This is a genomic window from Streptomyces sp. CAU 1734, assembly GCF_039888735.1.
In the GTDB taxonomy this organism is placed as follows: Bacteria; Actinomycetota; Actinomycetes; order Streptomycetales; family Streptomycetaceae; genus Streptomyces.
In genome coordinates this window covers 802,591-859,342 of record NZ_JBDQQP010000001.1, presented here as the reverse complement: position 1 = coordinate 859,342, position 56,752 = coordinate 802,591, and the positions used below count along the sequence as shown (strand labels likewise).

Annotated in this window: 50 protein-coding genes, 1 tRNA gene and 1 pseudogene (2 of these 52 running past the window's edge); 33 read left to right on the top strand and 19 right to left on the bottom strand. The window is 72.4% G+C overall.

Translation table 11 applies throughout. The features are described from left to right. The 4 genes from AAFN69_RS03620 to AAFN69_RS03605 form a co-directional block, all read right to left on the bottom strand. A protein-coding gene (locus tag AAFN69_RS03620; protein WP_347726731.1) for a TipAS antibiotic-recognition domain-containing protein crosses the window boundary here: on the bottom strand, positions 1 to 507 show its 5' portion. It extends 243 nt beyond the left edge of the window; the window shows 507 of its 750 coding nt (coding positions 1-507); it begins with the start codon at positions 505 to 507; the stop codon falls past the left edge of the window. A gap of 58 nt (positions 508 to 565) precedes the next feature. Further along, on the bottom strand, positions 566 to 1,792 hold the full coding sequence (locus AAFN69_RS03615; RefSeq protein ID WP_347726730.1) for a DUF6596 domain-containing protein: 1,227 nt from the start codon (positions 1,790 to 1,792) through the stop codon (positions 566 to 568). Positions 1,793 to 1,820: 28 nt separating this feature from the next. After that, on the bottom strand, positions 1,821 to 2,237 hold the full coding sequence (locus tag AAFN69_RS03610) for a YciI family protein (protein WP_347726729.1): 417 nt from the start codon (positions 2,235 to 2,237) through the stop codon (positions 1,821 to 1,823). 193 nt (positions 2,238 to 2,430) lie between these two features. Continuing rightward, positions 2,431 to 2,712 (bottom strand): hypothetical protein, encoded by a 282-nt coding sequence (locus tag AAFN69_RS03605; protein ID WP_347726728.1) that lies wholly within the window; start codon positions 2,710 to 2,712, stop codon positions 2,431 to 2,433. A 393-nt stretch (positions 2,713 to 3,105) separates the two neighbouring features. Here AAFN69_RS03605 and AAFN69_RS03600 point away from each other — a divergent pair. Then, positions 3,106 to 3,799 (top strand): annotated as a pseudogene (locus AAFN69_RS03600) (HNH endonuclease). 43 nt (positions 3,800 to 3,842) lie between these two features. Here the strand turns inward: AAFN69_RS03600 and AAFN69_RS03595 are convergent. Next, complete coding sequence (locus tag AAFN69_RS03595) at positions 3,843 to 5,012, bottom strand: methyltransferase domain-containing protein (RefSeq protein WP_347726727.1); 1,170 nt, start codon at positions 5,010 to 5,012, stop codon at positions 3,843 to 3,845. Between the two features lie 548 nt (positions 5,013 to 5,560). Here AAFN69_RS03595 and AAFN69_RS03590 point away from each other — a divergent pair. The 4 genes from AAFN69_RS03590 (at position 5,561) to AAFN69_RS03575 (ending at position 13,748) form a co-directional block, all read left to right on the top strand. After that, positions 5,561 to 9,142: a S8 family serine peptidase gene (locus tag AAFN69_RS03590; protein WP_347726726.1), complete on the top strand. Its 3,582-nt coding sequence runs from the start codon at positions 5,561 to 5,563 to the stop codon at positions 9,140 to 9,142. Between the two features lie 583 nt (positions 9,143 to 9,725). Continuing rightward, positions 9,726 to 10,964 carry an MBL fold metallo-hydrolase gene (locus tag AAFN69_RS03585; RefSeq protein WP_347726725.1) on the top strand — a complete coding sequence of 413 codons (1,239 nt, stop codon included), beginning with the start codon at positions 9,726 to 9,728 and terminating at the stop codon, positions 10,962 to 10,964. 230 nt (positions 10,965 to 11,194) lie between these two features. After that, complete coding sequence (locus AAFN69_RS03580; protein ID WP_347726724.1) at positions 11,195 to 12,073, top strand: alpha/beta hydrolase; 879 nt, start codon at positions 11,195 to 11,197, stop codon at positions 12,071 to 12,073. Positions 12,074 to 12,308: 235 nt separating this feature from the next. Then, positions 12,309 to 13,748, top strand: coding sequence for a WGR domain-containing protein (locus AAFN69_RS03575; RefSeq protein ID WP_347726723.1), 1,440 nt, complete (start codon positions 12,309 to 12,311; stop codon positions 13,746 to 13,748). Between the two features lie 111 nt (positions 13,749 to 13,859). On the opposite strand, the gene AAFN69_RS03570 is transcribed toward AAFN69_RS03575, so the two are convergent. After that, complete coding sequence (locus AAFN69_RS03570) at positions 13,860 to 14,522, bottom strand: fasciclin domain-containing protein (protein ID WP_347726722.1); 663 nt, start codon at positions 14,520 to 14,522, stop codon at positions 13,860 to 13,862. A gap of 132 nt (positions 14,523 to 14,654) precedes the next feature. Further along, complete coding sequence (locus AAFN69_RS03565; protein WP_347726721.1) at positions 14,655 to 16,748, bottom strand: molybdopterin-dependent oxidoreductase; 2,094 nt, start codon at positions 16,746 to 16,748, stop codon at positions 14,655 to 14,657. Positions 16,749 to 17,112: 364 nt separating this feature from the next. Here AAFN69_RS03565 and sigK point away from each other — a divergent pair, with 364 nt between their 5' ends. The 3 genes from sigK to AAFN69_RS03550 all read left to right on the top strand — a co-directional run bounded on the left by sigK (position 17,113) and on the right by AAFN69_RS03550 (position 19,241). Next, on the top strand, positions 17,113 to 17,778 hold the full coding sequence (gene sigK / locus AAFN69_RS03560) for an ECF RNA polymerase sigma factor SigK (RefSeq protein WP_347726720.1): 666 nt from the start codon (positions 17,113 to 17,115) through the stop codon (positions 17,776 to 17,778). Then, positions 17,775 to 18,518 carry an anti-sigma factor gene (locus AAFN69_RS03555; RefSeq protein ID WP_347726719.1) on the top strand — a complete coding sequence of 248 codons (744 nt, stop codon included), beginning with the start codon at positions 17,775 to 17,777 and terminating at the stop codon, positions 18,516 to 18,518. The genes sigK and AAFN69_RS03555 overlap by 4 nt, the downstream gene beginning before the upstream one ends. Before the next feature lie 171 nt (positions 18,519 to 18,689). Next, on the top strand, positions 18,690 to 19,241 hold the full coding sequence (locus AAFN69_RS03550) for a hypothetical protein (protein ID WP_347726718.1): 552 nt from the start codon (positions 18,690 to 18,692) through the stop codon (positions 19,239 to 19,241). A gap of 71 nt (positions 19,242 to 19,312) precedes the next feature. Here AAFN69_RS03550 and AAFN69_RS03545 read toward each other — a convergent pair whose 3' ends face one another. Further along, positions 19,313 to 19,885, bottom strand: coding sequence for a rhodanese-like domain-containing protein (locus AAFN69_RS03545; protein WP_347726717.1), 573 nt, complete (start codon positions 19,883 to 19,885; stop codon positions 19,313 to 19,315). Between the two features lie 89 nt (positions 19,886 to 19,974). Here AAFN69_RS03545 and AAFN69_RS03540 point away from each other — a divergent pair, with 89 nt between their 5' ends. Beyond that, positions 19,975 to 20,265: a metal-sensitive transcriptional regulator gene (locus AAFN69_RS03540; protein WP_347726793.1), complete on the top strand. Its 291-nt coding sequence runs from the start codon at positions 19,975 to 19,977 to the stop codon at positions 20,263 to 20,265. A gap of 138 nt (positions 20,266 to 20,403) precedes the next feature. Here AAFN69_RS03540 and AAFN69_RS03535 read toward each other — a convergent pair whose 3' ends face one another. Further along, positions 20,404 to 21,153 (bottom strand): sulfite exporter TauE/SafE family protein, encoded by a 750-nt coding sequence (locus AAFN69_RS03535; RefSeq protein WP_347726716.1) that lies wholly within the window; start codon positions 21,151 to 21,153, stop codon positions 20,404 to 20,406. Between the two features lie 62 nt (positions 21,154 to 21,215). Continuing rightward, positions 21,216 to 22,568, bottom strand: coding sequence for an MBL fold metallo-hydrolase (locus AAFN69_RS03530; protein WP_347726715.1), 1,353 nt, complete (start codon positions 22,566 to 22,568; stop codon positions 21,216 to 21,218). A 304-nt stretch (positions 22,569 to 22,872) separates the two neighbouring features. Between AAFN69_RS03530 and AAFN69_RS03525 the strand changes: the two genes are divergently transcribed. After that, positions 22,873 to 23,502: a hypothetical protein gene (locus AAFN69_RS03525; RefSeq protein ID WP_347726714.1), complete on the top strand. Its 630-nt coding sequence runs from the start codon at positions 22,873 to 22,875 to the stop codon at positions 23,500 to 23,502. 53 nt (positions 23,503 to 23,555) lie between these two features. On the opposite strand, the gene AAFN69_RS03520 is transcribed toward AAFN69_RS03525, so the two are convergent. Both AAFN69_RS03520 and AAFN69_RS03515 read right to left on the bottom strand, forming a co-directional pair. Next, positions 23,556 to 24,065, bottom strand: a complete 510-nt coding sequence (locus AAFN69_RS03520; RefSeq protein ID WP_347726713.1) for a DUF1877 family protein — start codon at positions 24,063 to 24,065, stop codon at positions 23,556 to 23,558. Further along, positions 24,055 to 25,497, bottom strand: a complete 1,443-nt coding sequence (locus AAFN69_RS03515; protein WP_347726712.1) for an MFS transporter — start codon at positions 25,495 to 25,497, stop codon at positions 24,055 to 24,057. Before AAFN69_RS03515 ends, AAFN69_RS03520 begins: the two co-directional genes overlap by 11 nt. A 103-nt stretch (positions 25,498 to 25,600) precedes the next feature. Here AAFN69_RS03515 and AAFN69_RS03510 point away from each other — a divergent pair, with 103 nt between their 5' ends. Beyond that, positions 25,601 to 26,299, top strand: a complete 699-nt coding sequence (locus tag AAFN69_RS03510) for a TetR/AcrR family transcriptional regulator (protein ID WP_347726711.1) — start codon at positions 25,601 to 25,603, stop codon at positions 26,297 to 26,299. Here the strand turns inward: AAFN69_RS03510 and AAFN69_RS03505 are convergent. Further along, positions 26,258 to 27,259, bottom strand: a complete 1,002-nt coding sequence (locus AAFN69_RS03505) for a winged helix-turn-helix transcriptional regulator (RefSeq protein WP_347726710.1) — start codon at positions 27,257 to 27,259, stop codon at positions 26,258 to 26,260. The genes AAFN69_RS03510 and AAFN69_RS03505 overlap by 42 nt on opposite strands. 405 nt (positions 27,260 to 27,664) lie before the next feature. Between AAFN69_RS03505 and AAFN69_RS03500 the strand changes: the two genes are divergently transcribed. The 3 genes from AAFN69_RS03500 to AAFN69_RS03490 are packed head-to-tail and all read left to right on the top strand — an operon-like array spanning position 27,665 to position 31,913. Continuing rightward, positions 27,665 to 29,482 carry an ABC transporter ATP-binding protein gene (locus AAFN69_RS03500; protein WP_347726709.1) on the top strand — a complete coding sequence of 606 codons (1,818 nt, stop codon included), beginning with the start codon at positions 27,665 to 27,667 and terminating at the stop codon, positions 29,480 to 29,482. Beyond that, positions 29,479 to 31,218 (top strand): ABC transporter ATP-binding protein, encoded by a 1,740-nt coding sequence (locus AAFN69_RS03495; RefSeq protein ID WP_347726708.1) that lies wholly within the window; start codon positions 29,479 to 29,481, stop codon positions 31,216 to 31,218. Before AAFN69_RS03500 ends, AAFN69_RS03495 begins: the two co-directional genes overlap by 4 nt. Next, the gene (locus tag AAFN69_RS03490) at positions 31,215 to 31,913 is read left to right on the top strand and encodes a TetR/AcrR family transcriptional regulator (protein ID WP_347726707.1); all 699 of its coding nucleotides are present in this window, start codon (positions 31,215 to 31,217) and stop codon (positions 31,911 to 31,913) included. The genes AAFN69_RS03495 and AAFN69_RS03490 overlap by 4 nt, the downstream gene beginning before the upstream one ends. A gap of 47 nt (positions 31,914 to 31,960) precedes the next feature. Here AAFN69_RS03490 and AAFN69_RS03485 read toward each other — a convergent pair whose 3' ends face one another. Beyond that, positions 31,961 to 32,626: a hypothetical protein gene (locus tag AAFN69_RS03485; RefSeq protein WP_347726706.1), complete on the bottom strand. Its 666-nt coding sequence runs from the start codon at positions 32,624 to 32,626 to the stop codon at positions 31,961 to 31,963. 338 nt (positions 32,627 to 32,964) lie between these two features. Between AAFN69_RS03485 and AAFN69_RS03480 the strand changes: the two genes are divergently transcribed. The 5 genes from AAFN69_RS03480 (at position 32,965) to AAFN69_RS03460 (ending at position 39,025) form a co-directional block, all read left to right on the top strand. Continuing rightward, positions 32,965 to 35,313, top strand: coding sequence for a glycosyl hydrolase family 18 protein (locus tag AAFN69_RS03480; RefSeq protein WP_347726705.1), 2,349 nt, complete (start codon positions 32,965 to 32,967; stop codon positions 35,311 to 35,313). 165 nt (positions 35,314 to 35,478) lie between these two features. Continuing rightward, positions 35,479 to 36,204 (top strand): DUF1524 domain-containing protein, encoded by a 726-nt coding sequence (locus AAFN69_RS03475; RefSeq protein ID WP_347726704.1) that lies wholly within the window; start codon positions 35,479 to 35,481, stop codon positions 36,202 to 36,204. A gap of 130 nt (positions 36,205 to 36,334) precedes the next feature. Beyond that, positions 36,335 to 36,544 (top strand): hypothetical protein, encoded by a 210-nt coding sequence (locus tag AAFN69_RS03470; protein ID WP_347726703.1) that lies wholly within the window; start codon positions 36,335 to 36,337, stop codon positions 36,542 to 36,544. A 189-nt stretch (positions 36,545 to 36,733) separates the two neighbouring features. Continuing rightward, positions 36,734 to 37,321 (top strand): HhH-GPD-type base excision DNA repair protein, encoded by a 588-nt coding sequence (locus AAFN69_RS03465; protein WP_347726702.1) that lies wholly within the window; start codon positions 36,734 to 36,736, stop codon positions 37,319 to 37,321. A gap of 165 nt (positions 37,322 to 37,486) precedes the next feature. Beyond that, complete coding sequence (locus AAFN69_RS03460; protein ID WP_347726792.1) at positions 37,487 to 39,025, top strand: M28 family metallopeptidase; 1,539 nt, start codon at positions 37,487 to 37,489, stop codon at positions 39,023 to 39,025. Between the two features lie 105 nt (positions 39,026 to 39,130). On the opposite strand, the gene AAFN69_RS03455 is transcribed toward AAFN69_RS03460, so the two are convergent. Further along, entirely contained in the window at positions 39,131 to 40,702 is a 1,572-nt protein-coding gene (locus tag AAFN69_RS03455; protein WP_347726701.1) for a helicase HerA-like domain-containing protein, read from the bottom strand. A 97-nt stretch (positions 40,703 to 40,799) separates the two neighbouring features. Here AAFN69_RS03455 and AAFN69_RS03450 point away from each other — a divergent pair, with 97 nt between their 5' ends. Next, positions 40,800 to 41,096, top strand: a complete 297-nt coding sequence (locus AAFN69_RS03450; RefSeq protein ID WP_003955420.1) for a type II toxin-antitoxin system VapB family antitoxin — start codon at positions 40,800 to 40,802, stop codon at positions 41,094 to 41,096. Positions 41,097 to 41,212: 116 nt separating this feature from the next. After that, positions 41,213 to 41,845, top strand: a complete 633-nt coding sequence (locus tag AAFN69_RS03445; protein WP_347726700.1) for a LytR C-terminal domain-containing protein — start codon at positions 41,213 to 41,215, stop codon at positions 41,843 to 41,845. A gap of 84 nt (positions 41,846 to 41,929) precedes the next feature. Here AAFN69_RS03445 and upp read toward each other — a convergent pair whose 3' ends face one another. After that, complete coding sequence (upp, locus tag AAFN69_RS03440; RefSeq protein ID WP_347726699.1) at positions 41,930 to 42,565, bottom strand: uracil phosphoribosyltransferase; 636 nt, start codon at positions 42,563 to 42,565, stop codon at positions 41,930 to 41,932. Positions 42,566 to 42,838: 273 nt separating this feature from the next. Here upp and AAFN69_RS03435 point away from each other — a divergent pair, with 273 nt between their 5' ends. From AAFN69_RS03435 to AAFN69_RS03390, 10 genes are all read left to right on the top strand, one after another. Beyond that, positions 42,839 to 43,141 carry a hypothetical protein gene (locus AAFN69_RS03435; protein WP_347726791.1) on the top strand — a complete coding sequence of 101 codons (303 nt, stop codon included), beginning with the start codon at positions 42,839 to 42,841 and terminating at the stop codon, positions 43,139 to 43,141. A 179-nt stretch (positions 43,142 to 43,320) separates the two neighbouring features. Further along, positions 43,321 to 43,869, top strand: a complete 549-nt coding sequence (locus AAFN69_RS03430; protein ID WP_347726698.1) for a hypothetical protein — start codon at positions 43,321 to 43,323, stop codon at positions 43,867 to 43,869. Between the two features lie 170 nt (positions 43,870 to 44,039). After that, positions 44,040 to 44,534: a tRNA adenosine(34) deaminase TadA gene (tadA, locus tag AAFN69_RS03425; RefSeq protein ID WP_347726697.1), complete on the top strand. Its 495-nt coding sequence runs from the start codon at positions 44,040 to 44,042 to the stop codon at positions 44,532 to 44,534. Positions 44,535 to 44,624: 90 nt separating this feature from the next. After that, positions 44,625 to 44,709 (top strand) — tRNA-Ser (locus tag AAFN69_RS03420). 422 nt (positions 44,710 to 45,131) lie between these two features. Beyond that, positions 45,132 to 45,791, top strand: coding sequence for a hypothetical protein (locus AAFN69_RS03415; RefSeq protein ID WP_347726696.1), 660 nt, complete (start codon positions 45,132 to 45,134; stop codon positions 45,789 to 45,791). 16 nt (positions 45,792 to 45,807) lie between these two features. Continuing rightward, positions 45,808 to 48,054 carry an N-6 DNA methylase gene (locus AAFN69_RS03410; RefSeq protein ID WP_347726695.1) on the top strand — a complete coding sequence of 749 codons (2,247 nt, stop codon included), beginning with the start codon at positions 45,808 to 45,810 and terminating at the stop codon, positions 48,052 to 48,054. 527 nt (positions 48,055 to 48,581) lie between these two features. Next, positions 48,582 to 48,746: a hypothetical protein gene (locus AAFN69_RS03405; protein ID WP_347726694.1), complete on the top strand. Its 165-nt coding sequence runs from the start codon at positions 48,582 to 48,584 to the stop codon at positions 48,744 to 48,746. A 39-nt stretch (positions 48,747 to 48,785) separates the two neighbouring features. Continuing rightward, positions 48,786 to 49,079 (top strand): Dabb family protein, encoded by a 294-nt coding sequence (locus tag AAFN69_RS03400; RefSeq protein WP_347726693.1) that lies wholly within the window; start codon positions 48,786 to 48,788, stop codon positions 49,077 to 49,079. 660 nt (positions 49,080 to 49,739) lie between these two features. Beyond that, a complete protein-coding gene (locus AAFN69_RS03395) occupies positions 49,740 to 50,543 on the top strand; it encodes an RNA polymerase sigma factor SigF (protein WP_347726790.1) in 804 nt (267 codons plus the stop codon). A 236-nt stretch (positions 50,544 to 50,779) separates the two neighbouring features. Beyond that, a complete protein-coding gene (locus tag AAFN69_RS03390) occupies positions 50,780 to 51,643 on the top strand; it encodes an RNA polymerase sigma factor SigF (RefSeq protein WP_347726692.1) in 864 nt (287 codons plus the stop codon). Positions 51,644 to 52,011: 368 nt separating this feature from the next. Here AAFN69_RS03390 and AAFN69_RS03385 read toward each other — a convergent pair whose 3' ends face one another. After that, entirely contained in the window at positions 52,012 to 52,239 is a 228-nt protein-coding gene (locus AAFN69_RS03385) for a hypothetical protein (RefSeq protein WP_347726691.1), read from the bottom strand. Between the two features lie 165 nt (positions 52,240 to 52,404). Between AAFN69_RS03385 and AAFN69_RS03380 the strand changes: the two genes are divergently transcribed. After that, complete coding sequence (locus AAFN69_RS03380) at positions 52,405 to 52,992, top strand: MarR family winged helix-turn-helix transcriptional regulator (protein WP_347726690.1); 588 nt, start codon at positions 52,405 to 52,407, stop codon at positions 52,990 to 52,992. A 20-nt stretch (positions 52,993 to 53,012) separates the two neighbouring features. Next, positions 53,013 to 54,650, top strand: a complete 1,638-nt coding sequence (locus AAFN69_RS03375; protein WP_347726789.1) for an MDR family MFS transporter — start codon at positions 53,013 to 53,015, stop codon at positions 54,648 to 54,650. 56 nt (positions 54,651 to 54,706) lie between these two features. Here AAFN69_RS03375 and AAFN69_RS03370 read toward each other — a convergent pair whose 3' ends face one another. Then, positions 54,707 to 55,483: a TetR/AcrR family transcriptional regulator gene (locus AAFN69_RS03370; RefSeq protein ID WP_347726788.1), complete on the bottom strand. Its 777-nt coding sequence runs from the start codon at positions 55,481 to 55,483 to the stop codon at positions 54,707 to 54,709. A 90-nt stretch (positions 55,484 to 55,573) separates the two neighbouring features. Further along, on the bottom strand, positions 55,574 to 56,752 hold the 3' portion of the coding sequence (locus AAFN69_RS03365) for an MFS transporter (protein WP_347726689.1). 432 nt of this gene lie beyond the right edge of the window; the window shows 1,179 of its 1,611 coding nt (coding positions 433-1,611); its start codon lies off the right edge, out of view; it ends in the stop codon at positions 55,574 to 55,576.

Here is a 56,752-nt window from a genome sequence, read left to right as displayed (position 1 = left end):
GAAGTCCCGGGCGATGGCGGTCTGCTCCTCCAGATACTCCCGCCGCTCCCGCTCGCCGAGCGCACGCCACCACTGGTCACCGCGCCGATACGCGTCCCGCCCCCAGCGCTCGGTCACCTCCTGTTCGTACGGTGTGTGGTCGAAGCCGTCGAACACTTCCTCGGCCATGAGTTCTTCCCCTCGCTCGGTCTTCCGGAGAGTGGTCCGCACCGAGGCGATCTGCCGGCCCACTCTTTCGCGCTCCTGTTCGAGCAGCTTCAGATGGACGCGGAGCGCGGCAGCGGTGTCCCGCTGGCCGGCCAGCACCTCGGCGATGGCGGGCAGTCCGAGCCCGAGCTCGCGCAGCAGCAGAATCCGCTGGAGCCGTATCAGCTCACGGGGGCCGTAGTAGCGATAGCCGTTGGCCCCCACCCGGCTGGGCCGCAGCAGACCCAGCTCGCCGTAGTGACGCAGGGTGCGGCTCGTCGTACCGGCCCGGCGCGCGATTTCCTGGATCGACCACTCCATGTCCCGAACGGTAGATCTTGACGCTGCGTCAAGGTCAAGGACGGGCGCGCACCGGCCGTCAGGGCAGCAGACGGGCCGCCTTCCGGCGCAGATAGCGGGCCTCGGGGATGCTGAGCGTGCGCTCGGCCGCCAGCTGGTACGCGGATCGCGCGCCCGCCCGGTCGCCGGCCCGCTCCAGCAGATGGGCCCGGACCGCGTCCAGCCGGTGGTGCCCGGCCAGCCGCTCCGCGAGCCGGTCGGTCTCGGCGAGCGCCGCCTCGGGCCCGTGCACCATCGCCACGGCCACCGCCCGGCTCAGCTCCGCCATCGGGTCGTCCGGAGCCATCCGTACGAGCAGGTCGTAGAGGGCGAGGATCTGCGGCCAGTCGGTGGCGGCGGCGGTCGCGGCCTCGTCGTGGAGGGCCGCGACGGCGGCCTGGAGCTGGTACGGCCCGGCCGGCCCCTGGGACAGGGCCTCCTCCACCAGCGCGGAACCCTCGCGGATGGCCGCCCGGTCCCAGCGGGTGCGGTCCTGTTCGTCGAGCGGGATCAGCTCGCCGGCGGAGTCGGTGCGGGCGGCGCTGCGCGCGTCGGTGAGCAGCATCAGCGCGAGCAGCCCGGTGACCGCGCCCTCCCCGGGCAGCAGCCGGCGGACCCGCCGGGTGAGCCGGATCGCCTCACCGGCGAGGTCGGCCCGGTGCAGGGCCCGGCCCGAGGTCGCCGTGTGCCCCTCGTTGAAGATCAGGTACAGCACCTGGAGCACGGCCCGGAGCCGCTGGTCGCGGTCCTCGGGGCCGGGCCGGCGGAATGACTCGCCGCCGATCCTCCGCTTGGCCCGGCTGATCCGCTGCGCCATCGTCGCCTCCGGCACGAGATGGGCGCGGGCGATCTCGGCGGTGGTCAGACCGCCGACGGCGCGCAGGGTGAGCGCGACCCGGGCGGCCGGTCCGAGGGCGGGGTGGCAGCAGAGGAAGAGAAGGGTGAGGGTGTCGTCGTCGCTGGGGGCGCGGCTCTCCCCGGGCGCGGGGGCGGTGAAGGCGTCGCGCGGGGTGCGGGCGGCGGCGGTCTCCTCGCGGCGGCGGCGGGCCTCCTCGGCACGGAGTAGATCGGTGAGCCGCCGCGCGGCGACCTTGATCAGCCAGCCGCGCGGATTGTCGGGCACGCCCTGGGCGGGCCACTGTCCGGCGGCGGCGAGCAGGGCCTCCTGGACGGCGTCCTCGGCGAGGTCGAAGTGGCCGTACCGGCGCACCAGGGCACCGAGGACCTGCGGCGCGTGGAGGCGCAGCAGGTCCTCGGTGGTGTTCACGGTGCTCATCGGGTGCCCGCCGCGGGGGTCAGACCTCGCCTCCGTCGGGGTTTCCCACGGGCCGGATGACGACGGCGTACTCGGGGGCCCCGGCGGGCTGCGGGCACTTCGCGACCCGGGCCGCGATCTCGGTGACCCGCTCCAGGCTCTCGCACTCCAGGAGCCAGTACCCGGCCAGGAGTTCCTTGGTCTCGCCGTAGGGCCCGTCGGTGATCACGGGCCGGCCGTCCGGGCCCAGCCCGACGGTACGGGCCCGGTCGGGTGCGGTGAGTCCCTGGGCGTCGACCAGCTCACCGGATTCGGCGAGATCGTTGTCGATGGCACCCATGTATTCGAACATCGACCGCAGCTCGTCCTCGCTCCAGGCGGGGCTGTGCTCGGACGCCTTGCCGCCCATGGCGTCGTAGTCGACCTGGGCGCCCTGGACCATCACCAGATACTTCATGGCTTCGCTCCTCCGGTTCTCCGTCGTCCCTCATGGGCGACTCTCACAGGAGACGTCGGAGCCGATGACGGATTCTCGACGGGTTCGCGGAGAAATTCTGCCGGAGTTTCCGCCGGGCGGGCCACCGGAGGCCGCCGGAGCGCCGGCGGCGGGGTCGGGGTCGGGGTCGGTTTTACGGGGCCGGGGCGGCCGGCTACTGGAGGGCGCCGACGAGCTGGGTGGCGGGGTCGGTCAGCGGGGTGATCGCGTAGGGAACGGCCATGACCTGCTGGATCTGGCCGAGCTCATTGAGCCGGTTGAGGGAGGTGGCCTCGTCCGCGGTCTGCTGGAGGTCCCCGGCGGTGGCGGTGGGGCCGGTGCCGGCGCCGGCACCCGCTCCCTGGCCGTGGCCGGTGGCGCTCGCCCCGGTGACGCTCATGGCGGAGGCGCCGGCCGCGAGGGCGAGGGCGGCGAGGATGCGCTGTGTCTTGGTCATGCCGGATCAACGGCGCGGGGCGAGGTCAGGTCACGCGCAATCGCCGAGCGGTTCCGGGCGGGGATCCGGGGTGCTCCGGGGCGGGGATCCGGGCGGGGTGAGGTGAGGGACCGGGGGTGATCGAGGGACCGGGGTGGTGCGCGGGGCGGCGGGTGCGGGCGGGAGGGCCGGGGCGGTTCCCGGCCGGGGGTCCGGGACCGGTACCCGGGCGCCGGGGGCGGGAAACCGGCGGCCCGGCGTCCGGGATTACGCCGAGCGGCGGCGGCGAACCGCCGCGAACCGCCGCGAACCCGGGCCGCCGAATCGTTCCTCCGGTGAACTCTCGCGCCCATCCGGCGCAGTCGTTCGATTCGCTGACCCCCGTGGGGGTGACGGCCGCGTATCCCCATGCTCGTGATCAAGAACCTCATGCGCGCCACCGGCGCCGCCGTTGCCCTCACCCTGCTGTCGACCGTTTTCACCACCCCCGCCCAGGCCGCCCCCGGCCGGCCTGCCCCTGTCGGGGCCGACCCGGCCAGGGCCGCCCGGCTCGCGCCGCCCGCCGCCGCCCGGGCGGAGACACTGTCGATCGGCGCGGCGGTCAGCCGGCTGCCGCTGGCGACCGAGGACCGGACCGGATACCAGCGCGAGTCCTTCCGGCACTGGAACACCGGTCTGGACCCGGCGGACGGCTGCAACACCCGGGCCGAGGTGCTGATCGCGGAGGCGGCCGAGGCGCCCGCGGTGGGCGCGCGGTGCGCGCTGACCGGCGGTTCGTGGTGGTCGTACTACGACGAGCAGGCTCGCCGAGGCATGGGACTCCGGCGCCTCCGGCTGGACGGCGGCCCGCCGTGAGGCGTACGCCAACGACCAGGGCCAGGCGGCCTCGCTGGTCGCGGTCACCGCCCGCTCCAACCGGCAGAAGTCCGACCAGGACCCGGCCGAATGGCTGCCGCCGGCCGCGAACGCGCTCTGCCGCTACGCCTCCGAATGGACCGCCACCAAGCTCCGCTGGGGACTCGCCATCGACGAGAACGAGCAGGACCGGCTCTATCTGATCGCGGCGGGCTGCGGCGGCACCACCGTGACGTACGAACCCGCGCCGTAGGCGGGAGCACCGGCCGGCGGGGCGCCCCGCGCGAGGCGCTCCGTCACCGCGGGACCTCCGCCACGACCACGTACAGCGTCACGGCGGCGAGAAAGTCGCCGTTCTCCAGATGGTCCAGCCAGGAACGGGCGGCACCCTCGGTCAGATATCCGGCCGCGACCGCCCGTTCCGTGCCGCGGTGGAGGCCGAGGATCTCATCGGCCGCCCGCACATCGCGGAAGAGCGAGGTGACGGGGACGACGTCGGGCACCAGGAATCCGGCGTCGGCGGCGAGCCGGGCGAGTTGCCGGCCCACGACCCCGTTGCGGACGATCCGGTCAGTGATGTGGCGGGTGTAGGCGCGGGAGATCTCCAGATCCGGGTGGTCGATGGCGAGTGAGTCCCAGTCGGGCTCGCCCATGACGAGCCGTCCGCCGGGCCGCAGTACGCGCCGTGCCTCGGCGAGGACCGTGCCGGGGTCCTCGACGTGCTGGAGGACGCGGTCCGTGCGCGCCCGGTCGGCGGTGGCGTCGCCGAGGGGGAGCATCCCGGCGTCGCCGTGCAGCACCTCGACGGTGCCGAGGCCGGCCGTGCGCTCCCGGGCCCGGGTCACCATCTCCTCGTCGGCGTCGATCCCGAGCACCGTGCCGGGGGCGATGGTCTCCCGCGCACCCGCCTCCGTACCGGAAACCGGACCCGGGGCCGTCCGCGTACCGGAAACGGGACCGGAAACGAGACCGGGACCCGAACCGGGACCGGGGCCCGAACCGGAACCGGGGCCCGTCACCGCCACGCCCTCCGCGAGGGCGGCGAGGTCGGTCCCCGGGCCGCAGCCGAGGTCGAGCACGCTCAGGCCCGATGCGAGGCCGAGGAGTTCGAGCATCACGCTCTTGTAGTGACGGCCCGTCCCGCTGCCGGCCACCCGGTCGAGATAGGCGACCGGATCGGGGGCCGCGGTCTCGAAGACCCGCTCGGTGACCCGTGCCATCGCGTGTGCCTCGCGTTCGAGCACCGCGCGCCCCTCCTCCGTCAGCCGGACCGGCCGCCGGCGGCCCGGGCCCTCCAGCGGTTCCACGAATCCCTTGGCCTCCAGCCGGGAGAGCGCTCCGTAGAGACTGCCGGCACCGAGCGATCTGCCCGACAGCCGCTCGATGGCGGTGTTGATGGCGTATCCGTGCAGCGGGCCGTCGGCGAGGGTGCAGAGGACGAGTATCTGGGCGTCGTTGGTGCGCATACCGACACACTGCTACGCATCGCGTAGTACGTGCCACGTAGCAACAGGCCAATCCCGGCGCCGATTACGCGCCACCCGGCCACCGCATCGGCCGCACCGCCGACCTCGTACGTCACACCCGACACGGGCACCCCACTGATGGCCGAAACACTCCCACCGGGGCCGCGCTCTCCAGCGGCACTCCTGATCCACCCGAAGGGCCAGCAAAGCTCCGTATCAGGTGATTTTGCTCGAACCAGCAGGCCGGGCAGGCATTCTGAGGCTCCGCCACCCTTTGGGGGAGGCCGGAAGATCACACCCCGCCCGATATGCGCGGCGCGGCGGAATCACGCCCTCCTCCTCACCTCATGCCCGGTATGCGGGGCATTCCGGTCAGAAGACGATCGTGTCCCCCTTGCCCTCTTGCTCCCCGGGCGTCCACTGGCTCACGATGGCGGACGGTTCTTGACCCGTCCATGGCGATAACTGGGTGAGCCGCCTCGAACCACGCACGTTTCCTGCACTTCCCTCGGCGGGCCCGGCCCGCCGCCGGCGCAGAAGGAGACACCGTGGCACCACACACCGGATGGACCAGCCGGATCAGACCGGCGCGCACGGCATTGGCGGCCCTGGTCGCACTCGTGCTCTTACCCCTCGGCGGGGGCACCGCGCTCGCCGCCCCCGCCCCCGACCGCGGCGACGGCGAAGCCGCCCGTTCCGTGGCCGAGCAGAAGATCGAACCCGCCCTCCGGGCGGAGCTGAACAAGGGCAAAACCGCCTTCTGGGTCTATCTCGACAGCGCCGCCGATCTGAGCGGGGCGGAGCGGGCGCGGACCAGGACGGCGAAGGCGAAGGCCGTCCACGACGCCCAGCGCGACCACGCGAAGCGGACCCAGGACGGTCTGCTGACGGCACTGGACAACGCGCGCGCCGAGTACACCTCGTACTGGATCGTCAACGCGGTACGCGTGGTGGGCGGCGCCAAACTCGCCGACAGCCTCGCGGAGCGGCCCGAGGTCGCGCACATCGACGCCGACGACAAGGTCTCCATCCCCGAGCCCGCCAAGGGCGAGCGCGAGACCACCGTCAACGCCGTCGAGTGGAACATCGACCGGATCAAGGCCCCCCAGGTGTGGGACCAGCTCGGCAACCGCGGCGAGGGCGTCGTCGTGGCGAACATCGACAGCGGGGTCGACTTCCAGCACCCGGCGGTCGACGGACAGTACCGCGGACTGGCCCCGGACGGCACGGTCAGCCATGACTACAACTGGTTCGACCCCGCCAATGTCTGCCCCGCCAAGGCCCCCTGCGACAACAATGACCACGGCACCCACACCATGGGCACCATGGTCGGCGACGACGGCGGGGCGAACAGGATCGGGGTCGCGCCCGGCGCCCGGTGGATCGCCGCGAAGGGCTGCGAGAGCAGCTCCTGCTCGCAGGCGTCGCTGCTCGCCTCCGGCCAGTGGATCGTGGCCCCCACCGACATCAACGGCCAGAACCCGCGGCCCGATCTCGCCCCCGACATCGTGAACAACTCCTGGGGCAGCGCGGCCCACAACCCCTGGTACAAGGCGATCGTCAACAGCTGGCGGGCCGCCGGGATCTTCCCGGCCTTCTCCAACGGCAACGGCGGACCGTCCTGCAACACCAGCGGCTCCCCCGGCGACTATGTGGCCTCCTACAGCTCCGGGGCCTTCGACATCAACAACGCCATCGCCTCCTTCTCCTCCCGGGGCAGCGGCGACGAGGGCGGCATCAAGCCCAATATCGCGGCCCCCGGCGCCAATGTGCGCTCCTCCATCCGCAACGGCGGATACGGGTCCTTCTCCGGCACCTCCATGGCCTCGCCGCACACCGCGGCCACGGTCGCGCTGATCTGGTCCGCCTCCGCGTCCCTCCGGGGTGACATCGCCCAGACCGAGGCCCTGCTCGACCAGACCGCGACCGATGTGGACAGCACCGCCTGCGGCGGCACGCCCGCCGACAACAATGTCTTCGGCGAGGGCAGGCTCGACGCGCTGGCCGCCGTACTGGCCGCGCCGCGCGGACCCGTCGGCGCGCTGGGCGGCACCGTCACCTCCGGCGGTGCGCCGGTGGCCGGGGCCAGGGTCGTCGCCGACGGCCCCATCGACCGGACCACCGTCACCGCGGCCGACGGCGGATACCGTTTCCCCGCCCTCTCCACCGGTGACTACGTCCTGACCGTGTCCAAGTTCGGTTACGGCAACGGCACCGGCACCGCCGCGGTGACCGAAGGCGGCACCGCCACCCAGGACTTCGCCCTCACCCAGGCCCCCTCGGCCAAGGTCAACGGCACGGTCACCTTCGCCGCCGGATCGGCCGGGCCCGCGGCCGGGGCGACGGTCACCGTCACCGGAACCCCGCTGACCGCGACCGCGGACGCCGAGGGCCGGTTCGAGCTGAGCGTGCCGCACGGCGAGTACGACATCCGCGCCACCCACCCGTCCCGCTGTGTCACGGCGGGCACCAGCCGGCTCGCGGTCACCGCCGACACCACGGTCGCCGTCTCCCTCCCGGAGCGCACCGACACCTTCGGCAACGCCTGCGCCACGAGCACCGGCGGCTACCCCTCCGTGGACCAGAAGATCGCCCTGACCGGCGACGACGCCACCGAGCGGGTGGAAATCCCCTTCCCCGTACCGCTGTACGGGAAGACCTACACCGCCGCCCATCTGAGCACCAACGGCACGGTGAGCTTCGGTGGAACGGGCGCCGGCGATGTCAACGGCACCATCCCCAGCACCGTCACCCCCAACGCCACGCTCTATCCCTTCTGGGACGATCTGCTGATCGACACGCGCGGCGGGGTGCACACCGGAGTGGTGGGCACCGCCCCGAACCGGTCGTACGTGGTGGAGTGGCGGAATGTCGTGCACTGGGCGGCCCAGGGCGAGACCTTCTCGTTCGCCGTGAAGATCGGCGAGAACGGCCGCGTCTCCTACCACTACAAGGGGACGACCGGGACCGGTCTGAAGGCCGGTTCGAGCGCCACCATCGGGGTGGAGAACGCGACCGGTACGGACGCCTTCTCCTACTCCTACAACACCGCGGTCCTCAGCGAGGACCTCACGGTCTCCTTCCGCACCACCAAGAGCGGTGTGGTGCGCGGACGGGTGCTCGACGCCAATGACGGCAACGGCGTCGGGGGTGCCACGGTCACCGTGGGCACCGGGGCGGCGGCGGTGACCGCCACCACCGGAGCGGACGGCGGCTACGCCCTCCAGGCGCCGTCGGGCGTTCACCCGATCGCGGTGACGTCCACCGCGTATCAGCGGGGCGACAGCCTCATCCGGCTCGCGGCGGACACCGTGATGACGTTCGACCAGTCGCTGCGGACCGGCAAGGTGGCGAGCTCCCGGAGCTCGCTGGACGTGGTCGCCCCCGGTGACCAGCGGCGCACCCGTGCGCTGGAGCTCTCCAACACCGGTACCGCGACTCCGTACACCGTGACCGAGGACGCGCCGTGGCTGTCCGTCTCCCCGGCCGCCGGGGAGCTGGCGACCGGGCAGAAGCAGTCCCTGACCCTCTCGGTGGACACGGCGGGGCTGACCCCGGGCACGGTGCTCACCACCGATGTCCGGGTGGCCTCGCAGAGCGGACGGGCGCCGGTGGTGACCATCCCGGTCAAGATCATCATCCCGAGGTACCAGACCGCCGTGGACAGCGGCGCGACCGCGTCCGCGGTGGACACCCTCGGCGACACCTGGACACCGGACCGCCGCTGGACCGCCGGCTCCCACGGCTACCAGGGCAACGGCGCCACCAAGTCGACCAGCCGGGCGATTGCCGGCACGGATGACCCGGCGCTCTTCCGGACCGCCCGCGAGGGGCTGTACGAGTACCGCTTCGACCAGGTTCCCAACGGTGTCTACACGGTGGAGCTGGGCTTCGCCGAGGTGTCGTCGGCCCGGCCCAACCGCCGCGTCTTCGATGTCCTCGCCGAGGGGACCGAGGTACTGCCCTCGCTGGACATCGCCCTGGAGGCGGGGTCGTACGCGGCGGTGCAGCGCACCTACACGGTCACGGTGACGGACGGGACGCTGAACGTCCGCTTCGTCGCGCACAACGGGTACGGCAAGCCGATCGTCAACACGCTGCGGGTGACGGAGCGCCCGGACAAGAGCTGACCGGCGCGCTGATGTGAGAAGACCGGGTCCGTGCCCTGCTCCTGGGGTACGGGCCCGGTTCCGTTAGCCCCCGGGTCGAGCCGCTGTCGAGCGGACGTCGAACCGGACTCCGGCGGCACCCCCGATGGTCTCCTCCGGGGAGGAGCCGCCCGCGGGGGCGGGCCGTGGTGACACGTGGGACCGGTCACGGGGCGGTCCCGCGCCCGGCCGGAAATCGCCCGCTGTGTCCGGCCCCGTGCCCCGGACCAGGGACGTCCGCCGCGCCCCAGTCACGCGCAAGCGGCCTCACCGACCATGCACCGGGAAGCGGCGGCACCGGTCGCCGCGGACGGACACGCGGTGCGGTGCGCGGTGGCCGTGGCGGGGGCGTGGCGGGGACGAACGGCCGGGGGCGGGTGGGCCGCTCATGTCCGGCTTCCGCTCCGGCGCGGTTTCCGTCTCCGGCCGGTGTCCCGCGCGGATTCCGCTTCCGGGGCCCGACACCGATTCCGGCGCGGATTCCGTCTCCGGCCGGGGCGGCGCCGACGAGCCGCGCGGACCGCACAACCGTTCCACCGCACGTACATCAGGAGAGGACCACCGCATGACCACCGACGCCACCGACGCCACCGACGCCACCGACCCGACCGGCACCACCGAAGCCACTGGCCCCTCGGCGCCCGCCGCAGCCGCCGCGCACACCGCCGGAGGCGCGGGGAGTGCCGCCGACCGGAGGGCATTCCTCCGGCGTACCGGCGCCGCCGGTGTCCTGACCGCCGGCGCACTGGCGGGCGGCACCGCCCTCACCGGCCCGGCCGCCGCCGCTCCTCTCCCGGCCGCCGGCCCCGCTCCCGCCGCGGTCCCGGCGCACTCACCGGCCCGCCCGGCGACCGCGCTGCCCGACTACGCGCCCGTGCCGGCGTCCTCACACGGACCGGCGGTGAATTCCCAGGGCTACTACGTCGGAAAGATCAAGGGCAACCTGTACTGGGTCACCGACTCGAATTACCAGGCGATGTTCCTCTCCACCACCGAGGGCGTGGTGCTGATCGACGCCCCGCCCGCCATCGGCCACAATCTGCCGCGCGCCATCGCCGAGGTCACCCGGGCCAACGGCCGTCCGGGCAAGGTCACCCATCTCGTCCACACCCACTCCCACTACGACCACATAGGCGCCTCCTCGATCTTCGGGAAGAACGTCACCCGGATCGCGCACACCGAGACCAAGCGGCTGCTGCGGGCCCTCAAGGATCCCGACCGGCCGCTGCCCGACGTGACGTTCGACGACCGCTACACCCTGAAGGTGGGCGGCGAGCGGCTGGAGCTGGCGCACCACGGGGCCAATCACACCCCCGACAACATCTTCGTCCACGCGCCCGCGTACCGGACGCTGATGGTGGTGGACGTGGTCTTCCCGGGCTGGGTGCCCTTCCGGGGTGTCTCCTTCTCCCAGGATCTCCCCGGCTCGATCGCGGCCCATGACACGGCCCTGCGCTACTCGTGGGACACCCTGGTCAGCGGCCATGTCGGACGTCTGGGCACCCGGGCGGACGTCCGGCTCCAGCAGCGGTACATCGCCGATCTGGAGGCGTCCGGACGGTATGTCCTGGAGACCTTCGACCCCACGCCGTTCCTTCAGCGGTACGCCGGGACCGGGAACAACTGGGCCATCTTCAAGCACTATCTGGAGGCGGTGGCGAAGGAGGCGGCGGATCCGGTGATCACCAAGTATCTGGGGAAGCTCGGCGGTGTCGACGTCTTCACCCCGGACAACGCCTATGCGGTGGTCACCTCGCTCCGGCTGGACCACGGCGTGCTCGGGCCGTTCGGCATCCGCCCGTAGCCGCTCGCAGCCGCCCGGGTGTACGGGACCGGGTGTACGGGACCGGCCCGGTCCCGTACGCCCCGAGCGCACTCGGGGGCGGGCGCGAGGGGGTCCGTCCGGGCCGGGAGGGCGGCCCGTCACCCGGACGGCCGGAGGCATTCACTCCGCCGCCGACTCCGGCGCGCGCCGGGCCCGTACAGCGCGAAAGCTGACGGCGACAGCCCACCCCGACAAGAGGAGAGAACCTCATGGCTGTGTCGCCCCCTTCCCCGTCCCGCCCGCTGCGCCGCCGCATAGTCCGGGCGGGCGCCCTGTCGCTGGCCCTTTCGGCGGTGATCGCCACCGGATCGGCCTTCGCGGGCGGTGACCCGGCGGGCGGAGACGGCTCCACCCCGGGATCCCAGGGTGTGAAGCCGACCGTGGTCCTGGTGCACGGCGCCTTCGCCGACGCATCCGGCTGGAATGCCGTGGTCGAACGTCTCCAGCACCAGGGCTATCCGGTGGTCGCCCCGCCGAACCCGCTGCGCGGTGTGCTCAGCGACTCCGCCTATGTCGCCTCGATCCTGGAGTCGATCGAGGGCCCGATCGTGCTGGCCGGCCACTCCTACGGCGGTGCGGTCATCAGCCAGGCGGCGGCCGGGAACGAGAATGTGAAGGCGCTGGTGTACGTGTCGGCCTTCATGCCGGACGTGGGTGAGAACCCCGCCACGCTCTCCACCAAGTTCGAGGGCAGCGACCTCGGAACGGCGCTCCGGCCGGTCCCGTACACCGACGGAACCACCAGCGGCACGGATCTCTACATCCAGAACGCGAAGTTCCACTCGGTCTTCGCCGCCGATCTGCCGGAGGCGCAGACGAAGGTGATGGCGGTCGAGCAGCGGCCCGTCGCCCAGGCCGGGTTCGGGCAGAACGCGACAGCGGCGGCGTGGAAGACGATCCCGTCCTGGTTCATCGTCTCCAAGAACGACAAGGCCATCGCCCCCGACCTGGAGCGATTCGAGGCCAAGCGCGCCCATTCGCACACCATCGAGATCAACTCCTCGCATGTGGCGATGATGTCCCACCCCGATGTCGTCACCAAGCAGATCCGCGCGGCGGCGAACGCGACGGTGAACGGCGCGGAGTAGCGGCGGCGGCGGCCGGTCCGCGAACGCGCCCACCCCGCGCGGGTCGGCGGACCGGATGTCCCCCGGTGGCCCGTACCCCTCGATGCCGGCACCCCGGCACGGGTACGGGCCACCGGTGCGCGCCGGGCCGGTGAGCTGCCCCGGGGGCCGATTGTCAGTGGGGGGATCTACTGTTTTTCACAGCGGGAGACGGGCGGTGAACGGCCGCCGGTTCCGTCCTGGGGAGGGGACTGCCATGTCAGGCGCGACGACATATCTGGAGCTGTCGCAGGACGGCGAGGGAGCGCACAAGTTCTATGAGGTGACCGTCTCGGGCACGGTCGTCTCGGTGCGCTACGGCCGCATAGGCGCGGCCGGACAGACCCAGGTGTCGTCCTTCCCCACGGTCGAGAAGGCACAGGCCGCCGCCGCGAAGAAGGTCGGGGAGAAGGTGCGGAAGGGGTACGCGCCGGCGGTGCGGGGGCAGCGGGCGGCACGCGCGGTGACCCGGCGGCAGGTCACCTCCGCCCCGTCGACCGCCCGGTCGGTGGCGCCGGTGCTGTGGCGGTTCCGTACGGGCTCGGCGGCTTTCGGGATCCACATCGACGAGGACCGCTGCTGGGTGGGGAATCAGGCGGGCGATGTCCACACCGTCAGCCACGGCGGCGAGGTGCTCGCCCGCTACTCACTGCCCGCGGGTGTGAAGTGCCTGGTCGCGGACGATTTCTGGATCTACGCGGGCTGCGACGACGGCACCGTCTACGACCTCTCGTCGAAGCTGCCCTTCGGGGCGTACGGCATCGCCGATGACGTGGACATCTACTGGCTCGACATCCATGAGGGCGTCCTCAATGTGGCCGACGCGCAGGGCGGCCTGACCGTCATCGACCACGAGGACGAGTACCAGTGGGCCCGCAAGTCGGCGGGCGGCCAGGCGTGGATGGTGCGCGCCGATGAGCGGGGCATCTACCACGGCCACCAGAAGGGTGTGACGGCGTACTCCCCCGACGGGGGCGGGGAGCTGTGGCACACCCCGACGGCCGGCGCGGTGCTGTTCGGCTGGCAGGAGGAGGATTCGGTGTACGCGGGCACCGGCCGCCATGTGGTGCAGCGGCTGGCCAAGAGCACCGGGGTGGTCGAGGCGACCTTCCGCTGTGACACCGCGGTGTACTCCTGCGCGACCGCGCCGGGCGGTGCCTATGTCTTCGCCGGTGACTCCTCGTCGTCCGTCTACTGCTTCGACGCGGACGGCAACCGGCTGTGGAAGCTGAGCACCGGCAATGGCTCCGCGCTCTCCATGCAGTATCTGAACGAGCGGCTGTACATGGTCACCACGGACGGCTCGCTGGTCTGTGTCGACGCGAGCGACGCGGCGATCGCGGCGGCACAGCAGGGCACCGTGCCGGTCGCCCGGGACATCAAGTCGGCCGCCGCGCTGCCCACCTACACCCCCGCCGTGTCGGCGACCGAGATCGCCACGGTGGTGACGGCTCCCGACGGCGGCGTGGTCGTCCAGTGTGTGCAGGACGGCGGCCGGGTGCGGGTGCACGTGGTCTCCGAGGGATACGACCGGGGATGGAATGTTCAGTTCCCGCGCGGGATCCGGGAGGTGGGGGCCCGCTATGTGGTGGACACCCTGCACCCGTCGCCGAGGGGCTTCTACCGGGTGCGCGGGGAGATACGCAGGCTGATCTGACGCCGGCTGATCCGACGCCGGCGCCCGCCGCCGTGATGCCGGACGGCAGCGGTCCGGTCACCCCTCGGGTGACCGGACCGGCCGGCGCGCTCGGCTCCCCGCCGTGCGGGACTACTTGGGCATCAGGACGGTGTCGACGATGTAGACCGTGGCGTTGGCGGTCTGCACATTGCCGCAGACCACCTTGGAGACGCCGTTCACCTGGTACGCCTCACCGGAGCCGGTGGTGGTGACCTTGCCCTTCTGGAGGGTGTCGAAGGTGCCGTTCTCCAGCTGCTGCGGGGTGAGCTGCCCGCCGACCACGTGGTAGGTCAGGATCTTGGTGAGGGTGGCCTTGTCCGCCAGCACCTTGTCCAGGTCGGCCTTCGGGATCTTGGCGAAGGCGTCGTTGGTCGGGGCGAAGACGGTGATGCCCTCGGCGTTGTTGAGGGTGTCCACCAGTCCGGCCTTCTTGACGGCCGTGACCAGGGTCGACAGGGCCGGGTTGTTGGAGGCCGCGGTGGCGACCGGGTCCTTGGCCATGCCGTCGAAGCTGCCGGCCCCGTCCGCCGGGACAGAGGCACAGGCGCCGCCGAAGGGCTTGGCCATGTCCGTGGTGTCGTCGGCCTCCGGGGCGGGGTCCTGCTGCTTGTCGCTCTCGCTCGACTCGGCCGCCGTGTCCGACTTCTTCGAGGAGTCCTCGGAGCCGGAGTCGGAGCAGGCGGTCAGCGCGAACGGCAGGACGGCGGCCGCGACGGCGGCGATGGCGGTGCGGCGGAAGCGAAGGTTGTTCATGGTGATTCTCCAGTAAGGGTTGTTGTGGCAAGGGGAAAGGAGGTCTGAGGGAGAGAAGGTGCGGATGGGGGTGGCGGGGCCGGGCGGCGGGGGCCGTTGGCTCAGCCGGGGGCCGGCGGGACCGGCCCGGGCTCAGCCGGGGGTCACGAAGACGCTGTGCCGGCCGCTCGCGCCGTCGGGCACGGTCCGGGCCCGTCTCGCGGTCTGGACTCGGCCCGTGGCGTCCGTGGCGCGGACGGTGAGGGTGTGTCCGCCGGGGGTGGCGTCCCAGGCGAAGGACCAGAGGCGCCAGGTGTCGGGGGTGTGCTCCTCGGCGAGCGTGGCCTCCTGCCAGGGCCCGTCGTCGACCCGGAGCTCCACCCGCCGGATGCCCCGGTGCTGTGCCCAGGCGACCCCGGCGACCATCACCGGACCGGCCGCCGGGCGGGCGAAGGGTTTGGGGGTGTCGATCCGGGCCTGGGTCTTGATGGGAGCCCGGCGCGCCCACTTCCGCCGGACCCAGTAGGGGTCGTAGGCGTCGAAGGTGGTGAGTTCGAGCTCCTTGAGCCACTTGCAGGCCGACACATAGCCGTAGAGGCCGGGGACGACCATCCGGACCGGGAAGCCGTGGTCGAAGGGGAGGGGTTCGCCGTTCATCCCGATGGCGAGCATCGCGTCCCGGCCGTCCATGACCTCCTCGACCGGCGAGCCCAGCGTCATGCCGTCCACCGACCGGGCGACCAGCTGGTCGGCGGAGCCGCCCCGGGAGGGCGGGACCACCCCGGCCTCGCGGAGCAGTTCGGCGAGCGGCACCCCCAGCCAGCGGGCGCTGCCGGCGTAGGGGCCGCCGACCTCGTTGGAGACACAGGTGAGAGTGATGTCCCGCTCGATCAGCGGACGGTTCAGGAGCTCCCGGAAGGTGTAGGTGCGGGGGCGGGTGACGCCCTTGCCGTGCAGGCGCAGCCGCCAGCCGTCCGCGTCGATCTCGGGGACCACCAGGGCCGTGTCGACCCGGTAGAAGTCGTTGTTGGGCGTGGTGAAGGCGGTGACACCGGCGACCCGGAGGCGGGCCCGGGGCGGAATGGCAGGAGCGGGGGAGGCGGGGGCGGGCAGCCGTACGGCCGCGCGCGATTCGGCGGCCCGCCGGCCGCGCCGGCCGGTCAGCGCGCGGCCGAGCACACCCGCGCCGGTCGAGAGCAGCGCCACCGCTCCGGCGCCGGCGACGAAGCCGCGCCGGTTCCACTGCGGTCCGGGTGCGCCGGTGCGGAGGTCGGGGCGGAGGCCCGTACGGATGGCGGCCCGGAGACCGAGGCGGGGAGCGGAGGCGGCGGAGACCACGGGCACCAGCGCGGGCTCGGCGGCCCGGCCGCCGCCGTCGCCGGGGGCTTCCCCGTCGCGGTCGCGGGCGCGGTCGTTGTCACGGCCGGGGTCGCGGTCGTCGTCGCGGTCACGGTCGTCGTCGCGGGCGCGGTCGTCGTCGCGGGCGCGGTCGTGGGCGCCGTCGCTGTCACCGTCGTGGGCGCGGTTCAGGTCACCGTCGCGGTTCCGGTCGTTGTCGGGGTCCAGGGTGGCGGCGGGGACGTTCGCCGGGGACGGCTCCGGGGCGCGGCGCGGACGGGGCGCACCGGGTACGTCCGCCGCGCTCGCCGGACTCGGCGCGCCCGCCCGGTCCCGTACCGCCGGTGCGTCCGGCGCTTCCCGGGCTCCCGGCACAGCCGCTGCGCCGGGAGCCGGGTGCGCGGCGCCCGGGACGGGAGGGGCGCCGGTTCGCGGGGCCGGCGGGGACACCTGCCGCAGCGGGCCGATCAGCAGAAAGAGCACCACGGCACCCGCGACCGCACCCGCCAGCGAGGGCAGGGCGTCCAGGGCGCCCGCGGAGTCGGGCCTGGTGAGCGCCGCCGCGGCGCCGAGCGCGCCGAAGCCGAGCACTCCGGCCGCCCCCGCCCGGCGCCACCGCAGGGCCGCACAGCCGAGCAGAACCGCGAGGACGGCGAGGGTGGCGAGGATGCCGAGCTGGAGGACGAGCTTGTCGTTGGTGCCGAAGTTGCGGATCGCCCAGTCCTTGACCGCCGCCGGGGTGGCGTCGATCGCCGCCCCGCCCACCGCGGTCACCGGCCCCGTTCGCGGGCTGAGGAGGGAGGCGGCCAGTTCGGCGACGGCGAGTGCGGTGTATCCGGACAGCACTCCGCTCACGGCTGCCGGGGCGCCGCGGGTCAGGGCCTTCCGAGAGGTGCTCACACTGCCCATTCGGAACCACCGGGCGGATGGATGGGTGGCTCATCCGATCAAGTGACGGGCGGGGAAAGGGTTGACGCGGCGGTGCGGAGCCGGCACGCGGGCCCGCACCCGCCGGCGCCGCCCGCGCGCCGCGCATCCGCACGCATCCGCACGCATCGCGCCCCGCGCGCCACACGCGTCCCGCGCCCCGGGATGCACGGGCCGGCGAAGATTCGGAATGACCAACTCCGCATACCGTGCCGAAGTGCGGACAGGGAGCAATCCATCAGCCCCGCCGCTACGAACCATGCGGTGAGAGACTTCCGACGAAGCGCGTCCGGACGGTCGGCCCCGCCGGGCCGGACCGCCCGGCGGCGCATGAAGGACCGTTTACATGCGATGGACGCGTCACAGCAGGCCCCAGGGGGACTCGGCCGCAGCCGCCCGGGAGGATTCCGCGCCGGAACACGGCACCGCGGTGCCGATCGCGCGGCTCGTCGGGCCGGGCGAGGCCCGGCCCGATCTCGCGGCCCTGGTCGCCGGCGCGGCCACCGGTGACCGGGACGCCTTCTCCGAGCTGTACGACGCGATCTCCGGACCGGCCTTCGGCATCGTCCTCAAGGTGCTGCGCGACCGGGCCCAGTCCGAGGAGGTGACCCAGGAGGTGATGATCGAGATCTGGCGCCAGGCCGCCCGTTACCGGCCCGCCCAGGGCTCCGTCATGACCTGGGTCGCCACCCTCGCCCACCGGCGGGCGGTGGACCGGGTCCGCTCGGCGCAGGCCGCCGCCGTCCGTGAGCACAATGACGCGGTGCGCGCGCAGACCCCGCCCTTCGACGAGGTGAGCGAGCAGGTGGAGACGCGGCTGGAGAGCGAGCAGGTGCGGCGCTGTCTGCGCGGGCTGACCGAGATCCAGCGCCAGGCCGTGACTCTCGCGTACTACCAGGGCCTGTCCTACCGCGAGGTGGCCGAGACCCTCGGCACACCGCTGCCCACCGTCAAGACCCGAATGCGCGATGGACTGATCCGGCTGCGCGACTGCATGGGGGTGACCGCATGAAGACCGAGGGAACACACACCCTCACCGGCGCCTACGCCCTCGACGCGCTCAGCGGCGAGGAGCACGAGGCCGTCACCGCGCATCTGGCGGAGTGCGCCGACTGCGCGCGTGAGGTCCGGGAGTTCGCGGCGACCGCGGCCCGGCTCGCGGGTGCCGTCTCGCGCCCCCCGCCGGACCGGGTCAAGGCCGCCGTGCTGGCCCGGATCGACACCGTGCGGCAGCTGCCGCCGAGGGTTCCGGCCCAGCGGGCGGCGATCCCGCTGACCGCCGTGCTCAGGCGGCGCGCCTTCATGGTGGCGGCGAGCCTGACGGTGACCGCCCTGCTGGGCGGAACGGCCCTGTGGCAGTACCAGCGCGCCGAGGACGCCCGCCGGGACACCCGTCAGACGGCTCAGCGGCTGTCGGATCTCACCTCGGTGATGACCGCGCCGGACGCCCGTACGGTGACCGGCCGCACCCCGGGCGGTACGAAGGCGACGGTGATCGTGGCCAAGTCGCGTGACCGCGCGGTGTTCGTGGCCGAGGATCTGCCCGCCGCCGGCGCGGGGAAGACGTATCAGCTCTGGTACGCCAAGGGAGACGCGATGCGTCCGGCCGGACTGGTCGGGCGCGACGGGGCGATTCTGATGAGCGGATCCGTGGGCGACGCCTCCGCCGTCGGTCTGACCCTGGAACCGGCGGGCGGCTCCTCGCGGCCGACCACGGATCCGCTGATGGTGATGGCGCTGCCGGGCGCCTGACCGGCGCCTGACCGGCGCCGCGCGCCGGCGGGCACCGGCCGGAGCGGCGGTCCGTTCACCCGCTCCGGCCCGGCGGAAACCCGGCGCCCCGGGCGGCCGAACGGTGCGACGGCGGCCGGACTCCGGCCACCCCGGGGGTGTCGGCACAGGTTTGTCGGCCATACTTTCGCCGTGGAACAGCAGCGCATAGGTCACAGCACCCCGCCCACGCCCGCAGCCGGGGTGGACCCGGCGTACATCCCCGGGCTCATGCCCGCACGTCCCGCCGGGACGGAGCCGGACCGGATCACGGACGCCGTGCCGCCGGAGGACGCTCCCCCGGCCGCCCCGGATCCGGAGCCGGCCGCCGAGGACTCCGCCGCCCCGGCGGAAGCGGAATCCGTACCGGAACCGGAGGCGGAATCCGATTCCGGTTCCGGGCAGCCGGCTCCCGACGCCGAGCCGGTCTTCGAGGTCTCCGACCGGCGCGGCTCCATCGCCGCCGGTCCGGCCGGCATCGTCTTCCGGCTCGACACCGAGGAGGCCGAGTTCGGCTGGGACGAGATCAAGGCGGTGGAGATCGACACTCCCAGATTCACCCGCCGGTTCAGCGTCACCGTCTACACCTCGGACCGGCGCTGGTTCCAGAACGATGTGGAAGCGGCGTCCAAGACCGAGCTCGCCTCCTGGTCCGAGCAGTTGGACGCGGTACTGGACGACTGTTTCGACGACTCCGCCGCATAGTGCCGGATCCGGCCCGTACTCCCGAACGGCGAATGCCGGGGGTACGGGCCGCTCCGTGATCCCGTACCGGCTCACCCCCGCCGGAGGCGTTCCAGCGTGGCGCCGAGGTCGGCGGCGCGGGGCCGGTTGTGCGGCAGCCGGGCGAGGACGGCGGCCATGCCGCAGGTGTCGGTGAGGGCGGAGAGGACCAGTCCGCCCGCCACTCCCGCGGAGAGCAGCAGCCAGGCCGGGTGGAGCAGGCTCAGCGCGGCGCCGGTGAGCACGAGAAGACCCGCGGTGAAGCGGACCTGGCGTTCCATCGCCCAGGAGGCGCGGGCCGGTCCGCCGGGACGGTGCAGTTCCCGGCCGCCATCGGCCCAGGCACGCGTACCGCCGGTGAGGGTGAGCGCGGCCACCCCGTGCCCGGCCAGCAGGCCGCAGGCGCTCGCGGACCGCGCGCCGGAGGCGCAGACCATCAGCAGCTCGCCCCGGGCGGCTGCCTCGCGCAGCTCCGGGAGGGCGGCGCCGAGCCGGTCGAGGGGGAGGTTGAGGGCGCCGGGGAGATGGCCGGAGGCGTACTCCCCGGGGGTGCGCACATCGATGACCGTGAGCTCGCCGAGGCGGTGTCCGGCATGGTCGGAGTCGAGAGCGGGGGCGGAATTCATGCTGATGCCATCCTTGGTGTCCGGCTGTACTCGTGAAGTCGCCCCAGGGCGGTAAAATTACCCCTGGGGGTATGGATGAAGGAGTCGTTGTGGAGCTGGATCTCGCAGCCGCCGAGCTGAAGTCGGTACTGAACCGGCTGCGCCGCGCGCAGGGTCAGATCTCCGGGGTGATCCGGATGCTGGAGGAGGGCCGGGACTGCGAGGAGGTCGTCATGCAGCTGGCCGCCGCCTCACGGGCGCTGGACCGGGCCGGGTTCGCGATCATCGCGAGCGGCCTTCAGCAGTGCCTGACCGACATCGAGTCCGGGAGCAGGCGGGGCGGCGAGGACCCGGAGCGCATGCGGGCCCGGCTGGAGAAGCTGTTCCTCTCCCTGGCCTGAGCCCCGGCCCGAGCCCGGGGCAGGGGCCGAGCCCGAGCCCGGGGCCGAGCACTGACCCGAGGGCTGGGCCGAGTCCCGGCCCGAGCACTGCCCCGGACACCGGGCGGGGCGCGCACCCCACACCCCCTGCCGCCGCGGTCACAGCGCACCGTCCAGCACCATCAGCGCGGCGACCCCCAGCAGCAGATACGCGAAGATCCGCCGCAGGGTGGCGCTCCGCACTCTCCCGGCGAGCCGTTTTCCGTCCCACGCGCCCAGGATCGCAGCACCCGTGAAGGGCGCGACGACGGCCCAGTCGAGCCCGGCGGCGGCTCCGGCACGGGTGGTCAGCGCGGCCAGCGAGTTGAGGGTGACCACCAGCAGAGCGGTGCCCACGGCCGTGCGCATCGGCAGGCCCACGGCCTTCAGCAGGGTGGGCACGGCGAGGAATCCGCCGCCGACCCCGAGCACCCCGGTCACCGCCCCGAGCCCGGCCCCGGCGCCCGCGGTGACGGCGGGCCCGCCGCGTACCGGCCCGGGCTCCGCCGGATCCCCGGCCCGCAGCACGGCCACCGCCGCGGCCCCCGCGACGATCCCGAAGGCGCCGGTGAGCAGGGCCGGCGGCAGGCTCCCCGCGACCGCCCCGCCGAGCGCGGCCGGGATCAGCCCGGCCGCGGCGAGCAGCGCGCCGGTGCCCCAGCGGACCCCGCCGTCACGGGCATGGGCGAGGAGCCCGGCGGCCGAGGTGACGACCACGATGATCAGACTCGCGGTCGCCGCGGCGGCCGGCTCCACACCGAGGAGATAGATCAGGGCGGGTACGGCGAGCACCCCGCCGCCCCCGCCGAGCGCCCCGAGCGCCAGCCCGACAACGGCCCCGGCGGCCAGGGCGAGTACCAGCGCACTCACCGGAACGTGCCGCCGTCATGGCACCGGCGCGGAGCCGTGCCGATCGGGTCGTACGCCATGGCTCAGCGCTCCGCCGCGACGAGTCCGGCGGCGCGGGCGGCGTCGAACCCGTCGTCCACCGCGACGACCTTCCGGCCGGCGGCGTCCAGCAGCGAGGCGCCGATGGCGGCCCGCGCCCCGCCGGCGCAGTGCACCCACACCGTCCCGGCCGGCACCTCGCCGAGCCGGTCGCGGAGCTGATGGAGCGGGATGTGCGCGGATCCGGCGATCCGCCCCGTCGCCCGCTCGGAGTCCCGCCGCACATCGAGCACGACCGCGCCCTCGGCCCGGGCGAGCTCCGCGAAGGTCGCCCGCGCGAAGGAGCGCGGGTGTTCCCCTTCGCGCACCCACTCCTCGGGCGATCCGGTGGCGGCGGCAGCGGGCCGGTCGATCCCGACCCGCACCAGCTCCCGCTGGGCGTCGGCGAGCTGTTCGGGTGAGGCGGCGAGCAGGGTGACCGGCCGGCCCCAGGGGATCAGCCAGGCGAGCTGTCCGGCGAGCTGCGCGCCGGCCTCGAAGTTGAGGCTGCCGGCGACATGTCCGGCGGCGAAGGCGACCCGGCTGCGGAGATCGACCACCCACTCCCCCTCGGCGAGCCGCCGGGCGATCTCGTCCGCGTCGGCGACGGCCGGGGGCGTCAGATCGACGGGTGCGGGGCCCCGGGCGTTCAGCGGCCCCATGTGGACATAGTGCGCGGGGATGTCGCCGAGCCCGGCGAGCAGCTCGGCGACGAAGGTGTCGGCGTCCTTGAGCAGGGCGTCATTGGTCCGCCGCTCCTGCCCGATGGTGCCGGCCTCGCCCGCCGCGGATCCGGCCGAGCAGAAGCTGCCGAATCCGTGGGTGGGCAGTACGGCGGTGGCCGCGGGCAGCTCGGCGGCGAGCCGCCGCACCGAGGCGTGCTGTGCCCGGGCGAGCTGTTCGGTCAGCCGGGGCTCGACGAGATCGGGCCGTCCGACGGTCCCGATCAGCAGCGATCCGCCGGTGAAGGCGGCGACGGCGCGCCCGTCCCGTTCGAGTACGTAGGCGGTGTGATGCGGTGTGTGCCCGGGGGTGGCGACGGCCCGCAGCGCCAGCCCGTCCCCGAGCGCGGTCCGGTCCCCGTCGGAGACCGGCACCCGCCGGTAGGCGACATTCGCCCCGGCCGGTACGAGATGGGCGGCCCCGGTGACCCGGGCGAGCTCCGGCCCGCCGGTCACATAGTCGTTGTGGACATGGGTCTCGACGACATGGGTGATCCGCACACCCCGCCGCGCGGCGGCGGCGATGACCTGGTCGATGTCGCGGGCGGGGTCGATGACGACGGCGGTGTGGGGGCCGCCCGCCAGATAGCTCCGGTTGCCGAGCCCCGGTATCTCGATGGTGTCGACGAAGAACACTGCCGATGATCCTTTCGTGCCGCTATTACCCCCCGGGGTATGTTTTTCACCGTAACAGAGTTACCCCCGGGGGTATCCACCCGGGTGGCGGCACGCATCCGCGCGGAGATGATCGCGGGCGTCCGGCGGGCCCGGGAGGGGTGCGGCCGTCAGTCCGCCGCGGAGGGGCGGCGCGGGTCCGCCCGGCCGGGGGCCGGCGGCGACCGGCTGGATGACCGCATGACCGCTTCATGATGTCGCCCGGTCCCTCCCCGGCATCGGGGTGCTCCGCGGCCTCCGCCGGTCCACGGCCATGGTGGAGGCGGTGCTGAACCCGGACGGCGAGCGGCATCACTCCTTCAGCGCGACCTGGTCCGGGACCGGGGAACCCGCCTCGATGCGGAATGGTTCCGGGGACGAGTTCGACATCGTCTTCTCCCCGGCCGGGGAGTACATCCGCGGCTTCGACCACGAGTCGCCGATGAGCCCGTCCGCCCATGACGTCCCCTGGCCCGGGGTGGTCGACTCCGTTCCCGGGGAGTTCCGGCACTGTGTCGCGGAGCCGGCCTTCACGGACGAGGGCGTCCCCACCGTGACCGCCCGCGCCTGGCGCCCGGCGGAGGACGACCACTGGCGGACCGGAGCGATCGACTTCCCGGAGGGCCACCCGGACCCCGACGGTGCCGGATGGCTCTTCCGGCTCCTGTGCGACGGGACCGCGGAGGCGTTCCACGATTTCGCCGAGGACCACTGCGGGACCCGGATCGGCCTGGCGGCGGTGCGCCGGGTGTACGCCCTGCGCCCGCTCGGCCGGGACACGGTCCGCGCCCTGAACCCGGCGGCTTCCCCCGCCTCGGCCGCCCGGGAGGCGGCGGCCATCGGATACCCGGTGGACCCGGAGCTGCCGAGCTCACCGGCCGGTCCGGGCGCGGACACCGGCCCCGGGCCGCTCTGACGGGGTGGACGGCCCGGCGGGCGGTCGCGGCGGCGAAGCCCCGAGCGCGCCGCTCACAGATCCACCGAGAACAGCACCGCCCGCCCCGCGCGGGCCGCCCGGGCGTAGAAGGCGGTGAGTTCCGCCAGCCGCTCCCGGGCGAAAGGGGTCACCGGGCCCGGGGGGAGCCCCGCCGGGTTCAGGGCCGACAGGGCGGCGGACACGGCGGGGACTCGGGGGGCGGGGAGCAGGGTGACCAGATAGGCGGGGGTGGCCGGGAGGAGCCGGGGGCCCAGCACCGCGTGGGCGAGGGGAGGCGCGCACCGGGCGAGGGCACGGTGCAGGGGGCGCCAGGCGGTGTCCGTTTCGGCGGTCCAGTCGGGGTGCCCTTCCTCCTCCGCCTGTTCCAGGTACGCGGCGACCCCGGACGGAGCCGCGCGGGCCAGCCGGCCGGCCTCCCCGGGCGGGAGGGCGAAGTGGCGGCCCAGACCGGTGACGCGCATGCTCTCGCGGAGGCGGGGCGCCCGGGCCACCCCGTCGAACATCGCCACGCACAGCTCGCGCAGGAGCAGTTCAGTGGACATGCGGGCCGCCGGTGAGCCGCGGCTTGCCGCGCGGGACCAGGGCGAGGGAGACCAGCGCGCCGGCCGTCGCCGCGACCGCCAGCAGCGCGTACGCGTCGGTGAAGCCGTCGAGGGCGCCCGCGGCGATCCCGGTCGCCGCGACGGTGGAGACCACCGCGGCCCCCACCGAAGCCCCGACCTCGTGGAAGGTGTTGACGACACCGGAGGCGAGGCCCGCCTCCCGGTGGTCGATCATCGCCAGTGCGGTGGTGGTCGCGGTGACGAAGACCGCGCCCACGCCGAACGAGGCGGTGACGAGTCCGGGCAGGAAGACCCCGTACACGCTCGAACCGGCCGTCTGGAGGGCGAGCGGCACCGTGCCGGCCGCCGCCAGGGCCAGGCCGCCGGCCGCGCAGGCCCTGCTGCCCGCACGGCCCACCAGGCGGGAGGCGAGATGCGCGCCGAGGGCGACGGCGACGGCCGCCGGGAGGAAGACCAGACCGGTCCCGAGCGGGGAGTAGCCGCGCACCTGCTGGAGGTGGACGGATCCGAGGAAGAAGAAGCCGATCAGCAGGGCGGTGGCGATCAGCATCAGAAAGGATCCGGCGAGCACCGGGCGGCGGGTGAACATCCGCAGGTCCATCAGCGGGGACCGGGTGGCGCGTTCGGTGAGCGCGAAGGCCGCGTACAGGGCGAGGGAGCCGGCCAGGGCGAGCAGGGTGAGGGAGTCGGACCAGCCGTCGTCGCCCGCGCGGACCAGACCGTGGATGAGGATGCCGGTCGCGGCGGTGACCAGCAGCGCGCCGGGGACGTCGAGCCGGGCGGGGCGCGGCGCGCGGGCCGGGACCAGGGCGGGGACGGCGGCGAGGACGGCGATCCCGACCGGGACGTTCAGATGAAAGATCCACTGCCAGCCGGGTCCCTGGGTCAGCGCTCCGCCGAGCAGGACACCGGCGGCGGAGCCGGTGCCGCCGATCGCGGCCCAGACGCCGAGCGCCCTGGTGCGTTCCGGGCCGTGGAAGGTGGTGGTGACGATCGCGAGCGCGGCCGGGGAGAGCAGCGCCGCGCCCACCCCCTGGGCGATCCGGCCGCCGATCAGTGTCCCGGCGTTCTGCGCGAGGCCGGTGAGCAGGGACGCGGCGGTGAAGAGCAGCAGGCCGGCGAGGAGGGTGCGGCGGGCGCCGAGGAGGTCGGCGAGCCGTCCGCCGAGCAGCATCAGACCGCCGAAGGTGAGGGTGTACGCGGTGACCACCCAGGTCAGCGCGGTCCGGTCCAGGCGCAGATCGGCCGCCATGTCGGGCAGTGCCACATTCACCACGGTGACATCGAGGACCAGCATGAACTGCGCCAGACAGATGACGGCCAGGGCGGCCCAGCGGCGGGGGTCGGCGGGCGGGTGGAGTCCATGGCCCGCCACCTCGCGGGGGTGGTCCTGGGCAGGGGGGTGCGGCATGCGGGGTGACTCCGTTCACGGGCGGACAACCAGTGAACTGAACCGTACAGTTCAGTACAGTTGAACTCAACCGTACAGTTCAGTTGTGGGCTAGGCTCGCTCCATGACCAGCGCGGAAACCGGGAACAGGCAGCCGCCCAGCGGACCCCGTGCCGCCCGCAAGCGGCAGGCCATCGTCACCGCCGCCAGGACCCTCTTCCTCCGCGAGGGGTTCGGCGTCGGCATGGACGCCATCGCCGCCGAGGCGGGCGTCTCCAAGGTCACCGTCTACAACCACTTCGGCAGCAAGGAAGCCCTCTTCACCGCCGTGGTCGCGGGCGCGCTCGACGAACCGGTGGACCCCCTCGCGAGCGAGCCGTCCGCCGTCCTCGCCCACCTCGCCGGCGCCGCCGATCTGCGGGCCGCCCTCATCGCCGCCGCGCGCGGCTGGGTCCGCGCCCTGCGGGACGATCACGAGGTCACCGCCCTGCGCGCCCTCGTCGCCGCCGAGCTGCACCGCTTCCCGGAGCTGGGGCGCGGCTGGCGGCACGACAGCCCCACCGGCCACCACCCGGCCGTCGCCGGCGCGCTGCGCGACCTGGCCGGCGCGGGACGGCTGGCCATCCCGGATCTGGAGGTCGCCACCCTCCAGCTCTACGCGCTCCTGATCCACCCGCACATCGTCTTCGCGCAGTACGGCGCGGACATCGACGACGATCTGACCGACCGGCTGATCGTCAGCGGGGTGGAGATGTTCCTCGCCCGGTACGGGACCGAGGAGTCATTCCGGGGGCCCGATCACCCCTCGGCGGGCGGCCTGTAATCCCGCCTGGAAGCGGGTGCGCGCGCCCAGCAGGTCCATGATCCTGCGCATCCGGCGCTCCACCGTGCGCTGCGCCACCCCGAGACGGCGGGCGATGGCCCGGTCGGTCAGCCCGGAGGCGGAGAGGGCGAGCAGCTGCTCGTCCTCGTACGAGAGCTCCGCGACCGTACGGCCGCCGCGCGGCCAGAGCGGTACGGAGCGCTGCCACAGCAGCTCGTAGAGCGCGACCAGCCCGTCCAGCAGCGCGGACGAGGAGAGCACCAGCGCGTCCCCGGGCCGGCCGGACGGCGGCGTACCGGCGGGGGGTTCGGCGGCCTCGGCGGGCCGCCCCAGCGGCACCAGCGCGATCCGGCGGTCGGCGATCGCGAGCCGCAGCGGCACCTCGTCCAGGATCCGGCTCTCCTCGCCGAGCCGGGCCGACTCCCGTGAGTGCGCGAGCTGTTCGGGCGTCCGCAGCGAACGGTGGTCGTAGATCGCGCGGTGCCGGACCCCGCGCTGCCGCAGCCCGCCCCGCACCGCCTGCGGCGGCCGGTCGAGAATCAGCAGCTCGTCCCGGGCGGCGTCCTGGATCTGGGCGAACCGCTGGGCAATCGCCGCCGGACCGCCGAGCACCTGGAACGCCGTCCCGTTCCGCCGCGCCCACCGGAACTCCTCGGTCAGCGAGGCCGCCGCCAGCCTGGCCCGTTCGATCTCCTCGCGCCGGCGCAGGGCGAGCGCCTCGATCGCCGGCTCGGGCGGCGCCGGGGCGAAGCGCGCCGGGCGGCCCCCGGTGCGGGTGAGCATGCCGCGCTCCTCCAGGGCCCGGATCCGGCGCCGCACCCGGGCCGGGTCCCAGCCGGTGGCCCGGGCGAGTTCGGCGGCGGTGGCACAGGGGCGGTTGAGCAGGGTCCGGTAGAGGAGCTCGTCATCGGCGGGCACTCCGAGCGCGGCCAGGCCGCCCGCGTCCGCGCTGCCAGTCATTCCGCCTCCCAGCGGGACGGTCGGGGGTACTGACGGTAGGCCGGTGACCCGGGAGAGGTACAGACCTCTGCGGGTACGGAGACGGCCAAGGGTGCGGAGAGGGCCCGGGGGGCGGAGAGGACACGGGGTACGGAGAGGGCCCGGGGTGCGGGGTGGACCGGAGGCGCACAGCGGGACCGGGGGTACGGAAGGGGCTCCGGTGCGCCGCGCGACCGGCCGGCGGACGCGGCCCACCCGGACGGCGAAGCGGCGCGGGGGATCCGCTCACCCCGGGCCGCCCCCACCGCCGCGCCCGGCCGAACTCCCCCTCCGCACAGGAGCGTCCGCCCCGTCCGAGCCTTTACCCACCCCTTTACTTAGGCTACCCTAACTCAATCCAGACAGCCTGTCTGCGAAGGAGGCGGCATGGCCCTGACCGAAACCCCGGCGGCACCCCGACAGGAGACCGGCGACCCGCCCGCTCCGGCCGCGGGAGGCACGCCGGCGGACGACGCGGCACGGGCCCGTACCGTCCTGAGGGGACTGCTCGCCCCCGTCCGCGTCCCCATCCGCGTCGGCATGGCGCTCCAGGCCATCGGCGCCGCCGCCGCGGTCGTCCCCTTCATCGCCATCGCCGAACTCGCCCGCACCCTGCTCGCGGCCGGCCCCGCGGACGAGGACGCGGTGCGCCGGGCCGTGATGATCGCCCTGCTCGGGCTGACCGCGCGCGGCCTCTTCGGCGCGGCGGCCCTGGCCGTCACCCACTTCGCCGATGCCGGACTCCAGGCGTCACTGCGGCGCCGGATCGTGGCCCGGCTGGGCAGGGCCCCGCTGGGCTGGTTCGACACCAACTCCTCCGCCTCGGTGCGCAAGGCGGCCCAGAACGACGTCCACGATCTGCACCACCTGGTGGCGCACAGCGCGGTCGAGACGGTCGGCGCGGCCACCGTCCCGGTCGCCGGCTTCGGCTATCTGCTCTGGCTGGACTGGCGGCTCGCCCTGCTGGCCGTCGCCACGATCCCGCTCTACGCGGGCGCGTACGGCTGGATGATGCGGGACTTCGGCCCGCAGATGGCCGCGATGGACGCCGGTGTCGCGGCGGTCAACCGCAGCATCGTGGAGTTCGTCCAGGGCATCGCGGTGGTCAAGACCTTCGGCCGCACCGGCCGGGCCCACGCGAGCTACCGCGAGGCGGCGACCGGCTTCGGCCGGAGCTACGGCGACTGGGTGCGGCCGATGCTCAAGCTGGAGGCGCTGGCATCGATGGCGATCTCGCCGCCGGTGGTGCTGCTGGTCAATCTCGGCGGCGGCGTCTGGTTCGTCTCGCGCGGCTGGGTGGCGCCGGTCGATGTGCTGACCGCCTCGCTGGTGGCGATGGTCCTCCCCGCCTTCCTCGTCACCCTCGGCTTCGGCGCGCAGGCCCGGCGGGAGGCCACGGCCGCGGCGCTGCGGATCGACGCCGTGCTCGGCGTCCCCGTACTGCCCGAAGCCGCGCACCCGCGCGTGCCCGAGGGCCATGAGGTCGCTCTGGAGACCGTCTCCTTCAGCTATGACGGCGAACGGCCGATCCTGGACGGGGTGAGCCTGCGGCTGGCCCCCGGCACCCTGACCGCGCTGGTCGGCCCGTCCGGCGCCGGGAAATCCACCCTCGCCTCCCTCGTCACCCGCTTCCACGACGTCACCGGCGGCCGGGTCACCGTGGGCGGGGTGGACGTACGCGAACTGAGCACCGCCGAGCTCTACCGGAAGGTCGGCTTCGTACTCCAGGACGTCCAGCTGATCCGCGGCACGCTCCGCGACAACATCCGGCTCGGCAGGCCCGAGGCCGGTGACGACGAGGTCCGGGCGGCGGCCGCGGCGGCCCGGATCCATGAGCGGATCCTGGCGCTGCCGGACGGCTACGACACGGTGGTAGGCGAGGGGCTCGCCCTCTCCGGCGGCGAGGCGCAGCGGATCTCCATCGCCCGCGCGCTCCTGGCGGACACTCCCGTACTCGTCCTCGACGAGGCCACCGCCTTCGCCGACCCCGGCTCGGAGGCCGAGATCCAGGACGCCATCGCGCCGCTGATCGCGGGCCGGACCGTACTGGTGATCGCCCACCGGCTCTCCACCGTCGTGAGCGCCGACAACATCGCCGTACTCGATCAGGGGCGGCTGGTGGAGAGCGGGACGCACGGGGAACTGCTGGCCGCCGGCGGCCGTTACGCCCGGCTGTGGGCGACCCATGAAAGGACCGGCGCATGATCCGCGACCTCGCGGCCGCCCTCGGCCCGGACCACCGCCGGGACCTCGGCCGCTATCTGGGCACCCTCACCCTCAACGGTGTCGCGCAGGGCGCGGCGGTCGCCTTCCTCGTACCCGTGGCGGGCCGGCTGCTGGCGGGCGACACGGACGGCGCCGCCGGGTGGCTCCCCTGGATGGCGGGGGCGGTGGCGCTCTCGCTCGTCACCCACTACGCCCAGGCCATGCTGGGCTTCCGGCTCGCCCTGGTCATCCTCACCACGCTCCACCACCGGCTGGGCGACCACGCGGTGACGCTGCCGCTGGGCTGGTTCGACAGCACCGCGGTGGGACGGCTGAGCCGGATCGGCACCAAGTCGGTGCTGTCGATCGCGGGCAGCTGCGCCCATCTGCTCCAGCCGCTGGTCACCGGCGTACTCGCCCCGGCCACCGTGGTCGTGGTGATGTTCTGGCACGAGTGGCGGCTCGGGATCGCCGTACTGGTCTGCTCGCCGCTGATCCTGCTGGCCGCGCGGCTGTCGATACGGCTGCTCGGGCGGGCCGACGAGGAGAACGACCGGGCCGGGGTGGAGGCCGCCAACCGGGTCCTGGAATTCGCCCGCAATCAGGCCGTGCTGCGCGCCTTCGGCCGCACCACCGGCAACTACCGGCCGCTGGAGGAGGCCCTGGAGGAGCAGCGGACCGCCGCCCGCCGGCAGGTGCTGCTCTCGATGCCCGGCATGCTGCTGAGCGGTTTCGCCGTACAGCTCTGCTTCTCCGCGCTGATCGGGGTGGGCGCCCTGCTCGCGCTGCGGGACAGCGTCGACCCGGCCGAACTCGTGGCGCTGCTCGCCCTGGTGGCCCGCTTCACCGGGCCGCTGACCGAGGTGGGCGAACTCGCCGGGGTGCTGCGGATGGCCCGCAACGATCTGCGCCGGGTACGCGCGGTGCTGGACGAGCGGTCACTGCCCGCCCCCGAGCGCTCCTCCCCGGTGACCGCTCCCGGCGAGATCGGGCTGACGGGGGTGCGGTTCGGATACGGGGACGGCCCGGCCGTGCTCGACGGAGTCGGCTTCACCGTGCCGCCGCGCACCATGACCGCCCTGGTCGGGGCCTCCGGATCCGGCAAGACCACGCTGACCCGGCTGATCGCCCGCTTCGCGGATGTCCGCGAGGGCACCGTGCGGGTCGGCGGGGTGGATGTCCGGGAGCAGCGCACCGAGGATCTGATGGCGCAGCTGGCCCTGGTCTTCCAGGATGTGTATCTCTTCGACGACACGCTGATCGGCAACATCCGGATCGGCCGTCCGGACGCCGGCGACGACGAGGTGCGCCGCGCGGCGGCGCTCGCCGGGGTGGACGAGATCGTCGCCCGGCTCCCGGACGGCTGGGAGGCCCGGGTCGGCGAGGGCGGCAGCGCGCTCTCGGGCGGGGAGCGCCAGCGGGTGTCGGTCGCCCGCGCCCTGCTCAAGAACGCGCCCGTGGTGCTGCTCGACGAGGCCACCGCCGCGCTCGACCCGGAGAACGAGGCGGCGGTGCAGCGCTCCATGGAGGAGCTGCGCAGAAACAGCACCCTGCTGGTCATCGCCCATAGGCTGAGCACCGTGACAACAGCGGACCAGATCGTGGTGCTCCACGAAGGACGGGTGGCGGAGCGCGGCACCCATGGCGAACTCCTCGCCCTCGACGGGCATTACGCACGGTTCTGGCACGAGCGGAGCCGGGCGGCCGGGTGGCGGATCACCGCGGCCGGCTCATGACCGACGGCACGGGCCGGGCCCCCCGCGGGGTCCGGCCGGGCCGGCGGCCCGGCCCGTCGCGGTCGCTCACCACCCGGGCCGTCGCCGAGGCCGCGCTCGCCGAGGGGCTGGGCACGTTCAGCATGCCCGGCGTCGCGGCCAGGCTCGGCGTCAGCCACTCCACGCTCTACCGCTATGTGCGGGACCGCGACGATCTGCTCCGCACCGCGATCGGGGTGGCCGTGGACGGGGTCGCGTGGCCGTCCGACGAGCTGCCCTGGCGGGAACTGCTGGGGAGCCTCGCCGACCGGCTCTGGGAGCTCTGCGACGCCCATCCGGGCCTCGCCCAGGCCATCCTCACCACCCCGGGCACCCCGCCGGCCATCATCGAGCGCCTGGTCCGCTACGGCCGCTCGCTGGTGGCGGCCGGGCTCGGCGACCGTGACGCGGTGGTGTCGGTGGACTTCGTCGCCGAACTGACCCTCACCTCCTGGATCGCCATGCGCCATCTCGACGGGGAGACGGCGGCCGGGGAGGGCCGGACCGTACGGGAGGAATACCGCAGCAGCTGGTCGGTCGACACCCCGTTCCTGGAGGTGTTCACCGCCGACGACACCTGGCACGGGCGCGGCTGGTTCACCGACAAGCTCGCCATCTTTCTCGACGGGCTGGCCCACCGGATCGACGCGCGGCCCGGCGGCGGATCACAGGGCTGAGGGGCCGAGGAGCCGAGGGAGCCGAGGCTCGGGCGGCCGGGCGGCTCTCAGAAGTGGGCCAGCCCGTCCAGCAGCGACCCGTCCTGTCCCCGCCCCCGCTTCCGGCGCACATGCCCGCGCCGGCCGGCCAGAAGCGCCATACCGGTCCAGACGATGACACCGTTCCGCAGCCAGTCGAGCCGCCCCTGCGCGTCGACGTCCTCCGCTTCGTCCATCGGTACGGTTCCCTCCGGATCACGGATCACCTCGATCCGGTCCCCCACCCGGTAGCCGGGCGTGCTCCCCCGGTACACCAGGCGCTCCGTCAGCTCCCCGTCCGCGCCGCGCAGCGTGAAGCGGTGGGTCGAACTCGACGTACCGGCCGCGCTGTCGGCGACGATCACCACACTCTCGCGGACGCCGCGGAGTTCCAGCGCGGCGGCGGGCGCGTAACCGACGGCGCCCAGGAGCACCAGCCCGGCCGGACCGATGGAGAGAAGGCTGATCCACCAGGCGCGGTGGAGGAGGCGCAGGGCCACCATGAAGACCACGCAGAGCGGGACCCCGACCGCGATCGGGACCGCGATCGTGCCCACCGCGAGGTAGGAGACGCCCGCGACGACCGCGGCGGCGGCCCAGCCGAGCAGCACCACCAGCAGGGTGCGCCGCGCGGACTGCCAGGGGTTCACCTCCGGGCCGGCCGGTCCACCGGTTCCGCCATCGGTTCCGCTCATCAAAGCCCCCGTATCGCACGTCACTTGTGTCACACCTGCCACGGAGCATGGACGGCGGCGGCACCCCCACCGGTTCCGCAGCCGCCACCGGTTCCGCAGCCGCCACCCCTCCGCCCGCCCCCGCCGGTCTCCCGGCCGCTTCCCCCGCGGACGGAAGGGCGGCGGAATGCCGACAGTGACGGCATTCCGACCCGCCGCCCGGTCTGGACGGATTGGTCCAGACCAAGTAGAGCTAAGAGGTGCAGGTCAACCCCCCTGCCGAGCCGCACCCCCACACCCCCCACCCCACGTCCAGGAATCGAGCACGGCCACCCGCCCCTACCCCCTCAGGGAGCGCCATGTTCAACCGACGACGCGTCACCGGACCGCGACCGCGGCCGGAGAGAACCAGCGGCCCCTTCCGGCGGCTCCGGTTCCGGAACCGGACCGGAAACCGCCTGATCGCGGTTCTCGCCGTCCTCCTGCTGCCGCTGGCCGGTCTCACCGGCCTCGCCTCCCCCGCACAGGCGGCCGGCACCCTCACCGCCACCTTCACCAGCGAGAACTACGGCTCCTGGTGGAAGAACACCTATGTCATCCGCAACAGCGGCACCGCGCCCGTCAACGGCTGGACGCTGGAGTTCGACCTGCCCGCCGGAGTAACGGCCAATGGGCATTACCACGGTGACGCGACGGTCAGCGGCAACCGGCTGACGGTCAAGAACGCCTACTACAACGCCACCGTGCCGGCGAACGGCACCACCGGCGCCTACAGCTACTGGTTCCTGACCAATGGCGCGCTCACCTCACCGGCGCGCTGCACCGTCAACGGCGACAAGTGCGACGGCACCCCGGACAATCCGCCGGGCCCGCCCGGCACCCCGCGCGCCACCACGGTCACCGCGCGCACGGTCGCCCTGGAGTGGGGCGCGGCGGCACCGGGCGACTACGCGGTCGCCTCGTACGACGTGCTCAGCGGCACCACCATCGTGGCGAACTCCACCACCACCAGCGCCACGGTCACCGGACTGACCCCGGCGACCGCGTACACCTTCACCGTCCGGGCGAAGGACCTCCGGGGCAACACGGGCCCGGCGAGCCCGGCGCTCCCCGCGCGGACGGTGGATCCGGCGACCGATCCCGTGCCGCCGAGCGCACCGGGGAATCTGCGCTCCACCGCGAAGACCGCCTCCACGGTGAGCCTGGCCTGGAACGCCGCGACCGACAATGTCGCGGTGGCCGCCTATGACGTCTACCGGGGCACCACCCTGGTGAAGACCGTCCCGGGCCTGGCCACGACCGTGTCGGGCCTCTCCCCGGCGACCGCGTACACCTTCACCGTCAAGGCGCGGGACACCGCCGACAACGCGTCGGCCGCGTCGAACGCGCTCCCCGTGACCACGGACGATGTGGCGGGACCCGGGAATTACTACAAGGTCGGCTATTTCATCCAATGGGGGCTCTACGGCCGCCAGTATTTCGTGAAGAATCTCGACACCTCGGGTTCCGCGGCGAAACTGGATGTCGTCAACTACGCCTTCGAGAACATCGATCCGGTCAATCTGACCTGTCAGGCCGGGGTGACCAAGGGAATCTCCGGTAATCCACAGGACCCGGACGAGGGCACGGGTGCCGGTGACGCCGACGCGGATTACGCCCGGCCCATCTCGGCCGCGCAGTCGGTGGACGGTGTCGCGGACGACGGCTGGGGCAAACTCCGCGGCAACTTCAACCAGATCAAGAAACTGAAGGCGAAGTATCCGCACCTCAAATTCGTGGTCTCGCTCGGCGGCTGGACCTTCTCCAAGTTCTTCTCGGACGCGGCGGCCACACCGGCCTCCCGGGAGAAGTTCGTACGCTCCTGCATCGACATCTACATCAAGGGAAATCTGCCCGTGTACAACGGCGCGGGCGGCCCGGGCACCGGTGCCGGGGTGTTCGACGGCATCGACATCGACTGGGAGTGGCCGGGCGCCGAGGGCCACCCCGGTAACCACTGGAAGGCCGCGGACAAGGACAATCTGACCGCTCTGCTGGCCGAGTTCCGGCAGCAGCTCGACGCGCTCGGCGGTGAGCACCGGCTGCTGACCGCCTTCACCCCGGCCGACCCGGCGAAGATCACGGCGGGCTGGGACATCTCGAAGATCTTCGACTATCTCGACTACGCCAATGTCCAGGGGTACGACTTCCACGGCGCGGGCAGCGACAACTCCTGGGAACCCGGGCGCACCGGCCACCAGGCCAATCTCCGCCGGGACGCACAGGACCCGTACCCCTTCGACTTCAGCATCGAGAACGCGGTGAAGACCTATCTCGACGCGGGGGTCAGTCCGCGCAAACTCACGGTCGGATTCCCGTTCTACGGCCGGGGCTGGAAGGACGTGGCGAGCGGCGGCGTCAATGGCGAGTGGCAGACGGCGAACGGATCGGCACCCGGGCAGTTCGCCGAGGAGGCCGGCCTGCGCGGCTATCAGAATCTGATCACTAGTCTGCCGAACATGACGATCCACCACGACGAGCAATCCGGCTCGACCTATGGCTACACGGGTCCGGGCGGGCAGTGGTGGAGCTTCGACGACACCTGGTCGATCGGGAAGAAGACGGAATGGATCCGGTCGAAGGGACTGCTCGGCGCGATGGTCTGGGAGATGTCCGGTGACACCCCGGGCGGCACCCTGATGAACGCGCTCCACACCGGGCTGCCGTAGACGATCTCCGCGCCATCCCGATACCGGAGGACCGCCCCGCCACCCTCGGGGCGGTCCTCCTCCCGTCGGGGATCCGTCCACCCCGGGTGCGCGGATGCGCTCATATGGATGAAGGAGGGGCCATAGGCGGCGATATCCTCCCCGGTCACCGCTATCAACCTGAGCATGACCTCACCCATGACCTCGCGTACGCCCATCGGGGGCACGGCGGCGGCGCTCGCCCTCGTCCTCGCCGGCGGCCCCGCCGCGGCACCCGCCGGTACCGCGACCCCCGCGCCCCTGGTGGCGAAGGGGCAGATCGCCCAGTTGGAGGACGCCATCTCGGTGATCCTCACCGCCGACGAGGACCGGGCCGGCTACCAGAGCACGTCCTTCCCGCACTGGAACAAGGGGCGGGACACCACGGACGCGTGTTCCACCCGTGCGGAGGTGCTGATCGCCGAGGCGGTCGAGGAGCCGGACGTCTCCGCGGCCTGCAAGCTCACCGGCGGCAAGTGGTTCTCCTACTACGACGAGCAGACGGTCACCAAGCAGAGCAGCATCGAGGTGGACCATGTGGTCCCGCTCGCCGAGGCATGGGGATCGGGCGCCTCCGCCTGGACGGCGGAGCGGCGCGAGGCGTACGCCAATGACCAGGCGGCGACCGCCACCCTCACCGCGGTGACCGCCCGGACCAAGCGGGAGAAGGGCGAGCAGGACATCACCGGCTGGCTGCCGCCGTCCACCAGCGCGCTCTGCCGGTACATCGGCGACTGGGTGGCGACCAAGCTGCGCTGGGGCCTGTCCACGGACAAGGAGGAGCTGGAGGCGCTGAAGCTCTTCGCGGACAACAGCTGCGAGACCACGATGGTGCGCTGGACCCCGGCGCCCGGCACCCTCCCGCCCGTCTGACCCTCCCGTGCCCCTCATTGGCCCGTACGGGTGAATCCGCCGTGATCGGAACGCGGAACCGTGTCCTCACCGCCGGTCCGGTGGATACACCGGTCGACGCATTCCGACCGAACAGATGGACGAAATGGACATGAAGGCCAAATTAGCTCTTACCGCACTTGGCGCGGCGGTTCTCAGTTCGGTGCTCCCGGCGGCCACGGCATCCGCCGACTCCCTGCTGACGCTGAACAACTCGCCCGAGGTCTCGGTGATCTCGATCGGCGACCCCGAGTTCGACGATCCGGCGGAGGACGTCCTGGAGCACGCCACCATCCTGGGCACCACCGAAATGCACGGCTAGGCGCCCCCGCGGCGAGCCCGTCCCGGTGACATGGGCCCCCTCCGCCACCCGGCGGAGGGGGCCCAGCCCATCCCCGTGCCGGCCCATACCCCCGGGCCCCACCCCGCCCCGGGCCCACGCAGGACCCATGAGGGCCCATGAGGGCTCCGCTCACTGGCGGCCCTCCCGCCCCCGGGTGATCATCGGATCATGAGCCCGACGATCCATCTCGCCCAGCAGCCCGAAGCCGATGAGCTCCTCGGCCGCTCCCCGCTCGCCGCGCTCGTCGGCATGCTGCTCGACCAGCAGGTCCCCATGGAGTGGGCCTTCTCCGGCCCGTACACCATCGCCCGCCGCATGGGCCGGGACGACCTCGACGCGGGCGAGATCGCCTCGTACGACCCCGACGCCTTCGCCGAGCTCCTCAAGGAGAAACCGGCCGTCCACCGGTACCCCGGGAACATGGCCAAGCGGGTCCAGGTGCTCTGCCGGTACCTCGTGGACGAGTACGGCGGCGACGCGAGCGCGGTCTGGAGCGACGCCGGCAGCGGCGCGGAACTCCTGACGCGGCTGAAAGCGCTCCCCGGGTTCGGCGAACAGAAGGCCGGGATCTTTCTGGCGCTGCTGGGCAAGCAGTACGGCGTCCAGCCCAAGGGCTGGCGAGAAGCCGCCGGGGCATACGGAGAAAAGGGCTCATTCCGCTCAGCGGCGGATATCACCGGCCCTGAGTCCCTTGCCAAAGTGCGCGCGCACAAGCAGGAAATGAAACGTGCCGCAAAAGCAGGCAAAAATGGCTGATCTACGACGGATTGAAGAGGAACCTCCGGCTCCCTCGCAACAAAAACGTGAAATGCGAGGTGAGTTGGGGCACAAGCGTTCCCATGATGGTGGTGACCTCGCTAACTTCCCTTCATCTTGTCCACACCGGGAAGGAACTCTGTGAAGGCATCCCGTCGCAGAGCTGTGGCCTCACTGGCCGCCGCCGCACTCGCCACCCCGCTCCTGCTGGCCTCCGCCTCCCCCTCCGCCGCGACGCGCCACGACCCCGGGGCGCAGGCCGCCAAGGACGCGGCGAAGCTGGCGAAGAAGCTGGTCTCCAGGTCATCCGCCAAGGACGCGTTCAAGCACTTGGAGGAATTCCAGGAGATAGCCGATGAGGAGGGCGGCAACCGCGCCGCCGGAACACCCGGTTACGACGCTTCCGCCGAGTACGTCTACAAGCAGCTGAAGAAGTACGGCTACAAGCCCCAGTACCAGGCGTTCACCTTCCTCTACACCGAGAACCAGGCCGAGAAGCTGTCGGTCGTCAGCCCGGCGCCGCGCGACATCGCGATCAGCGCGCTGACGTACACCTCGTCCAGCCCGGTCGGCGGCATCAGGGCCGACCTGGCCGCCGTGCCGGTGGACGCCACCACCGGCTGCGAGGCCGGCGACTACGCCTCCGGCACCTTCACCGGGAAGATAGCCCTGATCAAGCGCGGTGGCTGCACCTTCGCGCAGAAGCAGCAGGTGGCCTCCGAGGCCGGCGCGGTCAGCGCGATCATCTACAACAACGTCGCGGGTCCGCTCGGCGGCACCCTCGGCGGTGCCGACGCGGCCCGGATCCCGACCGGCGGCATCACCCTGGCGGAGGGCGAGAGCCTGACCGCCGCGCTCGCCCAGGGCCCGGTCAAGGTCTCCTTCGAGGTGCGCCAGCTCCGGGAGAACCGCGTCACCCACAATGTGATCGCGGAGACCAAGAAGGGCAACGCGGCCAACACCGTGGTCCTCGGCTCGCACCTGGACTCGGTCCAGGCGGGCCCCGGCATCAATGACAACGCCTCCGGCTCCGCCGGTCTGCTCGAGGTCGCCCGCGAGCTCAACAAGGCGGAGAGCCGCCCGGCCAACAAGGTGCGGTTCGCCTGGTGGGGCGCCGAGGAGAACGGCCTGCTCGGCTCGGAGGCGTATGTCGCCGGCCTCAGCGAGCTCGGCAAGCAGGAGATCAAGCTCTACCTGAACTTCGACATGATCGCCTCGCCGAACTACGGACTCTTCGTCTACGACGGCGACAACTCCGACGGTGTCGGCGCGGGCCCGGGCCCCGAGGGCTCGGCGCAGCTGGAGCGCGACATCAATGAGTTCCTCGACAAGCGGGGCACCCCGCACGAGGGCACGGACTTCTCCGGCCGCTCGGACTACGGCCCGTTCATCGAGGTCGGCATCCCCTCCGGCGGCACCTTCACCGGCGCCGAGGGCGTCAAGTCGGCCGAGCAGGCCGCGAAGTTCGGCGGTACGGCGGGCGTCGCGTACGACCCGAACTACCACGCCGCGGGCGATGACATCAACAACATCAGCCTCAAGGCGTTCGGTGTGAACATCGGCATCATCGCCAACGCCGCGGGCACCTACGCCCACGACATCAGCTCCCTGACCAAGCCGGTGGTCTTCGTTCCGACCACGCCGGGCACCGGCAGCGGCGGCGGACTGCACGAGGGTCACGACCACGAGGAAGCGACCGAGTAGGTCCCTCCACCTCGGAGGCGGGGCGTCCGGGCCCATCACGGGTCCGGGCGCCCCGCCGTCGTGTGCGCGCCGGCAGCCCCCGTACGGATACGGGCCGCCGTACCGCTACCGCCGGCGGCGCGCGGTGCCGAAGAGGGAGCGGGTGATCTCCCGCCCGATCCGGGTCCCCACCGACCGGGCCAGGGAACGGAACACCGTGCTCCCCACCACCTGTTCCACCAGCGAGTCCGGCGCCCGCCGCTCCGGCTCCGCCCCCGGGGGCGCACTCTCCCCGGCGGTCTTCCCGGCGGCCGTCCCGGGCGCCGCCTCACGGGCCGCCTCACGGGCCGTCAGCCGCTCGTACGCGGACTCCCGGTCCACCGCCGGCGCGTACCGCCCGTACAGCGGCGAGGACTTCACCGCCGCGTCCAGCACCGCCGCGTCCACCGGCCCCATCAGGGACTCCGGCGCCCGCAGCCGGGTCGCGGCCACCGGGGTCGGGGCGCCCGTCTCGCTCAGTACGGTGACGACCGCCTCGCCCGTGCCCAGCCCGGTCAGCACCTCCTCCAGGTCGTACGCCGAGTCGGGGAAGGTCCGCACCGTCGCCTTCAGCGCCTTGGCGTCGTCCGGGGTGAAGGCCCGCAGCGCGTGCTGCACCCGGTTGCCGAGCTGTGCCAGCACATCGGGCGGCACGTCCTTCGGGGTCTGGGTGACCAGGAAGATGCCGACCCCCTTGGAGCGGATCAGCCGCACGGTGCGGGTGATGGCCTCCAGGAACGCCTTGCTCGCCCCCGTGAACAGCAGATGGGCCTCGTCCAGGAAGAAGACCAGCTTCGGCTGCTCCAGGTCCCCCACCTCCGGCAGATCGTGGAAGAGATCCGCCAGCAGCCACATCAGAAACGTCGAGAAGAGCTGCGGCCTGTCCTGCACGGCGGCCAGTTCCAGGACCGAGACCAGCCCCCGCCCGTCCGGCGCATTCCGCAGCAGATCGCCCGTGTCGAACTCCGGCTCCCCGAAGAAGCTCCCCGCGCCCTGCTGCTCGAAGGCGGTGACCGACCGCAGGATCACCCCGGCCGTGGCGGACGACAGCCCGCCGAGCGTCCTGAGCTCGGCCTTCCCCTCGTCCGACACCAGAAAGGCGACCACCGCCCGCAGATCCTTCAGATCCACCAGTTCGAGCCCCTTGGCATCGGCGTAGTGGAAGATCAACCCGAGCGACTGCTCCTGCGTCCGGTTGAGCTGGAGCACCTTGGAGAGCAGCACCGGACCGAAGTCGGTCACCGTCGCCCGGACGGGGACACCCGGACCGATCCCGCCGAGACCGTAGAACTCGCAGGGGAAGCCCTTCCCCGCCCACTCCTGCCCGACCTGGCCGGCCCGCTCCCGCACCTTCCCGTCCGGAGCGCCCGGCGCCGAGATGCCGGAGACATCCCCCTTGATGTCGGCGAGGAAGACCGGCACCCCGTGGGCCGAGAGCTGTTCGGCGATCAGCTGGAGGGTCTTGGTCTTGCCGGTGCCGGTGGCGCCGGCGACCAGACCGTGCCGGTTGAGCATCGCCAGCGGGATCCGGATCGGCGCGTCGGCCAGACACCGGCCGTCCCACAGCAGCGCGCCGAGATCGAGCGCCGGTCCGGTGAAGGCGTAGCCGGAGGCGATTTCCCGCGCGGGCGCACTGCCGGACGCCGTGCTCTCGGCCATGAGGAACCCCTGTTTATCCGTTCTGCGGAATTTTGCCCAGGATCGCACTCGGCCGCCATGGCTGCGCCCGGAGGCGCTTGCCCGGTAGGCTTTCCGTGTGATCTTCAAGCGCATCGGAAACGGACGGCCTTACCCCGACCATGGCCGGGAAAGCACCCGCCAGTGGGCGGATGTCGCGCCGCGCCCGGTCCGCCTCGATCAGCTGGTGACCACCAAGGGGCAGCTCGACCTCGAAACGCTCCTCGCCGAGGACTCCACCTTCTACGGCGACCTCTTCGCGCATGTCGTGAAGTGGCAGGGCGATCTCTATCTGGAGGACGGCCTGCACCGGGCGGTGCGCGCGGCACTCCAGCAGCGCCAGGTGCTGCACGCCCGCGTTCTCGAACTGGGCTGAGCACCACCTCGCGGCGCCCCCCGGACTGACCCTTTCGGGCACATTCGGGGACCGTACGGCCGCAAACGGTTGATCATCTTGTAGGCATGACCACCGGGTCGCACTACGCTGCGGCCATGAGCATGCTGACTCCCCCCGGCATGGGCGGAAAGTACCGCGTCACGGGGGACAAGTACCCGCGGATGCGACGCCCTCGCAAACGCCGAAGGATCGTATCGGCGGCCATCGCCGCCGTGGTCGCGCTAGGACTGGCCGGCTGGGGAACCCTGCAGCTCATCGACGTCTTCACCGGCGACGGCGAGGCTTCGGCGGCAGCGGCCCGCAAGGCGGCCGAGTGCCGGAAACCCGACCCGAAGCGCCCGGCCGCCGCGCCGGTGGCGCTCCGGCCCGCCCAGATCACCGTGAACGTCTACAACGCCACCCCGCGCAAGGGGCTGGCCAAGGCCGCGGCGGACGAGCTGAAGAAGCGCGGCTTCGCGATCGGCGAGGTCGGCAACGCGACGGAGGCGTACGACAAGAAGGTGCCGAACGCGGGCATCCTGCTGGGCTCGTCCGGCGCGATGGCCGGACCGCTGCGGGTGCTGGGCACCCAGCTGAACGGTGCGACGGCCAGGGCGGACGCCCGCAGGACCGCCGATGTCGACCTGATCCTGGGCACCGCCTTCAAGACCCTGTCCCCCAAGCCGGCGGCCGACCGGGCCCTCGCGCTCCTCGCGAAGCCCGCCCCCGCGCCGTCGGACACGTGCTGACCGGCGCCCCGCCGCACAACAGACCAGGGGCGCCGGAGAAGACTCTCCGGCGCCCCTGGCGTCATCCTCCGGCGATCGGGCCGGTCACTCGGCCGTGCCGTACATCCGGTCTCCCGCGTCCCCGAGGCCGGGCACGATGTATCCCTGCTCATTGAGCCGCTCGTCCACCGCCGCCGTGACCACGGTCACCGGCGCGCCGGCCAGCTCGCGCTCCATCACCGCGACGCCCTCGGGCGCCGCCAGCAGCACCACGGCGGTCACATCGTCCGCGCCGCGGGTGATCAGCTCACGGATCGCCGCGACCAGGGTCCCGCCGGTCGCCAGCATCGGGTCCAGTACATAGACCTGACGTCCGGAGAGGTCCTCCGGCATCCGGGTCGCGTAGGTGGACGCCTCCAGCGTCTCCTCGTTCCGGATCATCCCGAGGAAGCCGACCTCGGCGGTGGGCAGCAGCCGCACCATGCCGTCGAGCATCCCGAGCCCGGCCCGGAGAATCGGCACCACCAGCGGGCGCGGGTGCGAGAGCTTCACTCCCGTGGTCGCCGTCACCGGGGTGTGGATGTCGGCCGCTTCGGTGCGCACATCCCTGGTCGCCTCGTACGCGAGCAGGGTGACCAGCTCGTCGGCGAGGCGCCGGAAGGTCGGGGAGTCGGTGCGCCGGTCGCGCAGCGTAGTGAGCTTGTGCGCCACCAGGGGGTGGTCGACAACGTGGATCCGCATGTCCTCAACAGTAGCCCGCTCGCATCAAGGGTGGCCCCGGAGGGAAGGTGGAGGCATACGTCGAGTCGTGGGGCGGTGGTGTGAGCGATGCCGGAATCCAGGCATCCGGAACAGCCGGCACAGGCCGAGCAGGCAACGGGAAGAGCCGCGGGGGAGGAGGCGAGCGGAGCGGGAGCCATGGGGAGCACCGGGGATCAGCGCCCGGGGGAAGCCCGGCGGGAACCGCCGGAGACCCTCCCGGAAAAACCCCCCGAAAGCCGTGGAAGGGCCGGAATCAGACCCCTTCCGGGACCGGGGCGGGCCCGGCGGGACCAGGACCGGAGCGGATACGGGAGCGGTGACGGATACGCCGGCGGGCACCCCGGCGGGCCGGCCGGAGAGCCCGGACCGGATGGCGCGCGGGATCCGTCCGCCGGTGACGGCGACGCCGAGAGCGACGCCGAGCGGCGCCGGCGGCGGGCTCTGTTCCTCCGTGAGCTGAACGAGGCGAAGGCCCTCCGCGACCGTGTGCAGCCCCGGCGGGCACGGGCGGCGAGGATGCGCCAACAGATGCGGATGCGGACCTTCCGCTGGTAGTCGTCACCGTCCGTCGACAGGGCGGCGCGCCCGGGACGGAGGCATCGGTTCAGAACTGATGGCCGACGCAACGACGGAAGACCTCTCGCAAAGCGCAGGTTTCTGCCACGATTCCGAGTGGGCGGGGCAGCGTTCGCGCACCGCCAGTCGTCACACCTCTGATCAGTGGGAGAGTCACGGTGTACTTCGCCGCACTGCTCGCGCGCACTCAAGACGGGTGGGAAGCGAGCGACACAGAGCTCGACGATGTGGAGACCCTGTCGGATCTGACCGACCTGGCACGCGATGCCTCGGTGGACGAGGACACGGTGCTCGTCTTCATCGAACAGGAGGACGCCTGGTTCGGCATCGTCCGGGTGGAGGGCGAGGAGGATCCCCGGGTCTTCGTCTCGGACGCCCTGCCGGCCGCGCGCTCCTCATACGGGGAAATCCTCACCAATGAACTGCTCGGCCGGGACGATGACGACCCGGCCGACGACCTCGACACCCTCGATCTCGACGGCACGGAGGACGGAGAGCCAGACGATCCCGACGACCTCAACAGCTCCGCCGACGGCGCGGACTCCCCAGCGGCCGGTGACACCGCGCCGGCCGGCCCCATCGGGGACCAGGACATCCTCGCGGATCTCGGCCTGTCGCGGCGGGAACTGCTGGCCCTCGAATCGGACGCCCTGCCGGAGATCGCGGACGCGCTGGGCGCGTCGGAGATCCTGGAGACCGTGCGCTAGCGCCGCCGCCCCACCGATCTGCGGCACCCGGCCCGGCCAGGGCCGGGTGGATCACCCCGTACGGAGATCGGCGCCGGGCCCGTACACGCCCCCCGTACGGCGCCCGGCGGCCCCGTGCGCGATCCTTGTACCCGACCCCCGCACCCGAATCCGATACCGGTACCGACTCCATGACCAACCCCGACCCCGTGCCCGCCCCCGCGCCGGATCCCGTGCGCGGCCCGTGGGAGGCGCCGATGCGCCTCGCCCTGGCGGAAGCCGGTGAAGCGGCGCTCTCCGGTGACGTACCGGTCGGCGCCGTCGTTCTGGACCCCGGCGGCACCCCCATCGCCTTCGGCCACAACGAACGCGAACTGACGGGCGACCCCACCGGCCACGCGGAGGTCCTGGCGATCCGCCGCGCCGCCGAACGGCTGGGCGGCTGGCGGCTCTCCGGGTGCACCCTGGTGGTGACGCTGGAACCCTGCACGATGTGCGCCGGCGCGATCACCCAGTCCCGGGTGGACCGGGTGGTCTACGGGGCCCGCGACGAGAAGGCGGGCGCGGCCGGTTCGCTCTGGGACGTCGTACGCGACCGGCGCCTCAACCACCGCCCCGAGGTCATCGCGGGCGTGCTGGAACGCGCGTGCGCGACCCTGCTGACGGAGTTCTTCCGCGACCGCTGAGGCTCCCCGCCGGGGCTCCGCGCCCCCGCCGCGCCCCGCTCGGCGATACCGATTTCGGAGCACGGCCCACCTTGGGCTAAGCTCTCTCCCGGTAGCGTGTCCGAGCGGCCGAAGGAGCTCGCCTCGAAAGCGAGTGTGGGGAAACTCACCGAGGGTTCAAATCCCTCCGCTACCGCTTCTAACACCCCCTGAACTGCGGAAACGCCTTCAGGGGGTGTTTTTGCATGCCCGCACCGGGGGCGCGCAAGGCGCCCACACCACTCCCGCGCGCCCAACTCCCCCACTCCCGGAGAGCGGGCGGGTCAGGGCGCCGCGAAGAGCGCGCTCGCCCCGCACCGACACCATTAACAGTTTCACGCGCATGGCACTGCGCTTGCGCATGCCGGGACGCCTTCGCTACGGTCGTTCCGTCACGGAGGGAAGCCGGCAAAAGGCGAAACCCCCGGCAGCCGCGCGCTGCCGGGGGTTCGAAAAAGCCGTGCCCCGGGTGGCATGCAGAGCAGAGGCGGACCCGGGGCTTTCCTCGCCACCGTACCACCGCCGCCGATTCCTGTAACCGGCCCGCTTGGGCGGAGCCATGTCCGGAGGGGGACGTCCATGATCGAGAAACTGCCGGTGTGGCTGGTCCGTGCTTTTTCCCGCCCGCGTCTGAGCAGGTATGTCGTGGCCGCGCAGGGCGATCCGCAGACCGCTGTCCGCCTGTACTGGTGGAACATCACGGCATGTGCCGCACTGTACGGTCCGCTGCATTGCCTTGAACTCGCTCTGCGCAACGCCCTGCACGACCGGCTGAGCGAGGCGTACAACCGCGCCGACTGGTGGGAGACGGCTCCTCTGGACCACCACGCCCGGCGGCTGGTGGCCGAGGCCCGGCGAAAGTGCGAGCGCAGAGGGACCGTCCCCACGTCGGACGCCGTCATCGCGGAGCTGTCCTTCGGCTTCTGGGTCTCTCTGCTGAGCCGGGGATACGACCGGAGTCTGTGGGTGCCCACTCTGCACAGGGCGTTTCCGCTGCTGGACGAGCCGCGCAGGCAACTTCACGACGGCCTCTCGTCGCTGGTGCTGATGCGGAACCGGATCATGCACCACGAGCCCGTGCACCACCGTGATCTCGCGGCCGACCATGCCAAGATCTACCGCATGCTCGGATACCTCAGCCCCGAGCTGGCGGTGGAGGCCAAGGCCAGGGACCGTTTCCCCGAGGTCCTGGCCGACCGTGCCGCCTCGCTCGCCGGCACCCGGCCCACCCGTTTCTGATCCGGAGGAGCATTCCGTGACCGATCTCGGCCGGTACCTCGTCACCCGCGGCGACATCGCGCGCCTCACGGGCGTCCAGCGTCCCGCCGTGACCAACTGGGAACGACGGCACCACGATTTCCCCGAGCCGACGCAGTCCTCCGACCGCCCGGGCATCGATGTCTTCCGGGCCGACCGAATCGCCGCCTGGCTGGACCGGCGCAGGATTCCCGCGAACGGACGGCGGGACGGGGAACCCTCCGGTGCGACGTTCGGCGACCGCTTCCGCAGAGGACTGGGCGACGACCGGTTCAACGCGCCGGAGTTCGTGGGGCGGCTCCTGGACCGGCAGGATCGATTCCGCGGGGAGCTCGTCTCCGACGAGTACCTGAAGCTGCTGCTCGCGCTGGTCTACACCCGGGGGACAGCTCCCGATGCCCGCGAGCCGGAGGCGTACCGCAAGGCGCTGACCCTGTTCGACTTCGCCCCCCGGATCGCCGGCCACCGGGAAACCCCGGCCCTCGCGGACTTCGTCTCTCAGTGGATTCCCGCGCGACGGGAGGAGTGCGCGGCGGTCTTCGATCTGCTGGTGGACCACTACCGCAGCACACAGGGGCGCAGGGACGGAGGCGAGTTCTTCACACCCAGGTCCGTCGCACAGACAATGGCCCGGCTGCTGGCCGCCACAGGTCCTCCGCCGAAGCAGGTGCACGATCCCTTCTGCCGGGCCGGGGAGGTGCTGACGGCTCTGCTGGCGGCGCTGCCCGCTCGGGGAGCGCCGCTGGTCACGGGCTCGACACCCAGCGGGGACGCCCTGACTCTCGCCGGGATGAACCTCACCCTCCACGGCGCGCGACAGACGGTCCTCCGGCATGGCATGGAGATTGAGGACCCGCACGCCGGCCCCGGCGATCCGCAGGGAGTCGACTGGGTCGCGACCAATCCGCCTTTCGGGTTCAAGCTGTCCGACGCGGCCCGCGAGGCGCGGGGACGGCGGCCCTGGCCCTACGGTCCCCCCGGCTCACGAGGCGACCTCGCCTGGCTTCAGCATGTGGTGGAACTGCTTGCCCCGGGCGGACGGGCGGCGGTGGTGATGCCGAACGGTGCCGGTTCCGCAGGTGGCCGCGCGCAGGAGATCCGGGCCCGGATGATCCGGGACGGTGTCGTGGAATGTGTCATCGAGCTCCCCTCTCACCTCTTCACCGACACGGCGATCCCCGTCAGCATCTGGATGCTGTCCCGCCCTCTTCCGAGCGTCCAGGGCCGGGATGTCCTCTTCATCGACGGCTCGGCGCTCGGCGGCATGACCGGCCCGACCTCGCGTGAATTCACCGACGCGGACATCGCCGCTCTGGTCGCCACGTACACCGCTTGGCGAAGCGGTGGGAGTGGGGACGCGGCCGCCATCAACGCCCCGCCGGTACCCTCCCGCGCGCTCGGCCTCGACGAGATCGGGGAATGGGAGTACCGGCTCACCCCCCACGCCCTGGTGGGTCCGGACACCCCGTTCGTGGATCCGGGATCCACCGAACGGAATCTTGCCCTCCGGCTGGAGCGGCTCGCGGAGGCGGAGGAACAGCTGTGGGAGCTGAGCACCGACGCGGCGAGCCTCTGCAAGGTCGAGCCGTGGACAGCGGTTCCGATCGCCGACCGGGGCCCCTCGGACTCGACGCCCCTCGAGTGGCGGGAGGTGCCCCTCGGTGAGCTGGCCGAGATCACCACGGGTCCGGGTGGCAAATGGCGCGAGGCGGCGGGCGAGCCCTCGGCGGGCATTCCCGTGGTCCGCGCGAGAAATGTGAGCGGGCACCGAATCCTGCACGAGGGCACCGGAACGATCTCCCTGGAGGAGGCGAGGGCGTATGCACGCTACCGGCTCCGGGCCGGGGACCTGGTGATGACGCGCAGCGGCACGGTGGGCCGGTGCGCGCTGATCACGGCGGCGGAGGACGGCTGGCTCTTCGGCACCCATCTCGTACGGATCCGGCCCCACCACCCCGAGTGGTCGGACTATCTTCTCGGCTTCCTGACCCGCTCCGGAACACAGAACTGGATCGACCGGCGCGCCCTGGGGACCGCCGTGCGCCATGTCTCCGCAAGGGATCTGGCCAGGCTGCCGGTTCTCATCCCCCCGGATGCCGAGCGGGAGCGGATCGGCCGGCTGCTGCATCAGCTGGACGAGCGCCGGAGGATCCACGCCTCGGTCATCACGACACTCGACGGATACCGGGCCGAGCTGGCGGATCTGCTCATGTCGGGCGATGTGCGCGCGGACGGCAAGGATTGAGAGAGACCTCCGAAGCTGCCGGTCCCGGGCTCCACCGCTTTCGCACGGTCTTCGCAACGCTCGTGCGGGAGCACGCGAACCCCCTCTTGAGCTGCGAAAACGCAGTACCAGAGGGCACTGTGCGCACGGGCGCACCAGGCGCCGGCGCGGGAGGAGAGCATGGGAAAGAGCCCCGGCCGATGAGGGTGACCGGGGCTCTTCCGTATCGGGGCGGTGGGAGCGGCTACGGGGGAAGGCCGCCCCCACCTGTCCGGGAGACCGGTCCGGCGGGCCCGGTGCCGCTGTCGGGGGAGCAAGCGGCGGGGCCATGTGTCGGGCCGGTCCCGTGCCCGCCGGATTCCTGCCAGATCCGTGTGCGGGCTCGCCTCCATCGTGCTCCCCGGACGGTGCGGGCACGGGCGGCAAACGGCCCAGATCTCCGGGCCCTTGGTCCTTAAAGGCTCGGTTAGACTTCCGCGACTCTCCACGATCACGCAGGGATCAGAGAGCGAAGGGGCCACAGGGGATCGCCGGGGAGGATGAGACCGATGGCGCAAGCGAAGAAGATCTTTCTCTACATCATCGTGGTCTTCGTGCTGTACACGATCATCACGTCCCCGTCGAAGGCGGCCGATCTGGTGGAGATAGGCTTCGAGGGCATATCCAGCGCGGCCAAGGGAGTCGGCGAGTTCATGACCGAACTCGTCAACTAGCTCCCCGGCCCGGCCAGCCACCCGGCGAGGAGCTTCCCCGTGATCCGTCATCTGGTTCTCTTCAAGCTCAATGACGGCGTGCGGCCCGACGAGCCGCGCGTGGTCGCCGGGGCCAGGGCATTCGCCGAGCTGGACGGGGTGGTGCCCGAGCTGACGCACTGGGAGTGCGCCTGGAACATCACCGACCGGCCCATCGCCTACGACTTCGCGATCAACTCCGCCGTCGCGGACCTGGACGCGCTGAAGCGGTACATCGAGCACCCGGCCCACCAGGCCGCCGCCGCACAGTGGCGAGAGTTCGCCACGTGGGTGATCGCCGACTACGAGGTCTGACCCGGCCCCTCTTTCTCTCCCTTTTCCTCCCCGCCCCCTTCCTTCAGGGCGGGGTTTTCCGCGCGGCGGGGGCGGTCGCTCTCCGCACGGCGGCCATCCCGGGCATCCGGCGGCCCTGAGCCATCGGGGGAAGCCGTGTCCCGGCCGCGCGCTCCCCTCCCGTACGCCCACCCGGCGGTGTGCCGTGCCCGTACGCCGGTCATTCCCGCGCGCTCGCTTCCGCATGCCCGCGGCGGGCCCGCCCGCACCCGGCGCGGGGCGGGCACGGCGCTCCTCCCGCTCCCCCATGGGGCTGTTTGAGGTTTAAAAGCCAACTTGCCTTCAACACGGCGATATCCGGTGCTTGCACACAGTGGACATGTCTTGTGATGCTATGACCGCTTTTGATGGATGAGTTGACCGTAGTTGACCGCAAAGGGGTGGCGTAACGTGCCGGCCAGTACCGCACCTCAGGCGCCGCCCCGGAAAGAGCGCCCGGACACTCCGTCCGACGGCGGCGCGCACGACACCCCGGGGCCGGGCGGCCCGGACCCCGCCGAAGGCGGGGCGGACCCTGCGGGCGCAGCGGCCCCGATGACCCCGGCGGCCCCGGCGGGCGGGGCGGAAGCGGCCGATGCCGACATCGTCACCCTGATCACCGAGGACTCCGGCACGGTGACCATGACCCTGACCGGCACCATCCCGGGCCGGGCGCCGAGCACCCGGGGCGCCGACACCCGGGCACTGACCCAGGTGCTCTTCGGCGAGTTGAAGGAGCTGACACCGGGCACCCCCGAGCACACCCGGGTCCGCGGGGCGCTGATCGAGGCGAATCTGCCGCTGGTGCGGTACGCCGCCGCCCGCTTCCGCAGCCGCAATGAACCCATGGAGGATGTGGTCCAGGTCGGCACCATCGGGCTGATCAACGCCATCGACCGGTTCGACCCGGACCGGGGCGTGCAGTTCCCGACCTTCGCTATGCCCACCGTCGTCGGCGAGATCAAACGGTATTTTCGCGACAATGTTCGCACTGTCCATGTTCCGCGCCGGCTCCATGAGCTCTGGGTCCAGGTGAACGGCGCGACCGAGGACCTGACCACCCTCCACGGCCGCATCCCCACCACCGCCGAAATCGCCGAGCGGCTGAAGATCGGCGAGGACGAGGTGCTCGCCTGTATCGAGGCCGGGCGTTCCTACCACGCGACCTCCCTGGAGGCCGCCCAGGAGGGCGATGGCCTGCCCGGACTCCTCGACCGGCTCGGGTACGAGGACCCCGCGCTGGCCGGTGTGGAGCACCGGGATCTGGTCCGCCATCTCCTGGTCCAGCTACCCGAGCGGGAGCAGCGGATCCTGATGCTCCGCTACTACAGCAATCTGACGCAGTCGCAGATCAGCCAGGAACTGGGGGTCTCTCAGATGCACGTGTCAAGGCTTCTGGCCAGAAGTTTCGCGCGTTTGCGATCCGCAAACAGGATCGAGGCGTAGCCGGAACGGGTATACCCCGGTTGGGCGATTTTCCCTCTCAACAACCCTTGTACACCCCTTGCTTCCTGCGGCGATCCCCTCAACTCATGTCGATAAATCCATTCGACGTGTTGCCGACATGTGACATTCTGCGGGAGACGCGTTTGCCGCAGCCTCGTGGCCGGTATTTCAGGTTCAGGCTGCGTTCCTCCGTTGGTCGCGGCCACCGCGACCGTCCGCGACCTCAAGGGGGTGGCATGTCCGCAGAACAGGGCAGCTCGAAGGTGCTCACGCTCACAAAGAGCGTGCCCGCACCTGTCACGCCTGACAGCTCGGAGGCCATCGACACTCGTACGCTGTCCCGTTCGCTGTTCCTGCGCCTGCGCGCACTGGACGCGGAGGGACCCGACGGGAAAGTCGACAGCCCGGAGCGCACCTATGTGCGCGACACGCTCATCGAGCTGAATCTGCCTCTCGTCCGGTACGCGGCGGCCCGCTTCCGCAGCCGTAATGAGCCGATGGAGGACATCGTCCAGGTCGGCACCATCGGCCTGATCAAGGCGATCGACCGCTTCGACTGCGAACGCGGCGTGGAATTCCCCACGTTCGCGATGCCGACCGTGGTCGGCGAGATCAAGCGCTTCTTCCGCGACACCTCGTGGTCGGTGCGGGTGCCGCGCCGCCTCCAGGAGCTGCGGCTGGCGCTCACCAAGGCCAGCGACGACCTGGCACAGCGCCTCGACCGCTCCCCGACCGTGCCCGAACTCGCGGCCGTGCTCGGGGTGTCGGAGGAGGAGGTCGTCGACGGCCTCGCGGTCGGCAACGCCTACACCGCCTCCTCCCTGGACTCCCCCTCCCCGGAGGACGACGGCGGCGAGGGCTCGCTGGCCGACCGACTCGGCTACGAGGACTCAGCGCTGGAGGGCGTGGAGTACCGGGAGTCCCTGAAGCCGCTGCTGGCCAAACTCCCGCCCCGCGAGCGGCAGATCATCATGCTGCGGTTCTTCGCGAACATGACCCAGTCGCAGATCGGCGAGGAGGTCGGCATCTCCCAGATGCATGTCTCACGGCTGCTGACCCGCACCCTGGCACAGCTGCGGGACGGTCTGATCGCCGACTGACGCCGGCTCCGCGCTGACAGAACGTCAACCGCCCTGCCGCGACGGCATGGCGGCGGTGCCGGGGAGCGGTCTCCGGCCCGGGAGCGCGGGGGCCGCACGGCCACCGGCCGGCGGTACGGGGACGGCCCGGGGAAGCCGGGGGCGTACGGCGGATCCTGAACGGGCCCGCGACACCCGCCGCTCCGGGGCATGGCCTCTCCCGGCCCGCCTCTTCACCGCGCCCGGCCGGTGCGCGTGTCCGCCCGGCGGATACCACCGGGGACACGCGCCGGGACACGGGACTTCACGGCCACCCGGACTTCACGGTGACCGGGACTTCATGGTGACCGGCATTGCACGGTGACGCGGACGCGATCACCGCGGCCGGTTCACGCGAGGGCGAGCCAGGCCACCGCGGCGAGTACGACGATCGCCGCGACGACGCCGACGATCACACCGGTCCTGGGACCGGACGACTGCGCGGCGGCGGCCTGCCGCCGCCCGCCGCCCTGCGGCGCGCCCTCGTCGACGAAGGCGCGGAACATCTGCGTGCTTCCGGCGGGGTCGTGGTTGCCCTGCGGATTCTGGCCCTGAGGAGCATGGGGGTTGTGTGCCATGGGGCACGACCCTAGCGAACCCGGGTGTGGGGCCCAACCCCGGGCGGGCCCCGGCGCGCTCCCGCACCCCGGCACGGACCGGCCCTCCCGCCGTTTTATTTGCCTTCAGCAACCAACCAACTCTATGGTTGCTCTAAGCAACAAGATGATGGGGAGGACTCGGCCATGGCCGCACAGAGTCAGTACGCGGAACTGGCCCGCCAGCTCAGTGCCATCGGCGGGCTGCGCCGCGAGCTCACCCGGCTGCTGCCCGCCGAGTGCCCGTCCGGCGCGGCGGCCGTGCTCTCGCTGCTCGCCCGGCACGGGGAGATGCGGATGGGGCGGCTCTCCGAGCTGCTGGCCATCGACACCTCCGTGACCAGCCGGCATGTGGCCCATGTGGTCGAACACGGCTGGGTCGAGCGCTCCCCCGACCCCGATGACGGACGGTCCCGCATTCTGCGGCTGACCCCCGGCGGACGCGAGATGCTCGCCGGGCTCCACCGGCGCACCGCCGACATGTTCGCCGACCGGCTGCGGGACTGGTCACCGGAGGAGGTCGGCGAGCTGATCACCATGCTCACCCGGCTCCGTGACTCCTTCGCCGGCGCGAGCGGTGCCGTGGTGAGCGCCGGTGCGACAAGCGCGAGTACGCCGAGCGGCGCCCCGGCGGCCGGCCCCACGGCGAGCGACACCGCGGCGATCGGCGGCCGGTCCGTCCCCCGGTCCGCGGCGGACACCGTCCCCGTACCCCTCACCCGCCACGGATCATGAGAAAAGGACCCTCCATGGCCATGACCACACCGCCCGGTGTGCGGGACGCCCGGGCCGGCGACGGGCCGCCCGCCGCACCGCCCATGACCCACCGGCAGATCATGGAGGCGCTCTCCGGCCTGCTGCTCGGCATGTTCGTCGCGATCCTGTCGTCCACGATCGTCTCCAACGCCCTGCCGCAGATCATCACCGATCTCGACGGCGGACAGAGCGCGTACACCTGGGTGGTCACCGCCGCCCTGCTGTCGATGACGGCGACCACCCCGCTGTGGGGCAAGCTCGCGGACCTCTTCAGCAAGAAGCTGCTGGTCCAGATAGCCCTGCTGATCTATGTCGCGGGCTCGCTGGTGGCCGGGCTCTCCCAGAGCACCGGCATGCTCATCGCCTGCCGGGTCGTCCAGGGCATCGGCGTCGGCGGACTCACCGCGTTGTCCCAGGTGATCATGGCCGCGATGATCTCGCCCCGGGAGCGCGGCCGGTACAGCGGCTATCTCGGCGCGACCTTCGCGCTGGCGACGGTCGGCGGACCGCTGCTCGGCGGGGTCATCACGGACACCGACTGGCTCGGCTGGCGCTGGTGCTTCTACGCCGGTGTGCCGTTCGCGCTGATCGCCCTGGTGGTCCTCCAGAAGACGCTGAAGCTGCCGGTGGTCCGGCGGCGGGTGCGGATCGACTGGACGGGTGCCTTCCTGATCACCGCCGCCGTCTCGCTGCTGCTGATCTGGGTGACCTTCGCGGGCGACAAGTACGCGTGGGTCTCCTGGCAGAGCGCCGCCATGGTCGGCGGTGCGCTGGTGCTCGGCGCGGGCTTCCTGCGCACCGAGGCACGGGCGAGCGACCCGATCATCCCGCTGCGGCTGTTCCGCAACCGGACGATCGCGCTCTCCTCGCTGGCCTCGCTCTTCGTCGGTGTCGCGATGTTCGCGGGCACCGTCTTCTTCAGCCAGTACTTCCAGCTGGCGCGGGGTGAGTCGCCGACGATGTCCGGGGTGATGACCATCCCGATGATCGTGGGCATCGTGCTCTCCTCCACCGTCTCCGGCCTGGTCATCACCAGGACCGGCCGCTGGAAGAGCTGGCTGGTCTGCGGCGGCGCCCTGGCGACGGCCGGCCTCGGGCTGCTGGGCACGATGCGGTACGACACGCCGTACTGGCAGCTCGCCGTCCATATGCTCGTGATGGGCCTCGGCCTCGGCATGATGATGCAGAACCTGGTCCTGTGCACCCAGAACCAGGTCTCGCCCGGGGACCTGGGCGCGGCCTCGTCGGTGGTGGTCTTCTTCCGCTCGCTGGGCGGCGCGATCGGTGTCTCGGTGCTGGGCGCGCTGCTGTCCACCCGGGTCGGCCAGTACACGGCGGACGGACTGGCCGCGCTCGGCCCGAAGGGGGCGGCCCTCGGCGAGGGCGTCGCGGACGGCGGGGGCATCCCGGATCCGGCCGCGCTGCCGGGTCCCCTGCGGGCGGTGATGGAGAGTGCGTACGGGCACGGGGTCGGGGATGTGTTCCTCTACTCGGCGCCGTTCGCGCTGCTGGCGTTCGTGGTGACGCTCTTCATCAGGGAGGTCGCGCTGAAGGGCGGTGCCACGAGCCCTCCGGCGGCGGCGGGGCCGCCGGCCGCGGTTCCGGAAGCGGCCGGCGCGGCCGGCCGGAAGGCATAGCGGGAGAGGTGGCGGAATGCGCGTGGCCCGCGGGGCCGGCTCCCCGGTCCCGCGGGCTACTCCCGTTCCGCCATCGCCTCGATGCCCGCGATCAGCAGCTCCAGCGCGAAGGTGAAGTGCTGGTCCCGCATGACCGGCACGCTGTCCTCGCTCCCGTCCCCGCCGATGACCTCGGAGGCGTCGGCGAGATACTCCCGTACATCCGGGTCGGGGTCCGTCTCGATCGCACTCATGGCCTGCCGGAAGTACGCGTCCTGGCTCACCCCGGCCGATGCGCACCGGGCGATGAAGTTGCCCTCGATCGTGCCGAATCCGTATACGAACTGGAATACCGCCGACAGTCCGGCCATCTGCCGTTCGGGCGAGAGGCCGGAGTTCCGCATCACCTGGAGCGCGGCCCGGGAGAAGGCCATGGAGTTCGGGCCGATGTTGAGGAAGCTGCCGATCAGCGCGGCCACCCAGGGGTGGCGGACCAGCCCGGACCGGTACTCGTCGGCCATCGTCCGCAGCTGATCGCGCCAGGCCGCCGGATCGCTCAGATCCGGCAGCCGGAACTCCCCGAAGGCGGCGTCGAGCGCCAGCTCCAGCAGATCGTCCTTGGTGTCCACGTACCAGTAGACCGACATCGCGGTGACTTCGAGATCGGCCGCGAGGCGCCGCATCGAGAACTTGGCGTCGCCCTCGGCGTCGAGCAGCCGGACCGTCGCCCCGACGATCCGTTCGCGGTCGAGGGCGACGGGCTGGCCGCCGGACCTGCGGCCCCGGTCCGCCTTGCCGTCCAGCCACACACTGGTCCGCACGGAACCCTTCGCGCGGTCGGCCGCACTCACCATCGAGCCACTCTCCTCGGTCATACCCGTTGAACGAACCCGGCGAGCGGATCCGGCCATGGCCGGAATGGGCGAATCCGCCCGGCTCCGATGCTATGTCGCCGACTTGTGCGCGGGGTCGTGATCACCCGGCTCCGCGCCCCCCGCCCCCGTCATTTTCCCAGCCCGCTCCCCCGGTCCGCCCGCGGCACCGTCGATACCGCCGGCGGCGCCGGCGGCGGGTGCGCGCTCCGCGCGCCGGAGCAGCAGCGCGGCCAGCAGACCGCCCGCGAGCACCGCCCCGGCACCGACGAGCTGGCTGGTCTCCAGCCCGGAGGCGAACGCCTCCGAGACCCGCCGGCGCTCATCGGCACCGTCCGCCGCCGCGAGGGCCGCGGGCAGTGAGGCGGCGCCCGCCACACCGGGTACGAGCGCGGCGAAACGGGAGTTCAGCACCGCGCCGAGCACGGCGACGCCGAGGCCGTTGCCGAACTCGGCGAGGGTGCCGTTGATCCCGGCCCCGACGCCCGCCTTCGCCGGCGGGATGGCGCTCATGATCGCATTGGCCATGGCGGGCATCGAGAGCGCGATTCCGGCTCCCATGACGACCAGGCCGAGGAACATCCCGCCGTAGCTCTCCCCGCCGAGCACCGCGATGGCCCCGAGACCGGCCGAGACCAGCGCCATGCCGATGGCGATCGTCACCGGGGTGCCCAGCCGGATCAGCAGCCGGGGGCCGACGCCGGTCATGTTGAGGGCGATGATGGTGAGCGCCAGCGGAGCCGTCCGCAGACCGGCGTCGAGCGGCCCGTACCCCAGGACGAACTGGAGGTGCTGGGTGAGGAGGAAGAGCGAGCCGCCCATGCCGAAGGCGACCAGGATCGAGCCCGCGACCGCGCCGACGAACCGCTGGTCGCGGAAGAAGTGCATGTCGAGCATGGGATACGGGATCCGCAGCTCCCAGAGGACGAAGAGGCCGAGCACGAGCACACCCGCCGAGGCGGAGGCGATGACCTGGGCGGAGGTCCAGCCGTGCTCGGGTCCGGAGATGATCGCGTACACGGAGGCGGTCATGCCGATGGTGGAGAGCAGCGCTCCGACGAGGTCCGGCCGGTCGCCCAGTGGATTCTTCGACTCCGGTACAAGGGCGATCACGGCCACCAGGGCGAGCGCGACGACCGGGAGGTTGATCAGGAAGATCGCGCCCCACCAGAAGTGATCGAGCATCACCCCGCCGATCAGCGGACCGGCGGCGAAGCCGAGGGAGGTCACGGTGGACCAGAGGGCGATGGC

Bases quoted from the DNA above. Each gene is read 5' to 3' on its own strand.
- AAFN69_RS03610 (WP_347726729.1), bottom strand. From the start codon at position 2,237: ATGAAGTATCTGGTGATGGTCCAGGGCGCCCAGGTCGACTACGACGCC.
- AAFN69_RS03605 (WP_347726728.1), bottom strand. From the start codon at position 2,712: ATGACCAAGACACAGCGCATCCTCGCCGCCCTCGCCCTCGCGGCCGGC.
- AAFN69_RS03595 (WP_347726727.1), bottom strand. From the start codon at position 5,012: ATGCGCACCAACGACGCCCAGATACTCGTCCTCTGCACCCTCGCCGAC.
- AAFN69_RS03585 (WP_347726725.1), top strand. From the start codon at position 9,726: ATGACCACCGACGCCACCGACGCCACCGACGCCACCGACCCGACCGGC.
- AAFN69_RS03580 (WP_347726724.1), top strand. From the start codon at position 11,195: ATGGCTGTGTCGCCCCCTTCCCCGTCCCGCCCGCTGCGCCGCCGCATA.
- AAFN69_RS03575 (WP_347726723.1), top strand. From the start codon at position 12,309: ATGTCAGGCGCGACGACATATCTGGAGCTGTCGCAGGACGGCGAGGGA.
- AAFN69_RS03570 (WP_347726722.1), bottom strand. From the start codon at position 14,522: ATGAACAACCTTCGCTTCCGCCGCACCGCCATCGCCGCCGTCGCGGCC.
- AAFN69_RS03565 (WP_347726721.1), bottom strand. From the start codon at position 16,748: ATGGGCAGTGTGAGCACCTCTCGGAAGGCCCTGACCCGCGGCGCCCCG.
- sigK (WP_347726720.1), top strand. From the start codon at position 17,113: ATGCGATGGACGCGTCACAGCAGGCCCCAGGGGGACTCGGCCGCAGCC.
- AAFN69_RS03555 (WP_347726719.1), top strand. From the start codon at position 17,775: ATGAAGACCGAGGGAACACACACCCTCACCGGCGCCTACGCCCTCGAC.
- AAFN69_RS03545 (WP_347726717.1), bottom strand. From the start codon at position 19,885: ATGAATTCCGCCCCCGCTCTCGACTCCGACCATGCCGGACACCGCCTC.
- AAFN69_RS03520 (WP_347726713.1), bottom strand. From the start codon at position 24,065: ATGTCCACTGAACTGCTCCTGCGCGAGCTGTGCGTGGCGATGTTCGAC.
- AAFN69_RS03515 (WP_347726712.1), bottom strand. From the start codon at position 25,497: ATGCCGCACCCCCCTGCCCAGGACCACCCCCGCGAGGTGGCGGGCCAT.
- AAFN69_RS03510 (WP_347726711.1), top strand. From the start codon at position 25,601: ATGACCAGCGCGGAAACCGGGAACAGGCAGCCGCCCAGCGGACCCCGT.
- AAFN69_RS03505 (WP_347726710.1), bottom strand. From the start codon at position 27,259: ATGACTGGCAGCGCGGACGCGGGCGGCCTGGCCGCGCTCGGAGTGCCC.
- AAFN69_RS03500 (WP_347726709.1), top strand. From the start codon at position 27,665: ATGGCCCTGACCGAAACCCCGGCGGCACCCCGACAGGAGACCGGCGAC.
- AAFN69_RS03495 (WP_347726708.1), top strand. From the start codon at position 29,479: ATGATCCGCGACCTCGCGGCCGCCCTCGGCCCGGACCACCGCCGGGAC.
- AAFN69_RS03490 (WP_347726707.1), top strand. From the start codon at position 31,215: ATGACCGACGGCACGGGCCGGGCCCCCCGCGGGGTCCGGCCGGGCCGG.
- AAFN69_RS03485 (WP_347726706.1), bottom strand. From the start codon at position 32,626: ATGAGCGGAACCGATGGCGGAACCGGTGGACCGGCCGGCCCGGAGGTG.
- AAFN69_RS03480 (WP_347726705.1), top strand. From the start codon at position 32,965: ATGTTCAACCGACGACGCGTCACCGGACCGCGACCGCGGCCGGAGAGA.
- AAFN69_RS03475 (WP_347726704.1), top strand. From the start codon at position 35,479: ATGACCTCACCCATGACCTCGCGTACGCCCATCGGGGGCACGGCGGCG.
- AAFN69_RS03470 (WP_347726703.1), top strand. From the start codon at position 36,335: ATGAAGGCCAAATTAGCTCTTACCGCACTTGGCGCGGCGGTTCTCAGT.
- AAFN69_RS03465 (WP_347726702.1), top strand. From the start codon at position 36,734: ATGAGCCCGACGATCCATCTCGCCCAGCAGCCCGAAGCCGATGAGCTC.
- AAFN69_RS03455 (WP_347726701.1), bottom strand. From the start codon at position 40,702: ATGGCCGAGAGCACGGCGTCCGGCAGTGCGCCCGCGCGGGAAATCGCC.
- AAFN69_RS03445 (WP_347726700.1), top strand. From the start codon at position 41,213: ATGAGCATGCTGACTCCCCCCGGCATGGGCGGAAAGTACCGCGTCACG.
- upp (WP_347726699.1), bottom strand. From the start codon at position 42,565: ATGCGGATCCACGTTGTCGACCACCCCCTGGTGGCGCACAAGCTCACT.
- tadA (WP_347726697.1), top strand. From the start codon at position 44,040: ATGACCAACCCCGACCCCGTGCCCGCCCCCGCGCCGGATCCCGTGCGC.
- AAFN69_RS03415 (WP_347726696.1), top strand. From the start codon at position 45,132: ATGATCGAGAAACTGCCGGTGTGGCTGGTCCGTGCTTTTTCCCGCCCG.
- AAFN69_RS03405 (WP_347726694.1), top strand. From the start codon at position 48,582: ATGGCGCAAGCGAAGAAGATCTTTCTCTACATCATCGTGGTCTTCGTG.
- AAFN69_RS03395 (WP_347726790.1), top strand. From the start codon at position 49,740: ATGACCCTGACCGGCACCATCCCGGGCCGGGCGCCGAGCACCCGGGGC.
- AAFN69_RS03390 (WP_347726692.1), top strand. From the start codon at position 50,780: ATGTCCGCAGAACAGGGCAGCTCGAAGGTGCTCACGCTCACAAAGAGC.
- AAFN69_RS03385 (WP_347726691.1), bottom strand. From the start codon at position 52,239: ATGGCACACAACCCCCATGCTCCTCAGGGCCAGAATCCGCAGGGCAAC.
- AAFN69_RS03380 (WP_347726690.1), top strand. From the start codon at position 52,405: ATGGCCGCACAGAGTCAGTACGCGGAACTGGCCCGCCAGCTCAGTGCC.
- AAFN69_RS03375 (WP_347726789.1), top strand. From the start codon at position 53,013: ATGACCACACCGCCCGGTGTGCGGGACGCCCGGGCCGGCGACGGGCCG.
- AAFN69_RS03370 (WP_347726788.1), bottom strand. From the start codon at position 55,483: ATGGTGAGTGCGGCCGACCGCGCGAAGGGTTCCGTGCGGACCAGTGTG.